This window comes from Chryseobacterium sp. CS2K3, from assembly GCF_059515185.1.
Window position 1 is genome coordinate 171,517 of sequence record NZ_JCAKRW010000001.1, and the last position, 57,671, is coordinate 229,187.

Here is a 57,671-nt window from a genome sequence, read left to right on the forward strand (position 1 = left end):
TGGATTATCTGTCTCATAATCAGGATTAGGATCAGAACTAGGATCAATAAATGCATATTTCCTAACATCATCATTTAAACCTGTTAAGATATTATACAAATTACGTCCTACAAACCACCATGGAGTACCATCTGCATTAGATCCATTAAGATTATATTGAGCTCCAATATTTAATCCATTAGTACCAGTAGCTTGTCTGCCAAGAGAGAAAATCATTTCACCTCTAACATCTTTATCATCCCATAAATTTCTATAAGGATTGAAAGAATTTGATGTTGCATAGAATGCAGTAATCCAAGCCGAGGTACCAATTGCAGGTGGTATAGCAGGAGGAGTTACCACAGGTTGACTAGGAGTAGCTAAAGTTAATGGGAATTTACCTGGGCTAGCATCAATTACAGCTTGAGCATCAATTTTTGCTTGAGCATAATTACCTCTATATAAGTTAAATCTAGCACTAATAGCATTAACAAAGCTTTTACCTACATAATATCGGCTATTGTCAGATGATGCATCGAAAGTGTTTCTCGCAAATAATAGATCACTTTCCATAAGTGCATATATCTCGCTATTCTTAACTCTAGGTTTCTGAACAAAAGTACCTTCAACCTTGTTATTTAAGATAACCCCTAAAGCGTTGGAATCTTCCATATTAGGAGAAAAGTAAGTTTCTAGTTCAAGATAGCAAAACGCTCTAATTGCTCTAGCCTGAGCAAGAATTTTATTATAATTAGCTGTTTCAGTAGCTCCGTTTGGAGTAATTCTACTTGCTCCTTCTAATAATCTGTTAATTCTATCAATTGTTCTGTAATGCGCTAACCAAATAGCCTCAGGATATGAACCAACTCCACCACTCACAATAAGACGGTGCAATTGGAATTCTTGTCCACCACTACCATCACCTGGTTTTACTTCATCTGTAAGTACCGAAGTTAAATAAACCTCATTACCAGTTTCTAATGTTCCATATACACTTCCTATAAGGAAAGCCTGCATAGCATCCACTGTTGCAAATGCTTGTGAGTCATCTAATTGACCAGGCTGAATAGCATCAATTGCATCACTACAGCTGTTAAGTAAAGGCAACGCAGTTAAAGATCCTGCTACGAATAATAACTTTATTATATTTCTTTTCATTTTTTTAATTTTAGAATTCTACGTTGAAACCTACAGAGAATGTTTTAGGATTTGGATAAACACTTAATGAATAATCAGTAACCGGTTCTGGATCTAAACCTCTCCAGCTGCTCCAAGTTACAAGATTTTCACCCTGAACAAAGATTTTCAATGAATTAATTGGTAAATTAGATAAGCTTGATTTAGGGAAAGAATAACCTAATGAAATAGTCTTCAATCTAATAAAATCAGTTTTGTAAAGATATCTATCTGAACTTCCATCTGCACCAGTATTATTAGCTAAAATGGAAGGTAATTCACCATTTTTGTTGTTTGGAGTCCAAGAATTTAACAAATCTGCACTTACGTTTTGATCACGTAATGAATTTGGATCAACTAACCAAGTGTATAGGTTATCAAATTGCCAGCCACCTGCTTGCCATGAGAATAACACATCTGCAAATATCCCTTTATATGAAGTATTTAAACCAAATCCTCCCTGATATTTTGGATAATAAGACTTTCCGGTTAAAACTCTGTCGCTATCATTAGGTGTTTCAGTAATATTTCCATTTTTATCAAGGAACTGCATTTCTCCAGTTTCATGATTCACACCCGCATAACGAACTAAATTCCATTGGAATGCCAAAGAACCTGCCGCGTTTACATTATCTTCAGGTGAATATCCATATGGTAATTCAAGAATCCTGTTTTTGTTGAAAGATCCATTAGCAAAAACTGAGAATTTGAAATCATTTCTATTGAAAATATTGTATCTAAGATTACCTTCGATACCGTTATTTCTCATTTTACCATTATTACCATCAATAGTATATCTACCTACTGCACCTGCTGATACATTTAACTTATTAAATAAGTTATCTGTTGTTTTAATGTAATAATCAAAATTACCTTCAAGTTTTCTATTAAATAAAACAAAATCCACCCCTGCGTTAAACATCTTCTGAGTCTCCCAACGCACATCTGGATTCTCAAGAATAGTCATAGACAATCCTTGTTGATTAAGATAAGCAGTGGAAGTCTGGTAAACATTTCTATATAATGTTGTAGTATTTGGGTTTACAAGTGGATTAACGTTATTTGCAATAATTCCCAAGTTTTGGTTACCCTGAGTACCATAAGAAGATCTTAATTTCAACATATCAAACGGAGAACCTTCCATGAAAGCTTCCTTATCAATATTCCATCTTCCGGACACTGCCCAGAAAGTTTGCCATCTGTTATCTTTTGAGAATCTATAAGAACCATCTCTTCTCACCATTGCAGTAAAACCGTATTTACTCGCATAATCATAGTCTGCAGTTGCAAAATAAGCTAAAGCTCCAGCATTAACAGCCTGTGCTTGAACTACGGGAACATATAAGGTAGGAGTTGTAGTACTATAAGGTACATAACCAGTTCCTGAACCCAATTTCCACGTCAATGCATTCAATCCATTTTGCTGATACTGTTTAGTTCTGTAATGCGCTTTAATATAATCCAAATAAGCACCAACTTCTAAAGTATGCTCACCCCAAGATTTATTAAAAGTTAAATTTGTGATACTGTTGATATTGAAGTCTTTTGAATTATTTAAAACCTCTAGACCTCCATATGGATCATTACCAGCCTTAGCAACTAATGCTAAATATCCATATGGTGCTCTAGCAAAAGCTCTATCTTGTTCTTTAAAATCAACACCTGTTTTGTGTCCTACTGTTAAATAATCAGTTAATTTGTATGCAAAATTTACGTTTGCTAAAATACTTGTTTCAGTATATTCGTTTTGAATACCTCCATTGATGATATCCTGAGTTACCCATGGAATTCTGTCACTATACTTATTTCCTATAGCTTTATACATATCAGACCCTTTAGTATAAGGATTTGGATCTAGATTAGGTCGAGCTAAAATTGAACTGAATAAAGGGTTTTGAAGAGGATTTGCTCTTAAGTTAGTGACGTTAGTTTCCTGATCTAACTGATGTCTCTTAGAATATCCAACAGCAACCTGAGTTCCATATGTAAATCTACCATCATTTGATTTACCGTTAATATTATTTCTGAATGTAAATCTTTTGAAATCAGTCGATTTAACAATACCAGTCATATCATAATAACCGATTGAAGAATAAACAGATACGTTTTTACCTCCAAAATTCAACCCAAGATTATGCTGTTGCGTCATACCTGTTTGAAAATATTGTTTTTTCCAATCAGTGTTAGGAGCATTAGCAATTTGTTCTTCAGTAAAATTCTTACCTAAGTACTCATTTTGTAATGTCATCAACTGTCTTGAATTAACCAAATTATAGTCATGATTTGGATAAGTAGAGAAACCAATAGTAGAGCCAAATGAAAGTTTCATTCCACTATTAAAGGAACCTGTCTTTGTCGTAATTACAACAACTCCATTTGCAGCTCTGTTACCATAAATAGAAGTAGCTGCAGCATCTCTTAAAACAGAGATTGAAGCAATATCTTCAGGATTAAGGTTTCTAAACTGGGTTCCGTTTGTACTCATACCATCAATAACATATAACGGATCCATTGTAGAGTTTAGTGATCCAATCCCTCTTACTCTAACATCAATTCTACCTGATCCTGGTGACCCTGAACTTGAGTTAATAGTAATACCAGGAGCAGCACCTTGTAGTGAGTTTAGGAAAGACGCATTTGGACGATCCTCCAGTACTTTTTCAGATATAGTAGTAGACGCTGCAGTTGATTTTGCTTTTGTAGCAGTCTTACTATATCCTAATACAACAACCTCATCGATTTGTTTTACTTTAGATGTAGTATCTTTCTTAGTCGTTTGCGCAAAAGCCACTTGTCCTAAAAAAAACAGAGCTCCAGCGCTTAGTACACGTAGTTTAACATTCATATTAACAAATTTTAATATATTTTAATCGCAAATATGTTAATAAATATTAACACTTGCAAATTTTTTACTTACACCTGTATCAATCACATTTATAATGCACTAAGCTAAATTAGCACTTCATGAAAAAATTCACAATAATCATCTATTTTAACTCATTAAATTTTAATCCAACCAATAAAAAAAGACTTATTTAACATTTACAAATCAATTAATAAAATTTTATTTATATTCAATCTAAATTACAAACATCTTTTTAAAAGTGAAAAAATAATGTGATATCAAAAAAAAAGCAAAGAAAAAAACACTTAAAATACCAGATTTTGCACTTTAACACGAATAACCTTCAATTAAAAAAGAAAATAACACATGTATTTATAATAATATATTTATACATTTGAAAATAAATTAATAAATCATATTACAATGAAAAAAATTATCACATCCACATTTTTACTGCTAAGCATTTTTTGCTTTTCACAACAAAGCATTGTTTCTCAAAATCAACAGATATCAAGCAACCAAGGTATTTATTACACACTCCAATCTTCTTCTGGAAAAACCCTAACCTATGATGACATTTTAGGCACACCTTATCCAGATAAAAACTTCATGAAAGCAAAGGTTTCCGGAACTTCTGATCAGCAAACTTCTGTAAGATACAATAGTTATAATGACGAAATTGAATTCAAAAAAGATGATAAGGTTTTAGCTCTTCCTAAAAGTTCAGAATATGGACGAATAGAAGTTATTTCACCTAAGCAAACCCTTGTATTATTGGATACGGCAGATGAATTAAGTGGATATTTTTACGAGCTTGTTAGTGGAAAAAACAGTCTATATAAAAAGATTAAAACAAGATTTATAGATTTTGTCCCTGCTCCTAATGGCTATTCAAGTGATAAACCTGCAAATTTCAAAACCCTTGATCCCGTATATTACATCAAAACAGAAAAAGGCTTCATTAAGCAACCTAAAAACCAGAAAGAAATTCTAGAGCAATTTCCAGACAAAAAAGATGCTTTAACAGCATTCTTCAAGTCTAATAAGATTAAGTTTGACAAAGATGAAGATTTAACTAAACTGGTTATCTTCCTTAATCAGAATTAAGACTGTTTTATCCTTTAAAATAAAAAAATCCACCTCAATGAGGTGGATTTTTAATAAATATATCTGAGTGATTATTTCAGCTTTTTCTTAACAGCTACTTCTTCGTAAACTTCAAGGATATCTCCGATTTCAATATCATTGTAACCTTTTAAGTTCAGACCACATTCGTAACCTTTCGTTACTTCCTTCACATCGTCTTTGAAACGCTTTAAGCTTTCAAGCTCTCCGTCAAACTTCACGATACCATCTCTCAATAGACGTACTTTTGACTGTCTTGTCACTTTTCCGGTAAGAACCATACATCCGGCAATTGAACCAACTTTAGAAATCTTGAATACCTCTCGGATTTCTACGTTACCAATTACCTGCTCCTGAATCTCAGGAGAAAGCATTCCTTCCATCGCTTCTTTTACTTCATCGATAGCTTTATAGATTACAGAATATGTTCTGATTTCAATTTCCTCACGGTCTGCAAGTTCTTTTGCATTAGCACCCGCTCTCACATTAAATCCAATGATAATTGCATCTGATGCTGCTGCTAAGTTGATATCAGATTCGGTGATCTGTCCTACTCCTGAGTGAAGGATTTTCACGCTGATTTCTTCTGTTGATAATCTTTGTAACTGATCAGAAAGTGCTTCAACAGAACCATCTACGTCACCTTTAAGGATAATATTCAATTCTTTGAATTCTCCTAAAGCAATACGTCTACCCAATTCTTCAAGGGTTGTATGTTTTTTCGTTCTGATAGAAAGTTCTCTCTGAAGTTGTTCTCTCTTATTTGCAATAGCTTTACCTTCACTTTCGTCGGTATAAACTCGGAATTTATCACCTGCTGTAGGCGCACCGTCTAACCCTAAGATTGTTGCAGGAATTGAAGGACCTGCTTCTGCAAGATTCTTCCCTCTTTCATCAAGTAAAGCTTTTACTTTACCGTGGTTTTTACCTGCTACTACATAATCTCCAACTTTTAAAGTACCGGTTTGTACTAGCATCGTTGCAACATAACCTCTACCTTTATCTAAAGATGCTTCAATAACAACTCCATTAGCTGAACGATCCGGATTCGCTTTTAACTCAAGCATTTCTGCCTGTAATAAAACTTTCTCCAATAATACGTCTACATTATTACCAAATTTAGCAGAGATTTCCTGCGCCTGAACGTTTCCACCCCATTCTTCAACTAAAACCGGAGGGTTTAATCCTGAAAGCTGCTGACGGATATTATCTGGGTTTGCATTTGGTTTATCAACTTTGTTGATAGCAATAATCATTGGTACCCCTGCAGCTTGAGCGTGAGCAATAGCTTCTTTTGTTTGTGGCATCACATCATCATCGGCAGCAATTACAATAATTGCGATATCCGTGATCTGAGCACCTCTAGCTCTCATCGCTGTAAAGGCTTCGTGACCTGGCGTATCTAAGAATGTAATTCTCTGACCATTTTCCAGCTTCACGTTATAAGCACCAATGTGCTGGGTAATACCTCCGGATTCACCTGCGATTACGTTAGTTTTTCTAACGTAGTCCAATAATGAAGTTTTTCCGTGGTCAACGTGTCCCATTACAGTAACTACCGGAGCTCTTGACACTAAACTTTCCTCAGTATCTACTTCATCTTCTGAATCTGCATCTTCAAGATCTGCATCAGAGAACTCAATTTTATATCCGAATTCGTCTGCTACTAGTAATAGAGTATCCGCTTCTAATCTTTGGTTCATGGTAACCATTACCCCAAGTGAGAAACAAGCAGAGATTACTTCTGTTGGAGATACATTCATTAAGCTGGCTAATTCACCTACTGTGATGAATTCTGTCACTTTCAGCGTTCTGTCTTGTGCTTCAAGCTCCTGCTGACGCTCATCCTGCTCTCTACGGAAAGTTCTCTTATCTTTTCTGTGTTTTGCAGATTTAGATTTACCTCCTTTATTGGTAAGTTTTTCTAAGGTTTCCTTGATCTGGTTTTTAACTTGTTCGTCAGTTAATTCAACTGGCATAACTCTTTGACCAGGTCTGTTGTTTTGTCCACCTTTCTTAAATCCTCCGCCTTGACCGCCTGGACGGTTTCCGCCTTGGTTATTTCCGAAACGGTTTCCACCTTGACCTCCTTGACCTTGTGGACGGTTTCCTTGTCCACCTTGACCTTGGCGATTTCCACCTTGTCCACCATTATTATTGTGTGGACGGTTTCCTTGACCTCCTTGGTTATTATTTCCAGAGTTTTGATTATTACCTCCTTGACCTTGGTTATTCTGACCACCAGGTTTTTCAATTCTCTTTCTTTTCTTTTTTGCTCCGGCACCTGGCTTTGGTGCAAATTGAGTTAAGTCAATCTTTTCACCAACGATCTTAGGACCGTCAAGTTTCTGATAAACTGTTTCAATTTTTTGTGGTTCCTGAGATTCTGGTTCAGCCTCAGCTTTTGGAGTCTCTACTTTTTTCTCTTCTACCACTACAGGTTTTGGAGTTTCTTTTACGGGTTCCACTGGTTTTACTTCTTCTTTTTTCTCCTCCATTTTTGGTTTGTCTTTTTTTACAGGTCTATTTCTAGATTCTATCTGAGACAAATCAATTTTATCTAAAACCTTAAATTCCTGCTTTTCTGGAACTGCTTTCACTTCCGGTTCTTCTTTCACGATTTCTTCTTTCTTTTCTTCAACCGGTGTTACTACAGGAGCAGCAGGGGTTTCTTCCACTTCAGGTTTAGTAGGTTCTAAATCTATTTTACCTAAAATTTTAGTTTCTGGTTTATTTGCTTTAGCTCTTATCACTTCAGGGGTTTTCTTTTCTTCAATTTCCAGTTTTTCTTCCGGAACTTTAGTGATCACCACCTCATGGGAAGCCTTTCGTTGTTCGCCATCTTTAGCAAACTCAGCCTCCAATGCAGAATATGCCGATTCTTCCAATTGAGCGTTAGGATTGCTTTCAACCTCGAATCCTCTAGACTGTAAAAATTCTACTAATCTGGACATCGAAATATTGAATTCCTTAACCGCTTTATTTAATCTAATTTTTGGCATCTATATTATTTACTGTTTTTTAATTTTTAAAATTAAAGTATTTCTTTTTTACTGTTTATTAAAATTTATTTTTAAAATCTTAATCTTCAAATTCTTCTCTCAGAATACGTTTAACCTCTTCGATTGTTTCTTCTTCAAGGTCTACCATATTTAAAAGACTCTCAGTTTCTTTATCCAATACTGATTTTGCAGTTGTAAGTCCTACTTTCTTAAACTCATCCAAAATCCACTGCTCGATATCGTCATTAAATTCTCTCAATTCAACATCGTCATCCTCGCTGGACTCTCTGTATACATCAATCTCATATCCTGACAACCAAGAAGCCAGTCTGATATTCTGTCCTTGTTTTCCAATTACTTTAGAAATCTCTTCAACAGGAGTATATACTAACGCATAGTTAGCATCTTCGTTGATGTCAATTTTATTGATGGTAACATTTCCTAAAGCTCTCTTTACCAAAATTTCAGGGTTTTTAGACCACTGAATAACATCGATGTTTTCATTTCTCAACTCTCTTACAACCCCATGAATTCTGGATCCTTTTACCCCAACACAAGCTCCTACAGGATCAATTCTGTCATCATAAGCATCTACTGCAATCTTCGCCTTTTCACCAGGAATTCTTACTACTTTCTTCAAGATAATTGTTCCATCCTGGATCTCAGGAATTTCCAGCTCTAGTAACTTCTCTAGGAACTTAGGTGCAGTTCTGGAAATAATAATCTGTGGTTTTGAACCTTTAAAATCTACTGTTTCAACAATAGCTCTGATATTCTCACCCTTTTTAAAGAAATCGGATGGGATCTGGTTTTCTTTCGGTAAAATAAATTCATTTCCTTCATCATCCAACAAAATCACATGCTTGTGACGGATATGATGAATTTCTCCTACTACAATTTCACCGATCTTATCTCTAAACTGTTCATACAGCATAGCATTATTGTGCTCCTGAAGTTTTGTAGCCAGGATTTGCTTAAGGGTAAGAATATTTCTTCTTCCCAATTGTGCAACAGGAATTTCCATTGTAAAGTCTTCACCCACTTCGAAGGTAGGATCAATCTTCTTAGCTTCAGAAATTTCAATTTCCAAATCATCATCTTCAGACATTTCGTCCTCTACAATTGTTTTATTTAAAAATATCTGAAAATCTCCTTTATCCGGGTTTACAATTACATCAAAATGATCATCTGAATCGAATCTTTTTCTCAAAAGTGTCTTCAGTGAATCTTCAATAATTGCCATAAGATCAATTTTACTGATCCCCTTTTCGTCTTTAAAATCACCAAAGGATTCAATCAACGCTATATTATCCATCTATTCTTTTTTCTTTTTTAAAATTTAATTACTACTAATGCTTTTTTGATCTCAGAGTAAGGAATTTCCTTTTCCTCCTCCACATCTACCTTTCCTTTTCCGATATCCTTCGGTTTGCGGTAACGTAAGATAAGTGTGATCTTATCTTCATCTGCCTTTGACAGCTCTCCTTCAATTTTAGAAGAATCCTCCAGCATTACTTCAATCTCTCTTCCCAAGTTCTTGTTAAACTGTCTTGGAGTAGATAACGGCTCACTTAATCCTGCAGACATTACCTGAAGGCTGAAATCATGTTCTTCACGATCCATATTGAATTCTATAGCACGGCTTGCATCAAGGCAATCCTGCAAAGAAACTCCATTATCACCATCTAAAATCACTGTAATATCATCCCCTGCAGAGATCTTAAGATCAATAAGAAACAGATCTTTTCTGGTCTCAAGGAATTCATTTAATAATTCTTCAATTCTTTTTCTAAACTCCATAAATTTTTATCTTGATTTACCAGTACGAAAAAAGGCTTTCTTCCGAAGCCTTCCCATTTTTTCCGTAAATCCAATGCAAATATACACTTTTTTTATAAAAATGCAAAATTATCTTATTATCAGACAAATAGCACAACTCCCATTTACAATAAATTAAAGAACCGGATGAAAGTATTTTTATTATTTTTGTCTTTGAATTTTAAAAACAAACATTTTGAATATAACGATTGTAGGAACAGGTTATGTAGGACTGGTTACAGGAACTACTCTTGCAGAACTTGGCAATTCAGTATACTGTGTTGATATTGATGAAAAAAAAGTAGAAGGTATGAAAAACGGCGTAGTTCCCATCTATGAGCCGAACCTTGAAGAAATGTTCCTAAGAAACATTCAGTCTGAAAGATTATTTTTCACTACAAATCTCAAAGAGGCTTTGGACAAAAGTGAAGTTATCTATTTAGCGCTTCCTACTCCTCCGGGAGAAGATGGATCTGCTGACCTTTCTTATGTACTAAAGGTAGCAAATGACATCGGTGAAATGATGACTGAATATAAAGTTGTTGTCAATAAAAGTACGGTACCCGTAGGTACCGCTGACAAAGTAAGAGAAACCATTTCTGCTAAAACAAAGATTCCCTTTGACGTAGTTTCAAACCCTGAATTTTTACGAGAAGGCTTTGCTGTTGAAGACTCGATGAATCCCTCAAGAGTCGTAGTAGGCGCAAGTTCTGAAAAAGCAAAAGATATTATGGCTAAAATTTACCAGCCATTTACCAATACAGGAATTCCGATTATTTTCATGGATGAAAAGTCATCGGAACTTACAAAATATGCTGCCAATTCATTTTTAGCTGTAAAAATCACTTTCATGAATGAGATTGCCAATTACTGCGAGAAAGTAGGTGCAGATGTAGACAAAGTAAGACTTGGAATGGGAAGTGATGACAGAATCGGGCATAGATTTTTATTCCCGGGGATCGGATATGGAGGAAGCTGTTTTCCAAAGGATGTAAAAGCACTGATTAAATCCGGTAAACAAGAAGATTTTAATTTCCAGATTCTTGAAGCTACAGAACAAGTAAATATAACTCAAAAGGTAATCCTTGTTTCTGAGATTGAAAAATACTTTGACGGAAACCTTGCAGGAAAGAAAATTGCATTGTGGGGACTTGCCTTTAAAGCGAATACAGATGACATCAGAGAAGCTTCTTCTTTGGATAATATTTCTCTTTTATTAAAAAAGGGCGCAAAAATTGTAGCATATGACACCGTTGCAGAAAAAAATGTTCAAAAAATCCTTGGTGACAGTATACAATACGCAAAGGGAATGTATGATGCATTAGAAGATGCAGATGCCTTACTGATTGCAACAGAGTGGCCGGAATTCAAAAACCCTAATTTTGAGCTAATGGCTAAGAAAATGAAAAATAAGGTTATTTTTGACGGAAGAAATATGTATCCTCTGGAAATTCCAGAACAAAACGGGTTTTATTATAAAAGTATAGGTAGAAAGACAATTACAAAATAAATAAATGAAAAATATTATCATTACAGGAGGTGCTGGATTTATCGGATCCCATGTTGTAAGAGAATTTGTAAAAAACAATCCCGAGAGTATGATCATCAATCTTGATGCGCTTACTTATGCCGGAAATCTGGAAAATTTAAAGGATATCGAAAATGAAACTAACTACGTTTTCGAAAAAGCGGATATTACAAAACCTGAAGAACTAAGAAAGGTTTTTGAAAAATACAATCCTGATGCAGTGGTACATTTAGCTGCAGAAAGCCATGTTGACAGAAGTATTACTGATCCAATGGCATTTATCAATACCAATGTAAACGGAACAGCAAATCTACTTAATCTTTGTAAAGAGTTCTGGACATTAAATCCGGATCATACTCATGGCAGATTTCCTGATGAGAAAAGAACAAACTTATTCTACCACGTTTCTACAGATGAAGTATATGGTAGCTTAGGCGAAACAGGTTTTTTTCTTGAAACAACATCTTACGATCCTCAATCTCCATATTCAGCATCCAAAGCTGCATCCGACCATTTGGTGAGATCATATGGAAATACTTACGGGATGCCATTCATTGTTTCAAACTGTTCAAACAACTATGGACCGAACCATTTTCCAGAGAAATTAATTCCTCTTTGTATTTCAAATATTATCAACGAGAAACCTTTACCAATTTATGGTGATGGAAAATATACCAGAGACTGGCTATTCGTAATTGATCACGCAAGAGCTATTCATCAAATTTTTAACGAAGCAAAAACCGGAGAAACTTATAATATCGGAGGCTTTAATGAATGGCAGAATATTGATCTGGTTAAAGAGCTTATAAAACAGATGGATGCTAAACTAGGCAAACCAGAAGGTTATTCTGAAAAACTAATCACATTTGTAAAAGACAGACCTGGTCACGATAAGCGTTATGCTATTGATGCCACAAAACTAAATAAAGATCTAGGCTGGAAGCCTTCTGTAACTTTTGAAGAAGGGTTAGGAAAAACAATTGACTGGTATCTTGAGAATAAAGAATGGTTAGAAAACGTAACCAGTGGAGATTATCAGAAATATTACGAAAAACAATATAACTAATCAGATTATGAAGCATATTTTTCTATTGCTTTTTATAATTGCATCTTCTTTAGCCAGCGCACAGCCAATCCCACCGCCTCCGGCTATGTCTAATTCATCTCAACGAAAACTAATTGATGAATTTATAGAAGTTTCACATTATAAAGAGGCATTGATCAATTATGCAAAAGAATATTTAGAGCTTAAAATGTTTGATTACTCGGTAGATCCTCCTAAAGAATTACTGACAAAAGAACAGGCTAGCTCAATCATCAGAAAATTCAATTTTGATGATTTTAAAATTTCATTATACAGTTCATTCTCTTTTATATCAGAAAACAATTTAAAAGAATTGATCAGGTTCCATGAAAGTATAAACGGTAAGTTATCCAAAAATAACTCTGCACTTTTAATGACACCGAATATAGATTTGAATATTAAGAATCAAATGGACTATGCCATAGAAAATACCAAATAATAAAAGATGAAAGGAATAATATTAGCCGGAGGATCCGGAACAAGACTTTACCCTCTAACAATTGCCGTAAGCAAGCAGCTAATGCCTGTTTACGACAAACCAATGATATACTACCCGCTTTCAACGTTACTTTTAGCGGGAATTAAGGATATCCTGATTATTACAACACCACACGATCAAGCAGGTTTCATTAAGCTTTTGGGCGATGGTTCACAGATTGGCTGTAATATAGAATATGTAATACAGCCTAGCCCAGACGGATTAGCGCAGGCTTTTATATTAGGAGATCAATTTATTGGAAATGATCCTGCAGCACTTGTATTAGGTGATAATATTTTTTATGGCTCCGAAATGGGTACTTTATTAAAAAACAAAACCAATCCAGATGGAGGAGTTGTTTTTGCTTATCACGTTGCTGATCCTGAAAGATATGGTGTGGTAGAATTTGATGACAATTTAAAAGCTATTTCTATTGAAGAAAAGCCTTTAAAACCAAAATCAAATTATGCAGTTCCAGGACTTTATTTCTATGACAATGATGTAGTAGAAATAGCTAAAAACATTCAGCCGTCAGCCAGAGGAGAGCTCGAAATCACAGATGTCAATAATGTTTATCTGAAAAACGGGAAACTGGAAGTAGGTGTTCTTGACAGAGGCACAGCATGGCTAGACACAGGAACATTTGATTCCCTCAATGATGCATCAGAATTTGTGAGTGTTATTGAAAAAAGGCAAGGCTTCAAAATCGGATGTATTGAAGAAATTGCTTTCCGCAATAAATTCATTAATGAAGAAAAGCTATTGGAAACCGCTGTTAAATATGGTAAAAGCGGATATGGGGAGTATTTGAAGCAACTCGTTAGAAAATAACAATATAATTTATAAAAACTATAGACTATTGGCTTTATAGCCAATAGTTTTTTTGTCATAACAACAAATATCAATATATTAGTTGTGATTTTTAGTTTTATGTAAACAATAATTTACAAACTGAAAAACATGGTAAGAATTAATTATTATAAATTTGCAAAAACTTACACAAATGAATGAACCACAGCAAAAGTGGACAGAAACAATTGAATCCAATCATTCTTTATTTGACCTAAAACTAAAAGAAGTATGGAAATATAAAGACTTAATTTACATGTTTGTAAAAAGAGACTTCATATCCAGTTTTAAACAAACTATTTTAGGACCGATCTGGTTTTTTATTAATCCTATTTTCACTACTATAACCTATTTAATCATTTTTGGCAGATTTGCAAAGCTTCCGACAGATGGTGCCCCAGGTGTATTATTTTATCTTGCAGGGGTAACATTATGGAATTACTTTTCCGGTGCATTGCTTGGTACATCAGCTACATTCACCGGAAATTCCAATATTTTTGGGAAAGTATACTTTCCAAGACTGGTAACTCCTATTTCAATTGTGATTTCAAATCTCATGCGCTTGAGTGTACAATTTATTTTATTCCTCATTGTTTGGGCATATTATTTATTTAATAATGAGATTACTCCCAACTGGTGGATTCTTACTACACCATTTCTTTTAGTACTGATGGCTTTATTTGCTTTAGGTGTAGGAATGATCTTTTCAGCACTTACTACAAAATATAAAGATTTGAGCATGCTATTAGTTTTTGGTATAACATTATATATGTATGCTACACCCGTAATTTATCCTGTATCTATGCTGCCAGGATATTTCAAAAAACTCGCTAGTTTCAATCCATTAACTGGTATTTTTGAATGTTTTAAATATGGCTGGCTAGGGGTAGGAGATTTTTCTCCAACAATGTTAATAGCCAGTAGTATTATTATTTTGATTCTTCTTGCCGTAGGAGTCGTTACTTTTAATAAAGTTGAAAAAACATTTATGGATACGGTATAGACTATATTTTAGAGATAAAAAGCCCTGAATAAAAATTAAAAATACTATAACATGCTAGCTTTAAAAGCAGAAAATATATCAAAACAATATCGACTGGGAGAAGTGGGAACAGGAACTTTATCTCATGACCTAAATAGGTTTTGGCATAAAGTAAGAGGTAAAGAAGACCCTTATTTGAAAATAGGTGAGGCTAATGACAGAACTTCCAAAGGAGACTCAGATTATGTTTGGTCTCTACGAGATATCAACTTTGAAATAGCACAAGGCGATGCTGTAGGAATAATCGGAAGAAACGGTGCCGGTAAATCTACTCTACTAAAACTTTTAAGTAAAGTAACTAAGCCTACAACCGGAAAAATCTACACAAATGGAAGAATTGCCTCACTATTGGAAGTAGGTACAGGATTTCATCCTGAAATGACAGGAAGAGAAAATGTATTTCTTAATGGTGCTATCCTGGGAATGACAAGAAAAGAAATCAAACGTAAATTTGATGAAATTGTAGATTTTTCAGGTGTTGAAAGGTATATAGATACCCCAGTAAAAAGATATTCCTCAGGTATGTATGTTCGACTTGCTTTTGCCGTTGCCGCTCACCTAGAATCTGAAATTTTGATTGTAGATGAAGTACTGGCTGTAGGAGACGCAGAATTTCAAAAGAAATGCTTAGGAAAAATGGGGGATGTCACCAAAGGAGAAGGCAGAACAATTCTTTTTGTAAGTCACAATATGACAGCTATAAAAGAACTCTGCCAAAGTGGAATTTTGCTTAATCAGGGAGAGCTAATATATTCAGGAAATATTACAAATACTATTATTGAATATCAAAAAAATTCTGAAAGACAAAATAGTTATATTCATGAAGGTTCACTAGAAACAGCTATTGGAAATGAAAATATCAGAATTTTAGAATTCTCTGCAACTCCTGCCAAAGGAGATTTTTTAGATATTAAATCCGGAGTAAAAATTCGATTGAGATTTTATAACTTTAAAGAAAACATTAATCTAGACACTACCTTTGAATTAAGAACTTACGAAGAGTCTGTTGTTTTTCATACAGGTGCTTTAATTACTAGAAATAACGATTCTCAAAAAAGAGAATATGAGCTAGAATTTGAAATTCCTTCCGACCTATTAAATACAGGGAATTATTATTTTAAACTTATTTTTGGGCAAGATCAAAAAATACCTTTGTTTATAGTTAATGAAATCATAGGTTTCGAAATTGAAAATGTTAAATTAGGTACAAACATAAGTGTTCTTCCTGGTATTATTAGACCTGAATTTAATTATAAAATAAAATAACTCAGCATCAATTAAAACCTAATAAGCAAATATCAATTTATCACAAATATGTAATTACCTTAGGATTTACAGAAAACCAACACTTATTTATTAAACCTGACAACGAATTTGGAAAAAAAAGAAATACATATCAACGCAGAAGCATTGTTAGATTCTAATCGACAATATTTTGAATCGTGTATTTCTATTGCCCAAAAGTTATTTGAGGAAAAACTTTTTGAAGACTGTATAAATTATATTGAAAAGACAGCATCTTTTGGATGGTTCAATTTTTCAGGCTATTATAAAAGCAAGGATTTGGAATCTTTATTATTACAAATCCAGAAAAATATCCTACCTAGGCTTCCTCATTCAAAAAAGCGAGGAAAAACCAATAAAGTATTACATATTTGTTCAGAAATTTATACGTCAGGAGGACATTCTAAACTAATATATAGCTGGATTAATCATGACAGCTCAAGAAAACATACAATTCTTAGCACACGTCTTTCTGTTACAGAAATAAGAAATATAAGTGAATTCTACCTCTCCAGCATAGAGGATTTAGAGCACCTCAGCGTTAAATCTACTTCAAAAATACAATCTGCAAGATTACTAAACCAAATTCCTTTAAATGAATATGATGTAATATTACTTCATATTCATCCTGATGAGACTCTTACTAACATTGTTTTATCTCAAGAAGAAATTACCACTCCTGTTTGCTTCATTAATCATGCTGATCATGTTTTTTGGCTGGGAGCTTCCATTGCAGATATCGTTCTACAAATTAGAGAATCAAATATATCAGTTGATGTAAAGAGACGTGGAATTCCAGAGAAAAGACAATTTTTCCTCCCAATCCCTGTAGAGAATATAATCAGCACTAATGAAGAAAACAAAAAAGATAACTCACTATTTACAAACATTTTAAGCACCGGGAGTGCTTATAAATATAACCCTAACAAAAAATATAATTTCCTTAGAGAAGCTTATAAAACAGTAGAAGAAAATCCTGAGGTCATTTTTAATATTGTAGGTATCAGTGCAGACAGTGAATATGCAAAACAATACAGCCATGAGAGGATTATTTACCACGGAATAATATCTGCCAGAGAATTATCTGATCTTGAGAAAAAAACAAATATTTATATTGAGGGATTTCCAATGGCTTCATTTACAGCACTTTTACAGTCGGCACTTCGTAAAATACCTTTTGTACTTCATTATGATCCATTGCCTTTATTTAAACTTTTTAGTGAAAGTAAAGAAGATGCTATAATATATCCAAGCAGCTTATTGGAATGGCATAGAGAACTAAATAATCTGATTCGTGATACAAAATACAGAGATGAAATAGCCCAAAAACAATATGAATATATTTTAAATAATTTTAGTATCGAAGTTTGGAAGAAGCGTAAAACAGAATTATACAACAAACTAAATTTACAAAGTCATAAATATTGGCACCAGACTTCGGACCAGTTCTGTGATGGTGATAATGAAAAACTACTTATAACTATTGATAAACGTCACTTTCATCATTATAAGTTTACAGAAAATATGTCACTAAAAGGAAAATATTTAGTTTACAAAGCATCTGAATTCAAAAATGTAAATATTAGTTATTTTGGCAAAAAAAAATTATTAAAATATTTCTTGAATAGATAATGGTTATAGTCGCAAATATTAATAGGAGTAATAATTTTGATATTCTTCGCCTATTATTCGCTAGTTTGATATCCCCACATCCTTGAATATAGATCGTGGCAGCTAATTGAATGTAAAATGTTAACATATAAAAACATCATAAAATAATGTTACAGAATTCTCCAAATAAACTTGCAATAATAATCCCATACTACAAGATAGATTTTTTTGAAGAATCTATACAATCTGTTGCAGCACAAACCAATAAAAATTTCACTTTATACATTGGAAATGATGCAAGTTCTACAGATCCTCTTGACATTATTGAAAAATATTTTAAAGAAGGAGAATACAATTATTTTCACTATTCTGATAATATGGGTGGTAAAAACCCTGCTCTACAATGGGATAGAATTTTAGAAAATGTAAAGGAAGAATGGTTTCAGATTTTGGGAGATGATGATACTATTTCCAGCAATTTTGTAGAAGAATTCCACAAAAGTATATCAAGCGTAGAATCCAAAAAAATATCTACAATTAAATTCTCCCACCATCTTATAGATGAACAAAATAATATTTTGAGATCTATTACTATTGACCAAACAATTATTCCTTCCACCGAAGTTTTTAAAATGAAATACAAAGGAATTATTGCAAGCAGTTTGTCTGAAAATATATTTTCTTTAGCCGCTTTTAAAAAATACAGATTTGAAAAAATTCCTTTTGCATGGGGAACAGATGATCTTGCGTTATTAACTTTTTCAGAATTCAACGATATTTACTATATCTCAAAAGCTTATGTAAATGTAAGGATTTCAACATCCAGTATTTCTGGCAATCTCTCTTTACAAAATAAAAAAGACAGAGCCTATAACAGCATGCGGGAAATAGTTTTAAATCGTTATTCCAAATATTTTGATAAAAGCTTTTTAATCAGAATGTTGAACGACTATCTTAGCTTCTGTGACAAAAACATGATTTCCCCGAAGCTAAATCTGTTCAAGATACTTCTTTTAAGAGGCTATCCTAATAGATTTATTACAATGAGCAGGTATATTAAAAAGATCAATAAAAACATAAAACAATGATTACTAAACGGAGAATTCAATTACATCTGGATTTTTTGTATCTCAGATTCCTGATGAAATTTGACAAAACGGTTGTTAATCAAATTAATGCCCCCAAGAAAATCCCTGTCATAATCATTAATTTTAATCAATTATTTTTTTTAAAAAAACTGGTTGATTTTTTACTGAAAAGAGAATTCAAAAATATTGTTATCATAGATAATGCTTCCACTTATCCTCCTTTATTAAAATATTATGAAGAAAATAAAGATCTCATAAAAATTGAAAAGCTAAGTGTAAATCATGGTCATGATGTCTTTTTTAAAAATAAAAATTTACAAAAAAAATACGCCAAAGGATTTTATTTTCTTACAGATGCAGATATAGTCCCCAATGAGGATCTACCAGATGATTTTCCTTCCGTCATGCTTAATATCTTATGGAAATACTATAAGAAAATTAATAAAATAGGATTTGCAATAGATACTAAATCTATTCCGGATTATTATCCATTGAAACAGAAAGTACAAGCTTGGGAAAAAAGGTTTTGGGAAAATGAACTTGAAAAAGATTTGTTTTTTGCAAATATTGACACAACTTTTGCATTATATAAGCCTAAATATCCAAAAACATTGTTTAATTTATTTAATTTCATGACTGCCATAAGAATGGCTGGCTCTTACACATGTCAGCATGGCGGCTGGTATATTGATCCCAATAATCTGACAGAAGAGAATCTGTTTTATATAGAGACCGCAAATAAATCTTCTTCCTGGAAGATCAACAAGGAAGGTCAACATACATCTCAGGAATATGATTCATTCATATAAAAAGAAAAATAATGCTATCCATTATAATTTCATCATATCAACAAGACTATTACGCCCAACTCGTTAAAAATATTAATGAGACCATAGGCGATGATTTTAACTATGAAATTATTCAAATATGGAATCCTAATATAATGAGCATTACAAAAGCTTATAATGTAGGTGCTGAAAAAAGCCAATACCCAAACCTTCTGTTTCTTCATGAAGATATTATTTTTCATACCCAAAACTGGGGAGAAAAGCTTTTAAGTCATCTAAATAAAGAAAATACAGGAATTATTGGAATAGCTGGTTCTTCTTATGTTCCGACAGCTCCTTCAAGCTGGACTGTGGCAACCAAATATAATTTTGTCAATATTTTACAGGGAAACAAACAAAATAAAGACTACACACACCTTCATTCCATGATAGGAAATATAGTGACCGTGTTAGCTGTAGATGGTGTTTTTCTGGCTATAAAAAAAGAAAAATATATCCAGATCAGATTTGATGAAAACCTGAAGGGGTTTCACGGATATGATCTGGATTTTAGCCTGAGAACTTCACAAAAATTTCAAAATTATATTATATATGATATTCTCATTCAGCACTTTTCCGGGGGTAATCTGAGCAAAGACTGGTTTGACACAAACGTAGCTATTAAGTTAAAATTAGGATCAAATTTTAATTCATATACAGATTCTGAAGTTGAAAAAAATGTATTTAACAGCTTCCTTTATCGTTATTTCACATATTATCTGATTGATTGGAAAAACATTATGTTTACCTTGAAGTTTTATCCAAAAAAACTTAAAATCAAAGATCACTTAGAAATAATAAAAAAGTATTTTAGTTATATAAGGCATGCTGGAGGTATCAATAAAAAAACCAATTTAACACAAGGGAAATAACAAGATAATATGATTATAGGAAACGGGCTTATTGCTAATTCATTAAAAAGTATTGATTCAAAGAAGTATGTATTCTTTGCTTCCGGTGTTTCAAATTCCCTTGAGACCAGAGATTCTGAATTTGAAAGAGAATGTACCCTTTTAAAAGATACTTTAGAGAATAACCGCGAAGGAAAATTGATATACTTTTCCACACTCAGCATAAAAGACCAGTCCAAACAAAACAGCCCTTATGTTTTGCATAAACTCGCAATGGAAGAGTTTATTAAAAATAATTCAGAAAATTACCTTATCCTGAGAATTGGTAATATTATAGGGAAAGGTGGAAACCCCAATACACTTTTTAATTATCTGAAAAACCAGATTATCAATAACAATCAGTTTATTGTACACAGCAAAGCCAGACGATTGTTAATCGACATGGATGATATTACTAAGTTTTTAAAACTAAATGGTCACAGCCTTGACAATCGTATTGTAAACTGCTCTTTTCCTTACTATTATGATTTAAAAGAAATCATTTCTGCTATTGAAAAAGAAACTCGTCAAAAAGGAATATATTCAGAAACCAATGAAGGAGATTTCTATAAAGTGGATTTTGATGATCATATTACAGAATTTTTCTCAGCAATAGATCCGAAAGATTATTTGGAAACGTTAACTCAAAAGTATATTTAAAATGGTTGTTTACGTTATTATTGTCACTTATAATGCCATGAAATGGGCAGAAAGATGTTTTACAAGTCTTAGAAATTCCTCTGTTCCTGTAAAATGTATCACTATTGATAATGGCTCTACAGATGGTACACAAGAATATATAAAAACACATTTTCCGGAAGTTGATTTTATTCAATCTCCGGACAATTCTGGTTTTGGGAAAGCCAATAACATCGGAATTGAAAAAGCTTATAAAGAAGGAGCAGATTTCTTTTATCTGATGAATCAGGATGCATGGATCTTTCCGGATAGTATCCAACAACTGCTGAATGTATATAATGCTTATCCAGACAACAATCAGATAGGCATTCTAAGCCCGATGCACCTTGACGGAAGTGAAAAGAAATTTGATCTCCATTTTGAAGATTACCTTGCAAAAGATCTTAGACACAACAGAATGCTTTCGGATATTTATTTCGGAGAAGCAAAGGCATACTATGAAATAGGTTTTGTGAATGCGGCACATTGGGTTATTCCAAGAGGAATTATTGAGAAAGTAGGAGGCTTTAATCCTTATTTTTTCCATGGAGCTGAAGATTATGAGTATGTAAACCGCATTACTTATTTTGGATTTAAAACAGTAGTTTGTACTCAAAGCAAAGTTGTTCACGACACAGTACAATCTTTTTATAAAAAAGAGCCGAAAAACAGGGAAGAGCTGTTAAAAAACAAAAGACTTTCCATGATCATGCAACGGGAAACAAAATATCTTGATCCCAATTATCCTTTTGATACTAAAAAAGAAAAAAACGCGCTTCTTACCTTTGCCCTGAAGATGGGAGCCAAAGGAAATATAAGTGAATATAAGTTCTACAAGGAACAATATCAATATTTTTCTAAAAAATTCAAAGAGATAGAAACCGCAAGGAACACGTCTATGACGGCACAACATCCTTTCCTGAATCTTTAAGACACAATCCATATGGAAAAATTACCTGTAAGCATCTGCATCCTTTCCTGGAAAACCGGAAAAACCCTGAAAAACACATTAAAATCCTATAAAAAATATGGTCTTCTGGATATTGTTGATGATATTCTTATTCTTTTTCAGGAAGTTACCAAAGAGGATAAAAGATTGGCAGATCAATACAACATCAGGTATATTGGATTAAAGGAAAACATAGGGATCGGAAAAGGAATGAAAATGCTGGCAGAAAATGCTGCCTGTGAAAATATTCTCTTCCTGGAACACGACTGGCAACTTCTTGAAGATCAGAACACCACATATTCAAGACTTAAAAGCGGGCTTGAAATGCTCAACACGGGTTTTGATGTAGTTCGTTACCGAAGCAGAGAAAACCCCGGCTACCCTCTTATTTCGATCAGACATAAAGGAAATGAGCTGGATTATTATGACGACTGGCATGAATGTACCTCCCCTCACCTGCTGGAGTCTTTACATTGGCTGGATCCCGCTACTGAATTTCCGGATAAGATACAAAAACAAGGAGAATACTTTGTTACCACTTCACGCTGGGCAAACTGGACCAATAATCCTTATCTTGTCAGGAAAAAATTTCTGTTAGAAACCATTATTCCTTTTTCAGGGGAAACAGCTTCTCTGGAAAGAAATATTGCGGCATGGTGGGTAAAACAAAGCTTTAAGTTAGCACAGGGAGAAGGTCTTTTTATGCATAATGATCTTACCAAGTATCCCAAAAGAACCCTTCTTCAGAAAGTAATAGGAAGATTGAAAAATAAATTTAAATAATACGATCAGGATGAAAATTCTTTTCCATGAGGATGAACTCAATTACAGAGGAACTTCCATCGCAGTTTACGATTACGCAGATTTCAATGAAAGATATCTGGGAAATGAATCTATAATTGTATACAACAAAAACTCAAAAACTAATCACCCACTCGGAATTGAAAAGTTTGAGAAGCGTTTCCATGTACATGGTTATTCAGATTTCAAGGAAGTAGATCAGCTGATTCGTGAAAATAATATAGATCTGTTTTATGCTATTAAAAACGGATATGTTGACGGCATAGATACTAAAGAATGTAAAACGGCAATACACAGTGTATTTACTCATTTTGAACCTCACGGTGATGTATATGCTTATGTTTCAGAATGGCTAAGTGAAGAAATGACAGGTTCCAAGTACCCTTATGTTCCCCACATGGTTAATTTTGAAACCCATACAGTAGAGGATCTGAGAGTAGAACTTAATATTCCTTCCAAAGCAAAAGTTTTTGGATACTATGGCGGACATGCCAGTTTTAATATTGTTTTTGCCCAAAAAACCATTGAAAAAATAGCCTCTAAATACAAAGATGTCTATTTTATTTTCATGGGAGTAAACCCTTTTATCAAAAAGAAATGGTGGAAATCTCTTCCTGCCAATGTCATATTTCTGCCTCCAAGTTCAGATATTATAATGAAGCAGAAGTTTATCAATACCTGTAATGCATTGCTTCATGCGCGTGAAAGAGGAGAAACCTTTGGAATTACTGTTGCTGAATTTGCGATTATGGGAAAACCTGTCATTGCTTTTGCCAATCCTCCGGAAAAGGCTCATATCAGCCATATGAAAGACCAAGCTTATTATTATAATGACAGTAAAGAACTTAAAGATATTCTTTTGGATGCAGACCTTACGCTTTCTCCAAAAGAATTGTATCAGAAGTTTTTACCTCAACCCGTGATGGATACATTTAAAAAAGTTTTTATTGATTAAAAAAATTTCAAAAACTATAACCCACCAATCAGCAGATATATGAAAACAAGGATAATCAATTACATAATTGGTTTAATATTTATTATTTATTATTGGATCTGTGTACAAAACAGTTACATTCAAATCGTGTTTCATAAGAACGGATGGTATCTTGGTGAATGGCTGATCAATTATCAGGACGGAGGTTTTAAACGCAGAGGGCTCTTCGGAACTTTATTTATATGGATCAATGAGCTCACCGGAATCAAACTGGAATTCATTGTTTTTGCTTTTGTAGCGGCATTATACTCTTTGTTTTTTTCACTTCTCATCTCTCTTTTTGCTCGGAAGAAAAACACATTGCTTACCATAAGTGTATTGTTGCTTCCGGCAGGATTAGGCATGATCTTGAAAGACCCTACCATTATTGCCAAAAAAGAAATTGTTATTTTTATCTTCTACCTCATCTATTTTTTACTCCTTGAATCCAAAAAGGCTGTAAAAAATATTATGATTACACTTTTCATCATTATTGCAATTCTAAACCACGAAGCAGCATTCTTTTATATCCCTTTTGTAAGTTTTACTTATTTTGTGAAAGACCCTTCGCAAACTATTACCAAAATAAAAAATATCCTGTTTTACCATCTTGCTCCTGCTACGGTTATGATGCTGATTCTTTATAAATTCGGGTATAGCATAAGTACAGAAAACTCTATTCAGTTTTTAGAAAACCATGGATTAAAGCTTGTTCTTAAAGGTATTTACGGATATGATCCTCATTACAATGTCTTGAATTTCTACCAATCACATTCGTATGGATACCTTACCTATCTGATAAGTATCTTCTTGGCTTCCTTTACTTTTATCATTTACTGTAAAGCAAACAAGATTACTATTAACAGGAATTTTCTTATCATCCAGACTGTTTTTCTGCTTCCTTTGTTTTATATCGCATACGATTGGGGAAGATGGGTTAATATTTTCTTTACTTTATTAACCATCTTTATCGCAGGCGAAAAACAACTGGCAGGTACCCTGAAGCAGGATATAATAGCAGTTGCTTTGATTATATTCAATTCATTCTGGACAATGATGCTTTTTACAGCAGGCTTCATGACTTTCCCGGCACTAGATACCCTGATCAAAAAGCTCTATTATTTCTTTTATTTTAAACTTTTTTAAAAAGGTATAAATCTTCATTCAGATTGAGATTACATATATGAAAACGAAAATTATTAATTATATCATCAGCTTACTTTTTATCATTTACTACTTTGTCAGTATCAAGACATCGTATTTTCTTATTGTGACTCAGAAAGGGGGCTGGTGTTTCGGAGACTGGATCATCAATTATCAGGATGGGGGCTTTAAACGCAGGGGGCTTTTCGGAACCTTATTCATCGCCATCAATGAACTTACCAATATTCCTCTTGAATATATCGTATTTGCATTTGTATTTCTATTGTATACGACATTGTTCTATCTTTTAATCCAGCTTTTCAGGAAAGAAAACAATACCCTACTTTCTATAGCTCTAATCTTGCTTCCTGCAGGTTTAGGAATGATGATAAAAGATCCAAACGTTGCTACAAGAAAGGAAATATTATTCTTTCTTTTATATCTTATCTATATTCTTAATCTCCGTTCCAAAGCGGTTATAAAAGACGTCACCATTACCTTTTTTATTATCATTGCGATCTTAACCCATGAAGCGTCATTCTTCTTCCTGCCATTTGTAGGGATGGCTTACTATATGAACAATAGTGGATCATCAGTTGATAAAATTAAGAAAATACTGGTGTATCAGTTCTTACCCGCTGTTGTTATGATGCTTATCCTTTATAAGTTCGGGATCAGCCTCAGAACAGAAAATACGATTACATTCTTTAAAGATCACGGTCTAGTTTTAACCGAAATGGGAATTTTTGATTATGATCCTGACTATAATGTGATCAATATCTACAAGTCTCATTTATACGATTATCAAACCTACGCTATAAGTATTTTATTGGGTGCTCTCACCTTTTATATATACTGCAGATTTAATAAAGTTAAGATTAATACCATATTCCTTATTGTACAGATTCTTTTCCTAATTCCGTTATATTATATGGCGGTAGATTGGGGTAGATGGACTTATATATTTTTCTCACTATTAACCATATGGATTGCTACTCAGCAGAAATTAGTGCTTACAGGAAAGCAGGTTATTATCACAGTCTTATTGATTTTATTTAATCTTACATGGAAAATGATGCTGATGACACAAGGGTTTCTCGTCTTTCCGGAATTTGATGCTTTACTTAAGAAACTATACTATTTTTTGTATTTTAGAATTTCAAATTTGTTATAAACTACGGATGTCACATATTTCCAAAACAAAATATTAAAATAAAGATGTCGAAGATTCACGTTATCATTGTTACTTATAACGCCATGAAGTGGGCAGAAAGATGCTTTAAAAGTCTTAGAAAATCATCTGTTCCAATACAGTGCTTTGTAGTAGACAATGGTTCCACAGACGGAACTCAGGAGTATATCAGAAATAATTTTCCCGAAGTTAATTTCACCCAATCTGAAACAAATCTTGGCTTCGGAAAAGCTAATAATATCGGTATTGAAAAAGCATATAAAGATGGTGCCGAATTTTTCTACCTGATGAATCAGGATGCGTGGCTCTATGAAAACAGTATGGCAAATTTACTGGAAATATATAATCAGTATCCCCATAAAAACGAGATCGGAATTATCAGCCCCATTCATGTAGATGGTACGGAAAAATACCTTGATATTTTTGTTGATCAGTATATCGCTAAAAATTATGAAAAAACAAGAATGATCTCGGATCTCTATTTTCAGACCCTGAAACCTTATTACGAGATTCATTTCATCAATGCTGCCCACTGGCTGCTCCCCAAAAAGACAATTGAAACAATCGGAGGCTTTAATCCTTACTTTTTCCATTATGGAGAAGATGATGAATATGTAAACAGAGTTCACTTCCATCAAAAAAAGGTACTTCTTGTTCCCGGCAGTAAGGCTGTACATGACGGTGTACAACTTGTCCGTAAAATAGATCTGAAAAAATATCCCGACCTTCGGATTGAAACCAATATTATGAACCCAGGTATCCCTAATGGATTAGAACTCGAGAAAAAACACCTGAAACAAAGTATGCTTAAAAACCTTATGACGGGTAAGATCAGCAACTATAAAGCCTTATCTTCTACTTATAAAAAGATCAGTGGAGAATCTGAAAAACTTACAGAATTTAGAAATAAGGTAGCTCAACCAGGCAGTACTTTTCTTAATCTGTCGTAAATTAGCATTTCCAAAAACCGGAAAATAAATGATGAAAAATAAAATATTATGTGCGGAATAGCAGGAATTATCAGCAAGAATGCCAGAAATTATCAGGAAGAAATCCAAAAGATGACAGACTCCATGATACATCGCGGTCCGGATTCTTCACATTATGAATTTTATGAAAATGCAGCCCTGGGTCACCGCAGACTTTCTATTATAGATTTGTCTGAAAACGGGAAGCAGCCCATGTTCTCCAACACAAAAAATGAATGTATTGTCCTGAATGGTGAAATCTACGGATATCAGGACATCAAAAGACAATATTCAGAATATCCATACCACGGAGGCTCCGATACAGAAGTCATCCTTGCCATGTATCAGAGAAAACAGGAAAACCTCATCCATGACCTTCCGGGAATGTTTGCTTTCGCCATCTGGGACGAGAAAAAACAACAGTTGTACTGTGCCAGAGATCGTTTCGGGGAGAAACCTTTTTATTATGCAATCGGAAATAATGATGAATTTATCTTTGCTTCAGAGATCAAAGCCATTTTAGCATCCGGATTAATTCAGCCTAAAGTAAATCCTGAGGCAGTTTCCAATTATTTACAATACGGATATGTAAGCACTTATCAAAGTATTTATAGTAATATTTTCACCCTTCCTCCTGCTCACCAATTGATATGGAAGGACGGAAAAGTTTCAGTTTCCCGCTATTATAGCCTTCCGGCAAAAGACAGAGTGATTAGCCTGTCCGACGCTAAGGAAGAATTTATTTATCTCCTTAAAAATGCAGTTAAAAAACAACTTATTGCAGACGTAGAGGTAGGAAGCTTTTTAAGCGGAGGATTAGACTCTTCCTCTGTGGTAGCACTCGTCGATGAATTTTTACCTCATCAGACTACGATCAGTTTTGGTTATGATCATAAAGACAGTGAATTAAAATACGCGAAAGAAATAGCAGATCTATACAAAACCAATCATATTGAAGTTCATGAGCAGAAAAAAGATCTTGCAGAATCACTGCTGAATATTTCTCCGTTTTTCGATGAACCTTTTGCCGACATTTCCTATTTACCTCACTACGAAATATGCAAGAATGCCAGAAAAAATCTTACCGTAGCTCTTTCAGGAGATGTAGGAGACGAATTATTTGGCGGATACCATTTTTATACGGTAGAAAATAAACTTAAAAACCATTTTAGCTATCAGAATCTTATTGCAAAATTTGGTCTCAGTCTTTACCAGAAAATAAAACCTATATCTTTCCTTACTCAGCAAAATCTGAAATATGATTCTATTTTGGACTTCCATCTCAATTCTGTAAGAAACGATTTCAGCAAAGAAGAGCGAAAAATGCTTGGTATTTCTACAGATTATAAACAGGGATACAGCTTTACTCCCAATCCGAACTCATTGAACGATATCATGAGAGTAGATATGGAAAATTATGTACCCGGTAATATGATGGTAAAATCCGACAGAATGGCTATGGCAAATTCTCTTGAAGTAAGAACGCCTTTCCTTGATCTGGACTTTGCAGAATTCTGTATTCAGTTGCCGGACCAGCTGAAATTATCCAATGACAATGATAAGATCATCCTTCGTGAGACAATGGGCTCTTATTGGACGGAAACAATCAGAAAAAGGCATAAACAGGGTTTTGGACTTAGTGTTAAAAGTTGGTTTGAAGAAGAAAATCTAATGAAACTTTCCAATGATCTTCTGAAAAATAAAAATCAAAAAATCTTTAATTATATTGATTTTGATGCAGCACAAAAGTTCCTGAACAAGGATCACAAGCACTGGAATCTTCTCAACCTGGCTCTTTGGACTCATAATAACCAAACTGTATTATAATGCTTGATATTTCTGTAATCATACCCGTATACAATGCTGCTGAATTTTTAGAAAAATCAGTTCTTTCAGCATTACCGTTTGAGGAAGTAAAAGAAATTATTCTAATAGAAGATAAGTCAACTGATAATTCTCTAGAAATCTGCAAAAAGCTTACAGAAGAATATTCAAAGGTAAAGCTTTTTCAGCATCCTGATAAAGAAAATCATGGTGCAGCAGCATCACGAAACCTTGGAATTGAAAAATCTGCGGGAACATTTATTACTTTTCTGGATGCAGATGATTATTACCTTCCCAACAGATTCGATGCAGAGAAAGAAATATTTAGCAATCCCAAAATAGAAGGTGTTTTCAGTGCCATTGGGATTGAATATTTAACCGAAAAAGGTAAAGAAGAATTTCAATCCAAGTTTACGGACAGCTCACTTACCACCGTCAACTACCCTGCAGAGGGAAAAGAAGTATTCAGAGGACTTTTAAGCCTTACACCGAAAACTTTCGGTACGTTTTTTCACCTGAATGCCTTAACAATAAGAAAATCAGCTATTGATAAGCATAATCTGAGGTTCAATGAGATACTTCGTGTACATCAGGATTCAGATTTCATCATAAAACTTGCTTATCATTGTTACCTGAAATCAGGAATTATAGATCAGCCAGTCGCTGTGAGAGGAATTCATGACAACAACAGAATTACTAAAATTGTACGATATTCTCCACAGTATAATCAAAGACAATTTCTTTTCTGGAATTCCCTATATGAATGGTCCAGATCTTTACCATTAGATTCGGATGCGGCACAACATATTTCGCTTCAGAAAAAAGCATTTGAACTTACCGGAAAAAGTGGATTCCCTAAAGCAATTTGCCTATTAAATGCTATCCTCAAAAACCCGAATATTTTAAAAACAAAATATAGATTTACTTATTCTAAGTCGTAAAAAAATTCAACATCTTTTTATAAAATATCTTCTGAAGTACGAATTTCAGAAGATATTTTATAATTTATTTTTCCCAACTAAGAGATTTTTAAGTATTTTTTTAAGACAAAAAGAAGTGTCTTATGAAAAAAAACACACTGCAATGACATCAGCACTCATTATATTCTATTTTAGCGAAAAAAACATTTCTTAGTACTCAAAACTAAAATTAAAATCTTAAATTTCGTATTCAAAAAGGTACTAAAATAAGACACAATTAATTTTTAAATTTTTTGTAAAAAGGAGAAATAAAAAATGAGAATTTCAGTAGTTATTCCCGTTTATAATGCAGAAAAATATGTCCTTCAGGCGGTAGAATCGGCTCTTCAGTTCAATGAAGTATATGAAGTTATATTGGTGGAAGATCAATCTCCCGACAATGCATTAAAAGTATGTGAGGAACTTGTCCAAAGACACAGTAGGGTGAAGCTTTATCAACACCCTGATAAAAAAAATCATGGCGCTGGTCCCAGTAGAAATCTGGGAATAGAAAAATCGACAGGTGATTTCTTAGCTTTTTTGGATGCTGACGACTATTTCCTACCCAATAGATTTGATGCAGAAAAAGAACTTTTCAAAAATCCTGAAGTAGAAGGGGTTTATGGAGCACTTGGCGTACATTATTATTCTGAAAAAGCAAAGGAGCAATATTATAAGTTATTTGGAGATAGGCTGACTACTGTTTATAAGAAGCATAGTCCTAAAGATGTTTTCCCTGGGCAACTTCATATGCTGGGAACTTTCGGGCTTTTCAGTATTGATACCTTAACAGTACGCAGGGAATCTTTGATTAATAAAATGAAACCATTATTCAAACCACATTTAAGGCTTCATGAAGATACAGAATTTCTTTTCCGACTTTCTTATTATCTGGACCTCTATCCCGGAATATTAGATCAAGCTGTTTCGGTAAGAGGAGTACATGAAAATAACAGAATTACGAAAGTAGATCTACGAGTCGTTGATCCTTCTATTTCAAGAGCTTTACTTTGGCATGAAGTAGATCGTTGGTCTGAAACTGAAAGTGATATTTCTGATGAAATTAAAGTTCATATCAAAAGAATGCACCGAAGCTTTGAAATTGCAAAAGCTCCCATGGTAAAAAAGTGGGGAATGATCATCAGATATCTATTTACTGATTATAAAAGCATAAGATCGGGATTGTATAATATCAACTTCAGACATTCCCTCATATCATAAATACCAGCAAATAAAAGTAAATCCTGTACTTAACCAGTTTTTTTATCTTTTTTACATCAAAAAAGGTTAAAAACAGGTTTACTTGTTTAATATAGGAAAAAAAATAGAATATAAGTCTCTAGAATTAATTATCTTGCATTAACTTTCCACGCAAATGACCCATAAAAGAATTAAGTTGATAAAAGTATGAAGATTTCAGTCATTATTCCTGTTTACAATGCCGAAAAATTCGTAACCCAAGCGGTCGAATCTGCTCTTCAGTTTGATGAAGTGCATGAAGTAATCTTAGTTGAAGATCAATCGCCGGACCAAGCATTACAAGTATGTGAACAACTTGCCCAAAAATATGATCGGATAAAACTTTATCAACACCCGGACAAAGGAAATCATGGTGCCGGTCCTACCAGGAATCTGGGAATAGAAAAGTCAACGGGTGATTTTATTTCATTTTTAGATGCTGACGATTATTTTCTTCCCAATAGATTCGATGCTGAAAGAGAATTGTTTAAACGTCCAGAAGTAGAAGGAGTTTATGGAGCTCTTGGGGTTCATTATTATTCTGAAAAAGCAAAAAAACAATATTACTCTTTATTCGAAGACAAACTGACTACGGTCTATAAAAAACATGATCCAAAAGATGTATTTCCGGGGCAAATTTATATGTTGGGAAGCTTTGGATTATTTAGTATTGATGCATTAACGATCCGCAGGGATTCTTTGATGAAGAAAATGAAACCATTGTTTAAATCCACCCTAAGATTACATCAAGACACTGAATTTTTATATCGTCTGTCCTATTATCTTGATCTTTATCCTGGAATATTGGAAAAAGCTGTTGCGATAAGAGGCGTTCATGAAAGTAACAGGATTACTCTTGTAGATTCTAAAAAAATTAATCCTGCAACAACTCGTGTTCTTTTATGGAAAGAAGTGAATGATTGGGCTAAAAATGAAAATACAATTCCTGATCATATAAAACAGCATATCAAAAGAATGTATAGAAGCTTTCAGATTGCCAATTCTCCTACTTCAAAAAAATGGGGAATGATTTTAAAATACCTAATAACTGATTATAAAAGCATTCGATCTGGAATTTATAATATTAATTTCAGGAACGATCTGTTTTAGAACTAATACTTTCTGCTAAAAACAATGGAATCAGCAATCTGTAAGGTAAACTTTTTGCTTGATTCTTTGTACATATGATTACCATCCGTATAATCATATTTATTATATTCTTTAGAAAAATCGAAGAACTTTACATTTTGTTGATGAGCAATATCTTTCATTAGCCCGCTAAAATGCGGATACTTCTGATTTTCAAGCTTAGTCAGGCTCTCAGATGTCGGAATCCGGACAAGATAAACTTTACCTTTAGTGCGGAGATAATTTATTATTTCATTAAGTGCTCTCAACCGCTCTCGAGACAGGTCAATATTTTTTGCAATATCTTTATAAAACAGTTCTTTCTTATGGGTTCTTACTGCTACAGAGTCCTTATTCATATTGATATTCACCTCAAGCCAACCATCTTCATGCAAAAAAGTGTTGGAACGTCCAACCTCTTCCCTTTCAGTGTAAATTTTAAACCAGCTTCTTGTATATCGCTTGAGAAGATATTCATAATTAGGAGATTTGTCATAGAAATACATCTCATTTAATGGAGAGTTTTCTTCTGGAAAATCTCGTTCACTTTTAGCAGCATAGCTTGCAGAAAGATTCCATGGACTTACTGTTAAGATGAAAATCCCGTTTTTTGTTTCAGGATCCAGTTTTCTTTTGATTGCCTTAAGATAAACCTCTCCGTAAGGTGACTCTACTATATTTAAACAAAAATTATCAAAATCTGCTGAAAGTTTGTTCTTCAGAACTCCTGGCACGACTCCCTGTGAACCTCTGGAGTCACCTAGAATAATATTCTTTGGTTTTTTAACAGCAAAGTGCATATAATTATCATCCGTATTTCCATCTGCATAGGAACCCAATACCACAAGCACTGTTATCACTGCAATACAATAAGGTATTATTTTAATTAAAAACTTCTTCATGCTAAAACTGAAAATAGATAAATTCATTATTACCGAAGCTGGCATAACGGAGAATGATATAAATAATTGCAATGTAAAAAGCACGTCTCATCAAAGGTCTGAATCTTTTTATTTCCAACCCGTGAAACTTCTCCCTGTTAATCCATTCTATAATTAACATAAAAGCTATAAGAGCCAATGCTTTCACAGGTAAGGAATTCGGTAAGGAAAAGAGATCTTTGCTTAAGATTCTGACAATATAATGATATGCCTGAGAAACAGATTCAGCCCTAAAAAAAATCCAGGCAATACAGGTCACAAAAAATGTAATAATCATCTGAAAGCACTCTTTAAAAGATGGCAAAATCTTTCCTTGACCCGCTACTTCAATATTCTGACGATTTTTATTCATAATTAGCAATGGCATAAAATACAGAGCATTCAGACCTCCCCATACAATGAATGTCCAGTTTGCCCCATGCCAGAAACCAGAAACCAAAAAGATAATAAAGGTATTTCTGATTTTCATGAGAAGTCCGCCCTTACTTCCTCCCAAAGGAATGTAAAGATAATCCCTGAACCACGAAGAAAGGGAAATATGCCATCTCCTCCAAAATTCAGCAATATCTCTTGAGAAGTATGGAAATGAAAAATTCTTTAATAATTCTATCCCAAATAATCTTGAAACTCCTAATGCAATATCAGAATAACCTGAAAAATCTCCGTAAATCTGAAAGGCAAATAAAACTGCTCCTATTATAAGATTCATGGGACTTTCCGTCTGGTAATTTGTGAAAATTTCATTTACCAGAGGTGCACAATTATCTGCGATAACCATTTTTTTAAAAAATCCCCAAAGAATCTGACGCATTCCATCTACAGCCTGTTCATAATTGAAAATCCTTTCTTTCTGAATCTGAGGTAGAAGATGGGTAGCACGTTCTATCGGACCGGCAACTAAAAGAGGAAAATAACTCACAAAAACTGCATAATCTGTAAAGTTCTTTTCTGCATTAATTCTTTTTTTGTACACATCAATCACGTAAGATAAGCCATGAAATGTATAAAAAGAGATCCCTACCGGAAGGATAATATGAAGTAACCAGACATTTGCTTTAAAACCCAAACCTCCAAGAAGATCGGCAAAGCTTTCCACAAAAAAATTATAGTATTTGAAAAACCCCAAGAAACCAAGATTGATTACAATACTCAGTGTAAGCCAAAATTTGGCTTCTTTATTACTTCGGCTCTTCTCAATTTTAATGCCTGAAAAATAATCTAACCCAATGGAAAACATTAACAGAAAAAGAAATCTCCAATCCCAGCTTGCATAAAAATAAAAGCTGGCAAGCAATAACAGTCTGTTCTGATCCTGAAATTTTTTATTGAAGACAAACCAATACAAACAAAAAACGATTGGTAAAAAAATGAGAAATCCTATTGAATTGAATAGCATACTATAGCGTTAGAAATTATTAAATACCTGCAACTTCAGTCTCCATTCTATCGTAAAAAAAATTGAATAATAAATTTTTCCTTGTGAAAATACTCTTTACTGTTATGGGAATATTTGTAATTTCGATCATTGTGGATGTTTTATATTAATACAAAAATATATTTTTTATAATAATTTTAGGTTTAAAATCATTTACTCTTTATAATTATTCTTCATATTTTAATTTTTGACCTTAGCTACATAAAGTTTCACTACACAATCAGTTTTCTTAAGTAATCTCTTAATGGCTTTTCAATACATTGATAGAATAAAACAGATGTAATAATAAGAACGATGATGTAAAGTCCAAATATCGTATTAATATCAGGATTATACTGGCTCCATTTTATGATTTCTCTCAAAATATATAAAATAGGAATATGAGTAATATACACTGCATAGCTAGCTTCACCCAGATATTCTAACGGTTTCCATGAAAACAGATTGGTGAGCATCCCATTATTTTTTGAGATCAGAAGGATAAGCGGAATAAACAATAATGCCATCAGCCCATTGTGATAGAAAAATGAAGTGAAAACCAATGACAGTAAAATAGCTCCGAAAATTAAAACTACCGGAACATCATAATTCTTCTGCTCTGAATTTTTCACAAAATATATACCGGCAAGGTTTCCTGCCAAAAACTCGTTAATATGCATGATAGGAAAGTAGTACAATAATTCATGGCTTTCTGTATGAGGTCCTTCGTAATAAGAAGATTCAGCATATAGACTGCAAACTACCTGCGTAACTATCCAGATGAATATCGTCACAATCCATATGTTTTTGTTTCCTTTAGAATAGAAACGATTATACAGCCAAGGGAAAATCAGATAAAAAAGAAACTCTACAGAAATAGACCATCCGGGAAAATTCAGAATCATTGCCTTTCCAGGGATCCAGCTCTGTAATCCGAATAAATACAAAAAACTTTCGTAAATACTGAAATTAGAAAATCTTGTTACCAGATATAATAAAAGCCCGAGAACATATAATGGATAGATCCTTGCAAATCTGTTTTTATAATAATCAAAATATTCGATCTTATCTTTTTTATGATAAGCAACAATCATAATAAAGCCTGAAAGAATGAAAAAGTAACTTACTCCTACATTTGCTTTCAGAAAAATATTTGATATGTAATTCAGTTTATATAAAAAAAGATCTTTGTTGAAATGCGAAATGACAATTGCCATCGCTGCAAGAAAGCGGGTAAAAGTAATTTGAGTGATTTTCATAGAACGTCTAAACAGTAATACTAAGCGTTTTGTTATATATTTTTCATCAGAAATCCTCTTTATTTCTTACTGTAAAAACAATGTTTTATATTATTTTCGCAGAATAAGGTGTTTAGGCAATTCATTACAGAAAAGCCCCTACCCCGGAGTTTTATTTAATGAATACCCCAATGTATTTTCCTTCGTACTCTACTACTGTTGTCTCAATATTATTTTTCTCGCAGAAATCCTGATATGCTGAATTATCACCAATATCATCACTGATAAATACACCTCCTTTTCTTAGATGGCTGTAAAGCTCATTATAAGCCCATGCCCTACCATTATAGCTTTTATCCGAATCATAATGAAGTACGTCAAACATTTTATTTTCAGAAAAAATCTTGGGTAATGATTCCTTGTCTGCAAAACGGAATAATTTCCAGTTTCCTCTAAGGTTTTCAGGAACCACATATCCTACATACTGGTCCCCATCCTGTGCAAGATAAGGCATATCCGAACTGTATAAGGTTCCATTTCTTTTGGCAAGAGACAATAGAGATGCTAATGAAGACCAGCCATAGGCTACACCTGTTTCCACCACATGCTCGGCTTTTGCAAACTCACAAGCATAATAGATAAGCTCTAAGGCTCCTGGACCGCCCATTTTTACGGGGCATATTCTTTCTTTTTCTGTAGCGTCCGCTAAAATCTGCTTATAGTCATTACGGAATGCATCTATTTCAAGTCCAAATAGATTCGCAACAGCATCTTTTTGGGATATCGCTCTTTCCGCTGCCCAGGAATTCGTTTTCTCTTTTCCTTTAAAGGCATTATCTCTATTGATAGTATTTTTAATGATTTTACGACCTAGCTCCGGATAAAGGTCAGGTCTTTTTAAATATCCGATAAATGTTTTGAGAACTCTAGTTATTTCACTCACTATGTTGCCTTTAATGAAGCAAAAATAAAGATTTTTTTCCCATTTATATAAAAACAGATTATATTTGTGTAACTCAAATGAAAAAAGTCATGACCCTATCCCCATTATGAAAGATGCTGCTCAATCATCAATATTTCATTTTCAATGAACTCTTTTCTTTCAGACTATTTTCTGAAACATACATTACTAATAAACCATACCATAACTCATTATACAGGAATCAATTTTCAACATTTTGTTAGATTTATATGAAATTCTCTGTACTTATAGCCCATTATAATAATGCCTTCTTGTTTAGGGATTGTTATAATTCTCTGCTTCAGCAGACCTACCCGAATTGGGAAGCCGTTATTCTGGATGATGCCTCTTTGGAAAATGAAAGGGAAAAGATAAAAACTATCATCGCGGGCGATGAAAGGTTCAGGTATTTTGAAAATGAAAAAAACAGCGGTGTAGGAGTTACCAAAAGTAAACTTATAGAATTGGCAACCGGTGAAATCTGCGGTTTTGTAGATCCTGACGATGCTATTCTTCCTTCAGCAATTGAAACGGCTATTCAAACTTTTGAACGGAAAAGAAATGTAGTTCTTACTTACTCCCGCTTTATGGCTTGCGATAAAGATCTCAAACCGATAGCCCCATTTAAATCAGCAATGCAGGTAAGAAACGGAGATCCTTATTTCTTCAATTATCCTAACCAGATCAATCATTTTACAACATTCAGGAAGAACATTTATGAACAGACTGAAAAAATAAATCCTGAACTAAGAATTGCTGAAGATCAAGACCTGTATCTAAAAATGTATGAAAAAGGCGATGTCTATTTTATCAATGATATCAATTATTTATACAGAGCACATACAGGAGGGATTTCTCAAAACAATAACAAAGCAAAGTCCTATGATTATTTTGCCCAAGTGATTTTCAATACCATGAAAAGAAGAAATATCACTTATATTAATGGGAAAAAAATACCGGAAAAATATAGTAACCAACAGGAAATTTTTGCCCTTTTGGAGTACCAAAATGGGATTTTATATAGGATAAAGAAAAAATTTATCATTACTTTACAGAAACTTTTCAAGTGATGACTGAAAATAAAAAAATAAAGGTTCTTTTCAGACACCGATCTATGGAAATGGGCGGTGTGGAGAAGGTGGTGCTAAGTATGCTCAACAACCTTAATCCTGATAAATTCGATTTAACAATATGCCTTAACATGAACCAGGGAGAACTTCGAAATGAAATTCCCAGTCATGTAAAAAAGATATATCTTACCGAAGGCAAAGAAGGCTTTTCTCAAAATTTCATTATCAATAAGCTCCAGCTTATTCGAAGAAGATTAAAACTTACAAGAATATTAAAAAACCATAAAATTTCTGACCGAATTTTGGGTAATCAAAAGTTCGACATAGAGATTTCTCCCTCCTACGCCACATTCTCAGCGGTTAACAATTCAAGCAATAAGGATTCAAAGAAAATAGGCTGGTTTCACTCTGAGATCAATCTTCCTGCATTACAGCCGGCAGTTCCTGAAATCATTAAGAATTTTCAAAAATTCGATCATATGATCTACTGCTCGCAAAGAATCAAGGAAATGATGCATCTTTATTATCCTGATTTAAAATATCCCGCAGAAAGCGTAGTAATCAATGCTATTCCTATTGAAGAGATTAAAAGAAAAGCAGAAGAAAAATTAGAAACTTTTCCTCAGGGACCTGTGTTTGTTTCTGTAGGAAGACTTCATCACAGAAAAGGATTTCATAAGCTTATTGATGCCCACAAAAGACTTATTGATGAAGGTTTTCATCACAGCATCATTGTACTTGGAAACGGGGAAGAAATGCAAAATCTTACGGACCAGATACATGCTAATAATGTTCAGGATACCTTTATATTGGGTGGCAATAAAATGAATCCGTATTCTTACATTAAAAATGCAGATTATTTTATTCTTCCTTCCGAATCAGAAGCGTGGCCACTCGTAATTGCTGAAGCACTGATTCTTCAGAAACCTATTATTGCAACTGATACCGGTGATGTTGGCATTATGATCAAAGACCGAGAAACAGGATACCTGATCAGCTATGATACCAATGAAATGTATGAAGCCATGAAAAAATTCCTTACCGATCCGGAATTGATCTCCAGAATCAGAAAAAATCTTGAAACGATTGAAGAACAATTTGATAATCAGAAAATATTCAATGCTGTAGAAGCAATTCTTGAAAATCTTTACCAGCAAAAACAAAATGAATGATGATAGACATCATCATTCATTTTCAAAGTTTTCCGGACCAATAATATTTATAAGATCTGAAACGGTTTCCATATCTTTAAAATGGTTCACATCAAGCTGTTGATTAAAATTTTCATCTACAAAGGCAATTACAGAAAGTAAACTGATAGAATCGTAATTTTCAAGATCATTCAGTTTGGTATCAAGGCTTAGCTCTTGATCTTCATCTAATTCCTCTCGCAGCTTTTCTAAAAAAACGGAAGTTTTCATATATTTTTATTTTGTGATTGATTTAATTATTAAAATTCCACGATAGTAGCACCCCAGGAATATCCTACTCCAAAACCGGCAAGCAATATTTTATCTCCTTTCTTCAACATTCCTTCATCCATCATATTTTTTAATGCAATCGGAATGGTTGCAGAAACTGTATTCCCAGTTTTCTCCATATTGACATAGAACTTTTCTGTTGGTATTTTAGTTTTTCGTCTCAGATAATTCAGCATAAAAGAATTTGCCTGATGAAAAACAAAATAATCTATATCATCCATTGTGAGCCCATTTACATCCATAGTTTCCTTTACTAACCCCGGAATTTTCTCTATTGTAAAATTAAAAATTTCAGGACCGTTCATATAAAGATTCTCCGGATCAAACTCATGATTGGGATTCAGCGTAAAATCTGTTCTTAACGCTCCTTTTTTCACCATAAGATTTTCCGCACCACTTCCATCCGTTCCTAAACAAAATTTATAATCGCCGGCATTTTCATCTTTTTCTATGATCGCTGATGCAGAAGCATCCCCAAATATACATCGGTTTCCTTTATCTTTTGGATTGATGTGTTTGCTATAAGTTTCTGAGGTAACAAGCAAAATGCTTTTGGCAACCCCTGCTACAATTAATCCTTTAGCAACTGCCAGACCATACACGAATCCGGAACAGCCTAAATTAAAATCCATAGCTCCTATATTTTTTCTCAACCCGAGTTTATCCTGCAAAATACATGCTGTAGTGGGAAGAAAATAATCAGGGCTTTGAGTACAGAATAGAATAAAATCAATCTTATCCCTGTCATACTCCTTAAAAATCTTTTCTGATGACTGTATAGCCAGATCCAGCACCGTTTCGTTTTCGGCAGAAATATGACGTTGTGAGATCCCTACTTTTTCACGGATTCTTTCTGAACTCCACTCAGGAAATTCCTTTTCCAAATCCATATTGGTAAGAACCAGCTGAGGCAAATAATATTCTATTTTAGAAATTTTTATCATATAAATTCTTTTCTTTGTAGGAGGAAAACAAATTTAGAATAATGATATTTATATATCGTATCATATTAAAAATTCATACCACTTATCAATACCTGATCAAGAGAATCTATCTCAAAATTTGTATTGCTAAAGGATTAAAGGTAGGAAAAAATGTTCGTTTTGTGGAAGTTCCTGAGTTGGGTACTGAACCTTTTTTAATTGAAATAGGTGACGAGACAACTCTTTCCAATAATGTTCGTTTCATTAATCATGACGGAGGGTATAACGCTTTACATTTTTTCGAAAAATATAAGGATGTAAGGGCTTTCGGACGTATAAAGATCGGAAAGCAGTGCTTTATTGGGGCAGATACTATTATTATGCTAGGCTCAGAAATAGGTGATAATTGTGTATTGGGAGCAGGCTCTATCTTAACTTCTTCGATGCCCAACGGAACCGTATATGCCGGAATTCCTGCAAAATTTATTTGTACCATCGAGGAATATGGAGACAAAGCTTTAAAAAACAATGTCATGTACCCACGAGAGCTTGAAACCGACAGACCTAAACTTGAAGATTATATAAAAAAACACCTCCCTCATACTTATAAACCTATAAAAAAATAAATGACTGAAAAAAAGAAAATCCTTATCAGAATTGGTTCTCTACGCCATGGCGGTGCAGAAAAAGTTCTGATCAATTTCCTAAAAAATCTTCCGGAAGATAAATATGAGGTTGATTTGCTTATCAATCTGTATACCGGCATGTATATTCAGGAAGTACCGTCATGGGTGAAGTTACATTATCTTATAAAAGGTGAGATGATTACAACGAACAAGCCTCATGAAATTCCGATAAAAGCATTCAGAGTTCTTTATCAGAAAATGCTTCTCATGTTTCCATCTCTTCTTTATAAATTCATTTTAAAGGATAAAAAATATGATGTAGAAATCGCCGCAATTCATGGAATGCATAGAGAATTGCTATCCAGCCCTCAGAAAAACTCAAAGAAGATTATCTGGATTCAGAATGATATTTTTAATCTGAAAGAATATACGCCAGATGTAATCAGACAGTTTTTTAAATTTGACAAAATATTGGTGATTTCCAATAAACTGAAGGAGGAAATGCAAAAACTTGCCGGTAACGAAAGGGAAAAACAGGCTGTTATAAAAATATTCAATCCTATAGACAAACAGGATACTTTACAAAAAGCCAATGTGAACATTGAGGATTATCCTTTCTCCAATGATCTTCCAACTTTTGTCACTATTGGTACCGTATATCCTCAAAAAGGTTACGACAGGCTTCTTGATGTTCATAAAAAGCTTATAGATGAAGGGCTGAAACATCAGATCATCATCATTGGAGACGGGTATGACTTGGAAAATATACAGACAAAGCTGAATCAATTGGGGCTTCAGGAAACGGTAAAAATGCTTGGCTTCAGAAGTAACCCTTATCCATATCTTAAAAAAGCTGATTTCTATGTGATGTCTTCGCGCCACGAAGGCTTTCCTACCATCATTGCAGAAGCACTTATTCTGAATAAGCCGGTAGTGTCTACGGATGTTTCCGGAATCAAAGATCTTCTACAGGATGGAAAATTAGGACTCATCACTCCAAATTCTGAAGACGGGATCTATGAAGGAATGAAAAAGTTCCTTACTGACAAAGAACTTTCCGTACAGTATGAAAAAGAAATAGCTAATACTGACCTTCCATTTGTATTGGAAAAATCAGTTGCTCATATTCAAGAAATTATTGATCAAGCATAAAAGGTTTTGTAATGCCAGAATACACCATAATACAGAAAGATTTTTACAGGGAAAGTGGGAAATGGCTTTCCACTTTAGGGATTTGGAAAAAGTGTATTAATCCCAATCTACATTATATTTATGTTTTCAGAAAAGCTCAGCAATACAATAAAAAATCTATTTCTGGCATATTCTGGAGATTGGCTTTACGACATTATCAAATAAAATATGGTTTCCAGATTTATCCTGAAACTCAGATTGGAGAAGGCTTTTATCTGGGACATTGGGGAGCTCTTGTGATCAATCCTAAGGTAAAAATTGGTAAAAACTGTAATATTGCCCAGGGTGTTACTATAGGACAGCAAAACCGTGGTAAAAATGAAGGTTTTCCAGTTATTGGGGATGAAGTTTGGATAGGTTCCAATGCCGTTATCGTGGGTAATGTAAACATTGGAAATAATGTATTAATTGCTCCCAACTCCTATGTTAATTTTGATGTTCCCACAGATTCTTTGGTCATGGGAAATCCCGGAAAAATTTATTCTAAACCAAATGCTACAGAAGGTTATATTAATAACAAAATTTAATTCAATGTAAGTCTTCTCTTATTAATAAGATACCCCACTACAAGATAAGAGTTATCAGGATAATGAGTAAGAAGTTCTAGCAGGAAGCCAAAGTCTTAATGTTGGTATAGATATTAAGCAATCTGATCAAGCGTAAACACAAAATCGTCATAATTTAAAAAAATTTTAATCTACAATTCTCAGATTGTAATGAATACTTTGTAATTTTATCTAAGTTTTTAAACGTTTGGATTATTAGACAACTTCTCAGTAATATAAAACAAAGTATATCGGGATATTAGACATGATTTTAAGCATATTTTAATATTAAACTTTGTTAAAACTGATCAATTCTTCAGTAAAAAGTATATTTTTGCACAATTATTGATTTAGTCTATTGATTTTGGAAATAATTTAAACGAAATAAATAATTATAAATTTTAGAATTATGTCACAATCGTACGAAGTTATTTTCGAAAACAACAAAAAATGGGTAGAGTCAAAAGTAGCAGAAGATCCTGATTTCTTCCATAACTTAGCTAAAACTCAAACTCCTGACTATCTGTATATCGGATGTTCAGACAGTAGAGCAACGGCGGAAGAACTGATGGGCGCAAAACCCGGAGAGGTATTTGTTCACAGAAACATTGCCAATGTGGTGAATACTTTAGACATGAGTTCCACTGCAGTTATTCAATATGCAGTAGAACATCTTAAAGTAAAACACATTGTTGTTTGCGGACATTACAACTGCGGCGGGGTAAAAGCAGCGATGACCCCTCAGGATTTAGGATTATTAAATCCATGGCTGAGAAATATTCGTGATGTTTACAGATTGCATCAGGCTGAACTTGATTCTATCGAAGACGAAAGCAAGCGTTATGACAGACTTGTAGAACTTAATGTTCAGGAGCAGTGCATCAACGTAATTAAAATGGCTTGTGTACAGGAAAGATATATCTTAGAGGAACAACCTATTGTACACGGCTGGGTATTTGACCTTAGAACAGGTAAGATCATTGATTTGGAGATCGATTTTGAGAAAACCTTAAAAGACATCCAAAAAATCTACAACCTTACAAGTTCTGACTGGGTAATGAGCAGAAAGACCAAATAGTCTTTCTAAAAAGAATGTGAGATGAAATTCTGGAGTATTATTGTATTAACGTTTTTTCTGAATTTTACAGCGCTGCCAAGCATTGCTGCGGTGGCAGGCTGGGACATTCTTAGAACTAATATAATAATAAACGAAGAAGAGCCACATTCTCACCCATCTTCATTTATTGTTTACGAAAAGACACTTCCAAAAACTTTGGATGTATTTGATTATCTGAAGTTTTCCGAACCTGATTTTCAGGGAATGTCTTTTGTGCTGATCGATGATTCTTTTCATCTATCACCCTTACTTACTATATTTTCTCCCCCTCCCGAAGCTTAGTTTTTAATACTTAGATTTTTTTGATACCTATTCATATCAGTTACTGATATCGGATACACATGTACTTAAAAAATTAAATTTTAAAAACTTTTATAACTGCCTAATTTAAAAATAAATAGGACGGTTATCTTTCACAGCTTTACATCATGAAAAAGACATCATTAATAGGAGGAATAAAGGAGAATTTCCCTTCAGGACTCGTGGTATTTTTAGTAGCACTTCCACTATGTTTAGGAATTGCATTAGCATCAGGCGCTCCACCATTATCAGGAATTATTTCCGGGATTGTAGGAGGTGTGGTAGTAGGACTCATCAGTAATTCAAATATTTCAGTTTCAGGACCTGCAGCAGGTTTAACGGCGATTGTTTTAACTGCCATTACAGATTTAGGCGCATTTGAACTTTTCCTTTGTGCCGGAATTATTGCAGGGCTTATACAGCTGATTTTAGGATTTGTAAGAGCAGGAAGTATTTCCAACTATTTCCCAAACAATGTAATTGAGGGAATGCTTGCTGCGATAGGAATTATCATTATTTTAAAGCAAATTCCACATGCTTTAGGGTTTGATAAAGATTATGAAGGTCATGAATCTCTTTTTGACAGTGGCTTAAACTTCGGATATTTTACAGAATTATTCGGGGCTATTCACCTGGGTGCTATCGTTGTTACTTTAGTCTCGGTGGCTATTCTAATCGCGTGGGATAAAGTTCACGTACTGAAAAGAATGAAAATGCTTCCCGGAGCTTTAGTAGCTGTAGTAGCTGGAATCCTTTTGAATGAACTTTTTAAATTATCTGGAAGCTCATTGGCAATTGGTAAAGAACATTTGGTTTCGTTACCTGTCCCACAATCTCTGGACGACTTCAAAAATCTGATTACGATGCCTGATTTTGGAGGTTTTACTAATCCAAAGGTATGGATCGTGGGAGCAACTATTGCCATTGTAGCTTCTATTGAAACTTTACTTTGTATTGAAGCATCTGATCGTCTTGATCAACAGAGAAGAATAACGGATACGAATCTTGAGCTTAAAGCACAAGGAATCGGGAACCTGATCAGTTCATTCATCGGAGGTCTTCCAATGACGTCAGTAGTTGTAAGAAGTTCTGCTAATGCTAATGCTGGAGCAACATCTAAAGTATCTGCAATGATTCATGGTGTATTATTATTGGTATGTGTTCTTTCCATTCCTGTAATTTTAAATCTTATTCCGCTTGCAACATTGGCTGCAGTATTGATTTTAGTAGGATACAAACTGGCAAAACCTGCTACATTTAAGCATTTCTGGCATTTAGGAAAATTCCAGTTTATTCCATTTGTAGCCACTGTGGTAGCAGTAGTAGCCACAGATTTATTAAAAGGTGTCGGGATCGGTCTTACCATCTCTGTTTTCTATATTCTTCAGGGAAATATGAAGAGAGCTTATTATCTAAGCAGGGAAATGCTGGATGATGCAGACGGTATAAAGATTAAGCTGGCTGAAGAAGTTTCATTTTTAAATAAGGCGGCAATCAAAAAAACACTGAAAAATATTAAGCCAAACTCTAATGTAATCATTGATGCCAGAAGCACTTCATACATTGCCACTGATGTACTGGAAATGATTCAGGACTTTGCCAATATACGGGCAAAAGAACAGGATATCAATGTAGAACTTTTAGGCTTTAAAACTTCATACAGAGATTATGAAAGAAGTGAGGATTCTCACATTTTAGTTACTCATAAGAGAGCCATGTAATCTCAATCATTATCTTATTATTTTAAATTTAAAATTCAAAAACAATTAAATTATATGAAAGCACATACATACGAAACTCAATCGACAATTACTCCGGAAAAAGCATTAGAATTCTTAAAAGAAGGAAACCAGAGGTTTGTGAACAACCTTAAGGCAAACAGAGATCTTCTTGAGCAGGTAAACGCAACCCGTGAAGGACAATGGCCGTTTGCTGTGGTATTAAGCTGTATAGACAGCCGTACTTCTGCTGAACTTATTTTTGACCAGGGGTTGGGAGATGTTTTCAGTATCAGAATTGCCGGTAACTTTGTAAACCAGGATATTCTTGGATCAATGGAATTTGGTTGTAATGTTGCAGGTTCGAAGCTGATTGTAGTATTGGGACACACTAAATGCGGTGCATTAAAAGGAGGTCTTGATGCGGCTCAAATTGAAGGTCTTGGAATGGACAACCTGAATCATCTTATCAATCACTTTAACCCTATCATTAATGAAGTGATTGAAGAAAATGAAGAACGTTCATCAAAAAACAGTTCTCTTTTAGAAAGACTTAATCACCAGAATGTAAAAAATGCCATCGAAGATATACGTAAGCAGAGTTCAACACTTAGAAACCTTGAAAATGAAGGTAAAATTAAAATTGTTGGAGCTAACTACGACGTAGAAACCGGTGCAGTGAGCTGGTTATAAAAAGACACAATTCTCATTATAAATCATTATATATAAAGCCCTCCGAATAACTCCGAAGGGCTTTATTTTATTCTGATAACTTTTTCTATTTTCCGTTAAATGCAGACATGGTATTGTTCAGTCCTGCAAAAACGAAAGAAAGGCTTGCTTTAGCAAAGGTTTCAATTCTTTCCGAGAGTTTTTCTGATTCTTCTTCATTCCATGTTCCTAAAACATAATCAACCTGTTTACCCGCTGAAAAGTCTGCAGAAATCCCGAAACGAAGTCTGGCATATCCTTGTGTCTGTAATACTTCGTTAATATTTTTAAGCCCGTTATGTCCTGCATCTGAACCTTTTCCTTTCATTCTCAATGTTCCAAAAGGAAGTGCAAGATCATCTGTGACAATCAGAACATTTTCCAAAGGAATATTCTCTTTCTGCATCCAGTATCTTACAGCATTTCCTGAAAGATTCATATAAGTATCCGGCTTAAGTACGAATACTTTTCTACCTTTATGTTTTCCCTCAGCCATCCAGCCAAAATTAGCCGTATTAAATGATACCTCAAGATTTTCAGCAATTTTCTCTGCCACTTTGAATCCAATATTATGGCGTGTATTTTCGTATTCTGAGCCTTTATTACCAAGCCCAACAATTAAATATTTCATCAGAAATTTTTTGCAAAATTAAGGGATAAAAAATAAAAAACTCAATCTCAGAAAGATTGAGTTTTAAATATTGTAAAAAAACTTTTCTATTGTGGTTTATAGATATAGTTAATACCATAGCCTTTCGTCATGTAAGTCTGAAGATCATACACATAATTGGTACTCTTCACGATTGGAGGAGGATAAGGCAGTGCTGTAGTATTGGTGAAAGACCATCTCTTAGGATTGTTTGGAGAAAGCATAAGGGATTCTCTTTCATTTTTATCCGTAGCAACAAGTCTGGAAATTTTATAAGCAAATGGCACTAATGTGAATGGGCTTATCTGGCTGTCATACTCATAGAACACATAGTTATGCTTTAAGTTAACTGCTCCAAATACATCTCCAGGCAACATATTTCCTGAATGCTTTACAACATTAGAAATATTGTCACCTACATAGGTATACCCTATTTTTGAGTATTTATCAAATGCAAATGTAGTACCTGGAATATCTAACCCACTTTTCATCGTGATAGAATCCAGTTTTGCAGTAGCTGTGCTGTATACCAACGTATATTGCTTTTTCTCTTTTTGTAATAGTGTCTGCGGTCCTGGCGTAGTAGCCGGTGGAACCGGAGCCGGTCTTCTATAGATAGAGCGGTTTTCAGAGATTATAGCAATTTGATTTTTGTTATTATAATTAAATTGCTGTGTATAAGAAATACTGTCTTTATCAAGTTTTCCATTTCCATCCAGATCAAGGAATCCGTTGAAAGAGATTTGGCTTATTCTGTCACCACTGTACATAATGTCTGTGATAGAAGCACTGTCTGAGATTACTCTGGTTACAAGAAGTCCGCTGTACTGATATTCTGCAATGGTATCTTTATCTGTAATTTCTCTGTACAATGCTCTGGGACCATTAAGTCCGCCTGTATTATTAAGATCCAATAGTGGATTCCCGTCTTCATCTAATAAATCCTTGCAGGAATGTATTGAAGAAAAGCCTGCAATTAGTAAGATAAAATAGAAAATTTGTTTCATTTCCTGGTAATTGATTATTTTTTGACAAATATAATTTTTTTTGTTTAAAATTATATCCTTATTTATATTCTGGTCAGATTAACGTTGTTATTTACCTTCTAATTTCTTATAAGTAAATGTAATCTTTTGATTTTTTTCTACGATTGGATATCTCTCATTATCATACGAGTAGCTTTGTCCTGTATTCACTGACGGAGTTGGAGCCGGCATCTCAAAATACATGGATGTAGGGTTATTAGGAGACATTCTGTAGAAAAGCCCCGGATTTATTAACCCTCTCATCAGAGAAAAGTTTTGAGGAATCATAGAAAACGGGCTGTTATTTGAATCATAATTCTGGAAATTATAAGTAGAGGTTTTAGCTGTTGCAAAGTCTGGAGCTCCTAAATTATTTAAGATTCCTTTTTTGCAAATCACCTGAGAAACATTTTTCCCTGCATATACAAAAGTGTATTCTATAAATTTATTATAGGCAGAAATACCTCCGTCTTTTCTTTTTTCAAGAATTTTAGTAAGCTTACTGGTGATGGCATCGTAAGAAAACGCGTAATCACTTAAATAAGATAATGACGGTGTAGATCCTGTTGCTTTACACGATGCACTAAAGATTTTCCCTTTTTCCGCAGGAACGATATCAAAAGTATAATCTAAACTTTCTGTTGCCGGGCTCATAAACGTCACTTTACTGATATCTTGTTTTGTAGGATCACTACTGCCAGGTTGATAAGTTACACTCCCTATATAATTATTGGTAGGTGCATTATCATCCTTATATGAAATCTGCTCCAAAACGCCTAAATTAGTTGAAGTATACTCCTCCTGAGTGACATTATCCATAGCAACTCTTGCTATAAACTTTTGAGGTGCAGGACCTCCTACAGGATCTGGAATAGATTCCGTAGGGTCTGATGTTGTATTACATGACGCTAGTAACCCGAAAAGTGCAGCTCCAGCAAACATTTTAAGAAAATAGTTTTTTGCCATAAACAAATTTTTTAACTCGCCCAAATATAATTCAATTTTTACTAATAGAGGGCACAATATCCAAACAAATCCACAAAGAATAGAGTTAATAAACAAAAAAATCTAAAAACATAACGTTTTTAGATTCTTATTTATTATATAAACTGTAAAATTAGTAAGGTTGCAATACGGATGTTGTTAGTACAGACTGTGCCATATCACCACTAAGAGTATTCGTATCTACAGCTCTTCCAATCCCAAGAATAGTATTATTCAATGTTCTGTTAATACATGCTACTTTTACAGAGTAATTATTTCTCTGTGTAAGATTGGTAAGCGTTGCGTTAAGATTAAAAATTTTATAAGCCCCACTCTCTCCAAGCAATACATCTGTTCTCACAGCCTTCAGCTGATTATCAACAAAAACTCCGCATGCAAAACTTGCAGATGATGCACCGTTTATTTTTTGCGCAATAGTCTGAAAAGAAAATGTCACTTTATTCGTTTGATTCGTCACAGAGAAAGTGTCAACAGCTTGTGGCAACACTTTCCAACTCCCCGTCAAAGGAGCATTTTCGTAATAAGGTATAGGATCTCCGCTAGAATCAAAATAAACTCCGCTCTGATCAGCTACTGTATTTAAAGAAAACACAGACATACTTCCCTGCCCATCTGCTATTTTAACGGCTTTCCAGTCGTTAGCAGCCATCGTTGCATTATTATGTAATATATCTCCCGCATTCCCTGCTGAGCCTTTCAGCAAGTCTGTACCCCCTGTTCTGAATTCTTTCCTTACATTTAAATCACCATTAACATCCAGCATATTGACAGGTTCAGAAGTATTTATTCCCACCTGCGCACTCATTAGTCCTACAATCAGTAAAAATGGAACAAAAAATATCTTTTTCATAGTATGTTTTAATTAATGATGGGTTTAAATTCTTGTGGGATTTCATATACATCTACTTTTAAAGAAGATTGTGCAATAAAATCATTGATATTGGTATTGGTATTCTTACCTATTGCCAGCTTTCTGCTGGTATCTCCATATGCGGCAAGTTTTGAACATGCTACACTTACGGTATGCTCTCCTTTGGTAAGGTTTTCTACGATTCCAATCTGGTTGTGGGTAAGGAAAGGAAACTGAGCGCTACTTGCTTTTAAGTTTCTCTGTCTTAAATTGATCAGTTTATCATCCACAAAGATTCCACAAGCATAATCTATAGAAGTATCTGTAGTTCCATTACCTGTGAAATTTGCCTGTACAACGGTTTCAAACTGAAAGTAAGCTTTACTTTGTGTACTGTATACGTAGATTTGTTGAGTTAAATTATTAATCTTCTTAAATCCCGGAAGATTCCCAAATTCTGTTCCTTTATTAAAAGTTGCAGCTCTGGAAGTAGTGATATTCGCCTGTTCCCAACTCTGAAATTCAATTCCATCTCTATCTGAAAATGAGTTATTGAATATTAAATAAAATTTATTCGGTTCATATTCTGGGATACGAAGACTTTTCCAGATCGGGGGATATCCTTCGCCCTGAGAAACTAAAAGCTGGTCATTATTTCCTTGTGAAAGAGTACCGTCACTACCGACAACAACAATTTTACTTCTCAAATTCAAATCTCCGTTCACATCAAGTTTTGCTTTTGGAGAAGCGGTATTAATTCCAACCTGAGCAGAAAGCACTGCACTTGAAGCAAGAAATAAAGCACATAGTATATTTTTCATCACCTGATTAATTGGATTTATAAGTTACGTATTCAATAACATCGATTTTCATTGTAGATTCCAGAGTAAATGCATTGGAAGCTCCATTAGAACCTTCAACTTCTCTACCTATGGTAAATTGGGACAATGAATTAGAAGTAGAGATTTTTCTACATGCAATTTCCAGATTCTGTACTCCAACCGGAACATTAAGCTCAGTATAGCTCAGTGTAAAAATGTAATCCATAAGACCCGCCTTTTCTGTATTGTTGTTCGTAGCAACTCTGTCCGGACGTACGGCAACCAGTTTACCATTTCTGAAAACACCGCATACAAATTTCACGTTTTGAGAAGTAGTAGCTCGGGGGGCTTTCATTTCAATTCCTGTCTGAAATTGATAGGTAAGCCTGTTTCTTCCGTTCTTAATCTCAAAACTATTGGCAAGACCGGCAATTTTCACCCATTTTCCTTTGCTTGTATCTGTAATATCATCACCAACACTATTTTTGTTGATATTATCACCGGCAACACCATTAGATAAACTACTAATACCAATCTGATCTGAAGACAAATACGAATTAATTAATTTGTATTGTCCCTCTTCCATAAAGGAAACATTCAATGATTTCCAAACAGGGGCACTCCCCTCGCCTTGGGAAACTAAAACTTGACCGTTCAACCCGGCATCACCTACCTCAGTTGAAGTTCCGCCTACTCTAAGCTCTTTTCTCAGAGTGGGTTTACCGTTGACATCTAACATAGCTTTTGGTTTCGATGTCCCGATTCCCACCTGTGCGTTGGCATAGAACGAAAGAAATCCAGCCGCGCAGCAATATATAATTTTTTTCATAATAAGGACCACAAAGGTACAAATTGAAGTCTTAAAAATTCCAGTTATATATCTTTAAACCTATAGAAATAAACACATTACAGCATAGAATTAATCACACAAAAAAGTAGAATTATTTCTACATAACTCTACTTTTTTATTCTTTCTAAATAAATATAACGTCTCAAACCCTTTCTGTACCGGAAGTTAGACCTTGTTTTTTAATCATTAAAACGTGATTTTTCTCTTGATTAATTGGGCGTAATTCTCTTGCTAATGAGTATTTTAAGAGAGAAACATGACAACAATCAGACTAGAAATAAAAAAACATATAAAAACTTAAAATTTTTATATGTTTTTTACCTTCACAAACCTGAAAAGAATATTTTACTGATGTTCAATAATCGCCTTTAACAGCATATTTACCTCATCTACATTTTTCACCCTTTCCTTTCTCATCATAAGCTGGTTTCCTTCTTTTCCGGACTTTTCTTTAAGCTGAGCTTCGGCAGGATTTCTTGTTAAATAATTAATGATATGCCTGAATCTGTCCGTCTGATAGAATTTATCCTGAGGATTACTTGGAAAATACCCGAGGAATATTCCGTTTTTCATAACAATCTTATCAAAACCAATATCTGCGGCAAGCCATTTTAAAGAAACACTCTTCAATAGATTCACTGCTTCTTTAGGCAACGCACCAAAGCGGTCAATTAACTCAAGTTCAAACTGATGGAGATCTTTTTCATTATTGATCTCCGCTATTTTCTGATACAACAATAATCTTTCTTCCGTATTGGAGATATAAGAATCTGGTAACATTAATTCAAGATCTGTATCAATATTAACATCTTTAACAGATTTGAAAAGCTTCTGACGGTCTTCTTCATTATCGAACAGGTTTTCGAAATCCGCATCATCTTTCAACTCCTCAAGTGCTTCCTGCATTAATTTCTGATAGGTTTCAAATCCCATCTCATTGATAAACCCACTTTGCTCAGCACCTAATAAATCTCCTGCTCCACGAATTTCCAGGTCTTTCATAGCAATCTGGAAACCACTTCCAAGATCTGAGAACTGTTCAATCGCTTCCAATCGTTTTCTTGCATCGGAAGTCATCATATCATAAGGAGGTGTAATCAGATAACAAAATGCCTTTCTGTTACTTCGTCCCACTCTTCCTCTCATCTGGTGAAGATCTGCCATTCCGAACCTTTGAGCATCATTAATGAAGATCGTATTGGCATTCGGAACATCTACCCCACTTTCCACAATAGTAGTAGAAACAAGAACATCATATTTCCCTTCCATGAAATCCAGAACATTTTTTTCAAGCTGTTTACCGTCCATCTGCCCATGCCCCGTAATGACTCTTGCATCAGGAACCAACCTCTGGATAAGCCCCGCAATATCCTTCAGGTTCTCGATTCTGTTATTAATAAAATAAACCTGCCCGTCTCGCTGAAGTTCATAAGAAACGGCATCACGCAGAATCTCTTCATTGAACCCGATCAATTGTGTATCTACCGGCTGCCTGTTGGGCGGTGGAGTTTTGATAACAGATAGGTCTCTTGCAGCCATTAGCGAGAATTGTAATGTTCTTGGGATCGGGGTGGCAGTTAAAGTAAGTGTATCAACATTATTCTTTAAGGTTTTCAACTTATCTTTTACCGAAACACCAAATTTGTGCTCTTCATCAATAATCAATAATCCCAGATCTTTAAATTTCACCGAACTGCTTACCAATTGATGAGTTCCAATGATAATATCTACTTTTCCATTCTTTAAATCTTCCAGTGTTTCAGACTTTTGTTTTGCTGTTCTGAATCGGTTTACATAGGCAACATTTACCGGAAATTCTTTTAATCTTTCTTTAAAACTTCTGTAATGCTGAAAAGCAAGAATGGTAGTTGGAACCAATACAGCAACCTGTTTTCCATCTGTAGCTGCTTTAAATGCCGCACGAATAGCAACTTCGGTTTTACCAAATCCAACGTCTCCACACACCAGCCTGTCCATTACAGTATCTGCTTCCATATCTTTTTTTACATCCACGGTAGCTTTTTCCTGGTCCGGAGTATCTTCATAGATAAAGCTTGCCTCCAGTTCATTCTGCAAATAGGAATCCGGTGTATATGCAAACCCTTTTGCAGTCTTTCTTTGCGCATATAATTGAATAAGATCAAAAGCAATCTGTTTTACTTTTGCTTTTGTCTTCTGTTTCAAAGATTTCCAAGTCGGGGAGCCTAATTTACTTAATACAATCTCTTTCCCGTCAGGACCATTATATTTTGAAATTTTATGTAATGAATGGATGCTTACATAAAGTAAATCTCCATTTTTATAGGTCAGTTTAAAGCATTCTTGGATTTTTCCATCATTATTTACCTTTACCAGCCCCATGAACTTACCAATCCCGTGATCGATATGGGCAATATAATCTCCAATTTTAAGAGACATCAGATCTTTCAGGGTAAGCTGCTCTGATTTAGCAAAGGTATTTTTTGCTTTATATCTTTGGTAACGGTCAAAAATCTGGTGATCTGTATAGACCAGGAGCTTATGTCCATTGTCTACAAAACCTTCATGCAGTTCAGATTTAAAGCTTTTAAACGGAAGTTCATGCTCCAGTTCTTCAAAGATAGATTCAAGTCTTTCTTTTTGTTTTTCTGTAGAAAATGAAATCCAGGTATCAAAGCCATCCTTCTGCTTTCCTTCCATATCTTCAATAAGAAGCTCGAAATTCTTATGAAATGAAGGCTGTGGAAGCTGTTCCATTTTTACCTCAGCAGTTTCTTTTAAACCTTCAATAGAAGCACTTCCAAAATCTACGGTTTTAAATTTCTTATAATCAAATAAAAACTCCTGATCAGAAATAAAAAGCTCCTGTGGCGTTCTATGGGCAATATCTTTACTTAAAGTCTCATATTTCTCCAGTGATTTTTCGTAGAATGTCTTAATCTTCTGCATTCCTATCATCCCGTTCTTGGAAACTACATAGCTTTCTTTGGGTAATAGCTGGAGTAATGACACTCTGCTTCCGGTAACAGAAAAATTCATATTGGAAACCAGTTGAAATTCCTTTACTTTATCTACGGAAAGCTGTGTTTCTATATCGAATGTTTTAATGCTTTCCACTTCATTTCCAAAGAATGTAATTCTGTATGGCTTTTCATAAGAATAAGAAAACACGTCTACAATACCTCCTCTCACGGAAAATTCTCCCGGCTCAGAAACGAAATCAGTTTGCTGAAAGTGATAATGATTGAGCAATTCATCTACAAAATCAAAATCAAGCTGGTCCCCTACCTTTATATGATGTGAAATTGCTTTAAAATCTTCTTTCTTTAATACTTTTTCTGATAAAGCACCAGCATAAGCCACAATCACCTTTGGAGATCTCCCGGAATTGATTTTATTCAAAACCTCGGTTCTTAAAACCAAATTGGCATTCTGAGTTTTTTCGATCTGATAAGGCTCAAGGTGGGTTGCCGGAAAATACAATACTTTTTCTTTCCCCAACAGGTCTTCCATTTCTGTATTAGCATACAAAGCATCTTCTTTATCATCTACCAGATAAAGTATATTTTTCTTTTGAACCAAAAAAAGCTCAGCAACAAAAACTGAAACTGATGATCCTGCACTTCCTTTCACAGCAATATGCGGATTGTTTTCTAACTGATCAAAGATTTCTTTCCCGAATTCTTTTTGCATCAAATCTGGAAGAAACTTTTCGTTGATGGATTTTAACTGCATAAATAGTAATGGTATAAACGACAAAAGCGATTTCGGGAGTTTTCCGAAACCGTTTAATGCTATACAAAGGTACGTATATTTTTTTCTTCATACAGAAGTATCCTGCCTTTTGAATTTAAAACGAAAGAGTTATGCATTAAAATCTTAATTTTTTATTAATTTATTTAATTACTTGTTAAAAAAAATACAGAAATTTTCACATGGCATAGTGTTTGGCACTTCAAATTCACCAAACATTATTTAAAGTACAGTATTATGAAAAAAGCAATTAAAATCTTAGGAGTTTTAATGCTGTTAGTTTTTACAGCATTATCTTTTTCATCGTGTAGCAGAGATGATGACCCTACCAACAATGACTTCTTTGCGGGGACATACAAAGGAAAAATATCTTACAACGATGGAGGTTCCACCAATATCAGCACAGATAACGGAAGTGTATTTGTAACAAAGATTGCCAGCGGAACAAAATACAATTTTGCCTTCTCAAACAGCATTCCGGACCTTAACGGGATTGAGTTTAATCAACAAGGAGATCATACGCTTGTAATGATCGGTTCTACAGGAACTTCTTACATCAGAATTGACAATAATGAATTGAAGATTCTGTTTATGAAAGATGGTAAAACCTGGACAGCCAACTGTACACGCTAAACATTCTATTCATATAATAAGAAAACCTGTTTCACTTCTGAAGCAGGTTTTTGTTTTTCTTATCAGCGGTTTAATTTTTTTTTAAGCTGTAATAAACTTTAGTTAAGTTTAAATTTCCAAATTTTCTAGCCTACTTTTTGTATATCTTTAATCAACAAAAAATAAACAGTAATTCTTATGAAAAAATTCTTATCTGCAATGTCTATAATCTTAGGACTAGGCTTTGCTACTGCTCAGCAGACTGCTCCCGCTAAAAGCGCCGCTCCGGCTCCTATAAAAACTACAGCAAAAGCAACTCAACCTGTAGCTGCAAAAGCTGCTACTGCAAACACGGCTAAACCGGCTAAACCTGCAGACGTAAAACCTGCTCAGCCTGCAGCAAAAATGAAAAAGGACGGTACTCCGGACAAAAGATATAAGGAAAACAAGCGTCTGAAAAAAGACGGTACTCCTGATAAAAGATATAAAGTAAATAAATAAGCATAACATCAACATATATAGTTGTTATTTTCATAATCAAATTTCGAGAAGCCGATGAAACTCATTTCATCGGTTTTTTTATGTCTGCCTTTGTAAAAAATGGTTACAGATTCTCTACTTATTTATAAATTTGAACCATGTTAAACTTCTTCAAGAAAAAAGCAGCACTTATCTGGGCAAAAAAACATGTTCAAAAAGCTGAGGAATTCAAAAATAATGCGGAAAAAAACCAGGAGGAACTCTTAATTTCCCTAGTTAATACTGCTCAGAAAACACTTTTTGGGCGGGAGCATGATTTTGAGAACATTCATACTGTAAAAGAATTTCAGGATAGAGTCCCCGTTGCAGATTATGAAGACCTTAAGCCTTATATTGAAAGGGTAAAAAAAGGGCAAGCCAATATTCTTTGGACCGAAACTCCTGAATATTTTGCTAAAACCTCGGGTACCACTTCAGGATCAAAGTATATTCCTATTTCTAAGGAAGGAATGCCATTTCAAATTGCAGGTGCTCAAAGTGCACTTTTCCATTATATAAGCAAGAAAAACAATGCAGATTTTGTCAATGGGAAGATGATTTTTCTTCAGGGAAGCCCTGAACTGGAAGAAGTTTTCGGAATCAAAACCGGAAGATTATCAGGCATTGTGGCACACCATATTCCTAATTACCTTCAAAAAAATCGTTTGCCGAGCTGGGAAACCAATATTATGGAGGATTGGGAAGCTAAAGTAGACAAGATTGTTGAGGAAACGGAGCGACAAAACATGACCCTTATTTCGGGGATTCCACCATGGCTGATCATGTATTTTGAAAAACTGACAGAGAGGCACGGTAAAAAAATCAAGCAGTTATTTCCTAATTTACAGCTTATCGTTACCGGAGGTGTAAATTATGAGCCTTATCGCGATAA

General features: G+C 34.2%; 52 protein-coding genes (2 of these 52 only partly in view). 33 read left to right on the forward strand and 19 right to left on the reverse strand.

Annotated elements, in window-relative coordinates; translation table 11 throughout:
* Together AC5YGG_RS00835 and AC5YGG_RS00840 are read right to left on the reverse strand one after the other, a co-directional pair.
* Positions 1-1,137, reverse strand: the 5' portion of a protein-coding gene (locus AC5YGG_RS00835; RefSeq protein ID WP_496142526.1) for a RagB/SusD family nutrient uptake outer membrane protein. Its footprint begins 453 nt before the window's first position; only the first 1,137 of its 1,590 coding nucleotides appear in the window; it begins with the start codon at positions 1,135-1,137; its stop codon lies off the left edge, out of view.
* A gap of 10 nt (positions 1,138-1,147) precedes the next feature.
* Positions 1,148-4,000: a SusC/RagA family TonB-linked outer membrane protein gene (locus AC5YGG_RS00840; RefSeq protein ID WP_496142527.1), complete on the reverse strand. Its 2,853-nt coding sequence runs from the start codon at positions 3,998-4,000 to the stop codon at positions 1,148-1,150.
* A gap of 423 nt (positions 4,001-4,423) precedes the next feature.
* Here AC5YGG_RS00840 and AC5YGG_RS00845 point away from each other — a divergent pair, with 423 nt between their 5' ends.
* Entirely contained in the window at positions 4,424-5,107 is a 684-nt protein-coding gene (locus tag AC5YGG_RS00845; protein WP_496142528.1) for a hypothetical protein, read from the forward strand.
* A 71-nt stretch (positions 5,108-5,178) separates the two neighbouring features.
* Here AC5YGG_RS00845 and infB read toward each other — a convergent pair whose 3' ends face one another.
* From infB to rimP, 3 genes are all read right to left on the reverse strand, one after another.
* Positions 5,179-8,127: a translation initiation factor IF-2 gene (gene infB / locus AC5YGG_RS00850; protein WP_496142529.1), complete on the reverse strand. Its 2,949-nt coding sequence runs from the start codon at positions 8,125-8,127 to the stop codon at positions 5,179-5,181.
* A gap of 79 nt (positions 8,128-8,206) precedes the next feature.
* Positions 8,207-9,442, reverse strand: a complete 1,236-nt coding sequence (nusA, locus tag AC5YGG_RS00855) for a transcription termination factor NusA (RefSeq protein ID WP_209919471.1) — start codon at positions 9,440-9,442, stop codon at positions 8,207-8,209.
* A 17-nt stretch (positions 9,443-9,459) separates the two neighbouring features.
* On the reverse strand, positions 9,460-9,927 hold the full coding sequence (gene rimP / locus AC5YGG_RS00860) for a ribosome assembly cofactor RimP (protein ID WP_496142530.1): 468 nt from the start codon (positions 9,925-9,927) through the stop codon (positions 9,460-9,462).
* Between the two features lie 214 nt (positions 9,928-10,141).
* Here rimP and AC5YGG_RS00865 point away from each other — a divergent pair, with 214 nt between their 5' ends.
* The 6 genes from AC5YGG_RS00865 to AC5YGG_RS00890 all read left to right on the forward strand — a co-directional run bounded on the left by AC5YGG_RS00865 (position 10,142) and on the right by AC5YGG_RS00890 (position 16,192).
* On the forward strand, positions 10,142-11,455 hold the full coding sequence (locus tag AC5YGG_RS00865; protein WP_496142531.1) for a UDP-glucose dehydrogenase family protein: 1,314 nt from the start codon (positions 10,142-10,144) through the stop codon (positions 11,453-11,455).
* Positions 11,456-11,459: 4 nt separating this feature from the next.
* Positions 11,460-12,539 carry a dTDP-glucose 4,6-dehydratase gene (gene rfbB / locus AC5YGG_RS00870; RefSeq protein ID WP_496142532.1) on the forward strand — a complete coding sequence of 360 codons (1,080 nt, stop codon included), beginning with the start codon at positions 11,460-11,462 and terminating at the stop codon, positions 12,537-12,539.
* A 7-nt stretch (positions 12,540-12,546) separates the two neighbouring features.
* Positions 12,547-12,996 carry a hypothetical protein gene (locus tag AC5YGG_RS00875; RefSeq protein WP_496142533.1) on the forward strand — a complete coding sequence of 150 codons (450 nt, stop codon included), beginning with the start codon at positions 12,547-12,549 and terminating at the stop codon, positions 12,994-12,996.
* A gap of 6 nt (positions 12,997-13,002) precedes the next feature.
* Positions 13,003-13,866 carry a glucose-1-phosphate thymidylyltransferase RfbA gene (gene rfbA, locus AC5YGG_RS00880; protein ID WP_496142534.1) on the forward strand — a complete coding sequence of 288 codons (864 nt, stop codon included), beginning with the start codon at positions 13,003-13,005 and terminating at the stop codon, positions 13,864-13,866.
* Between the two features lie 172 nt (positions 13,867-14,038).
* A complete protein-coding gene (locus tag AC5YGG_RS00885) occupies positions 14,039-14,887 on the forward strand; it encodes an ABC transporter permease (RefSeq protein WP_496142535.1) in 849 nt (282 codons plus the stop codon).
* 51 nt (positions 14,888-14,938) lie between these two features.
* On the forward strand, positions 14,939-16,192 hold the full coding sequence (locus AC5YGG_RS00890) for an ABC transporter ATP-binding protein (protein WP_496142536.1): 1,254 nt from the start codon (positions 14,939-14,941) through the stop codon (positions 16,190-16,192).
* An 83-nt stretch (positions 16,193-16,275) separates the two neighbouring features.
* On the opposite strand, the gene AC5YGG_RS00895 is transcribed toward AC5YGG_RS00890, so the two are convergent.
* Entirely contained in the window at positions 16,276-16,422 is a 147-nt protein-coding gene (locus AC5YGG_RS00895) for a hypothetical protein (RefSeq protein WP_496142983.1), read from the reverse strand.
* A gap of 1,566 nt (positions 16,423-17,988) precedes the next feature.
* Here AC5YGG_RS00895 and AC5YGG_RS00900 point away from each other — a divergent pair.
* The 14 genes from AC5YGG_RS00900 to AC5YGG_RS00965 all read left to right on the forward strand — a co-directional run bounded on the left by AC5YGG_RS00900 (position 17,989) and on the right by AC5YGG_RS00965 (position 32,462).
* A complete protein-coding gene (locus tag AC5YGG_RS00900) occupies positions 17,989-18,909 on the forward strand; it encodes a glycosyltransferase family A protein (protein WP_496142537.1) in 921 nt (306 codons plus the stop codon).
* Positions 18,906-19,718 carry a glycosyltransferase family protein gene (locus AC5YGG_RS00905; RefSeq protein WP_496142538.1) on the forward strand — a complete coding sequence of 271 codons (813 nt, stop codon included), beginning with the start codon at positions 18,906-18,908 and terminating at the stop codon, positions 19,716-19,718. Before AC5YGG_RS00900 ends, AC5YGG_RS00905 begins: the two co-directional genes overlap by 4 nt.
* 11 nt (positions 19,719-19,729) lie before the next feature.
* The gene (locus AC5YGG_RS00910; RefSeq protein WP_496142539.1) at positions 19,730-20,608 is read left to right on the forward strand and encodes a glycosyltransferase; all 879 of its coding nucleotides are present in this window, start codon (positions 19,730-19,732) and stop codon (positions 20,606-20,608) included.
* Positions 20,609-20,617: 9 nt separating this feature from the next.
* On the forward strand, positions 20,618-21,286 hold the full coding sequence (locus AC5YGG_RS00915; RefSeq protein WP_496142540.1) for an NAD-dependent epimerase/dehydratase family protein: 669 nt from the start codon (positions 20,618-20,620) through the stop codon (positions 21,284-21,286).
* 1 nt (position 21,287) lies between these two features.
* Entirely contained in the window at positions 21,288-22,235 is a 948-nt protein-coding gene (locus AC5YGG_RS00920; RefSeq protein WP_496142541.1) for a glycosyltransferase family 2 protein, read from the forward strand.
* Positions 22,236-22,247: 12 nt separating this feature from the next.
* Positions 22,248-23,036 carry a glycosyltransferase family 2 protein gene (locus AC5YGG_RS00925; RefSeq protein WP_496142542.1) on the forward strand — a complete coding sequence of 263 codons (789 nt, stop codon included), beginning with the start codon at positions 22,248-22,250 and terminating at the stop codon, positions 23,034-23,036.
* Positions 23,037-23,046: 10 nt separating this feature from the next.
* Positions 23,047-24,009: a glycosyltransferase family protein gene (locus AC5YGG_RS00930; protein ID WP_496142543.1), complete on the forward strand. Its 963-nt coding sequence runs from the start codon at positions 23,047-23,049 to the stop codon at positions 24,007-24,009.
* Positions 24,010-24,135: 126 nt separating this feature from the next.
* Positions 24,136-25,173 carry a hypothetical protein gene (locus AC5YGG_RS00935; RefSeq protein ID WP_496142544.1) on the forward strand — a complete coding sequence of 346 codons (1,038 nt, stop codon included), beginning with the start codon at positions 24,136-24,138 and terminating at the stop codon, positions 25,171-25,173.
* A gap of 37 nt (positions 25,174-25,210) precedes the next feature.
* Positions 25,211-26,344: a hypothetical protein gene (locus AC5YGG_RS00940; RefSeq protein ID WP_496142545.1), complete on the forward strand. Its 1,134-nt coding sequence runs from the start codon at positions 25,211-25,213 to the stop codon at positions 26,342-26,344.
* A 44-nt stretch (positions 26,345-26,388) separates the two neighbouring features.
* Positions 26,389-27,312, forward strand: a complete 924-nt coding sequence (locus AC5YGG_RS00945) for a glycosyltransferase family 2 protein (RefSeq protein ID WP_496142546.1) — start codon at positions 26,389-26,391, stop codon at positions 27,310-27,312.
* 48 nt (positions 27,313-27,360) lie between these two features.
* Positions 27,361-29,157, forward strand: coding sequence for an asparagine synthase (glutamine-hydrolyzing) (gene asnB / locus AC5YGG_RS00950; protein ID WP_496142547.1), 1,797 nt, complete (start codon positions 27,361-27,363; stop codon positions 29,155-29,157).
* Positions 29,157-30,095, forward strand: a complete 939-nt coding sequence (locus tag AC5YGG_RS00955) for a glycosyltransferase family 2 protein (RefSeq protein WP_496142548.1) — start codon at positions 29,157-29,159, stop codon at positions 30,093-30,095. Before asnB ends, AC5YGG_RS00955 begins: the two co-directional genes overlap by 1 nt.
* A 294-nt stretch (positions 30,096-30,389) precedes the next feature.
* Positions 30,390-31,334 carry a glycosyltransferase family 2 protein gene (locus AC5YGG_RS00960; RefSeq protein WP_496142549.1) on the forward strand — a complete coding sequence of 315 codons (945 nt, stop codon included), beginning with the start codon at positions 30,390-30,392 and terminating at the stop codon, positions 31,332-31,334.
* A 186-nt stretch (positions 31,335-31,520) separates the two neighbouring features.
* Entirely contained in the window at positions 31,521-32,462 is a 942-nt protein-coding gene (locus AC5YGG_RS00965; protein WP_496142550.1) for a glycosyltransferase family 2 protein, read from the forward strand.
* Positions 32,463-32,464: 2 nt separating this feature from the next.
* Here the strand turns inward: AC5YGG_RS00965 and AC5YGG_RS00970 are convergent, their stop codons facing one another.
* The 4 genes from AC5YGG_RS00970 to AC5YGG_RS00985 form a co-directional block, all read right to left on the reverse strand.
* A complete protein-coding gene (locus AC5YGG_RS00970; RefSeq protein ID WP_496142551.1) occupies positions 32,465-33,382 on the reverse strand; it encodes an SGNH/GDSL hydrolase family protein in 918 nt (305 codons plus the stop codon).
* 1 nt (position 33,383) lies between these two features.
* Positions 33,384-34,817, reverse strand: coding sequence for an MBOAT family O-acyltransferase (locus tag AC5YGG_RS00975; protein WP_496142552.1), 1,434 nt, complete (start codon positions 34,815-34,817; stop codon positions 33,384-33,386).
* A gap of 251 nt (positions 34,818-35,068) precedes the next feature.
* Positions 35,069-36,094, reverse strand: coding sequence for an acyltransferase family protein (locus tag AC5YGG_RS00980; RefSeq protein WP_496142553.1), 1,026 nt, complete (start codon positions 36,092-36,094; stop codon positions 35,069-35,071).
* 151 nt (positions 36,095-36,245) lie between these two features.
* A complete protein-coding gene (locus tag AC5YGG_RS00985; protein WP_496142554.1) occupies positions 36,246-37,016 on the reverse strand; it encodes a class I SAM-dependent methyltransferase in 771 nt (256 codons plus the stop codon).
* Positions 37,017-37,264: 248 nt separating this feature from the next.
* Between AC5YGG_RS00985 and AC5YGG_RS00990 the strand changes: the two genes are divergently transcribed.
* Both AC5YGG_RS00990 and AC5YGG_RS00995 read left to right on the forward strand, forming a co-directional pair.
* Positions 37,265-38,104, forward strand: coding sequence for a glycosyltransferase family 2 protein (locus AC5YGG_RS00990; RefSeq protein ID WP_496142555.1), 840 nt, complete (start codon positions 37,265-37,267; stop codon positions 38,102-38,104).
* Positions 38,104-39,276 (forward strand): glycosyltransferase, encoded by a 1,173-nt coding sequence (locus tag AC5YGG_RS00995; RefSeq protein WP_496142556.1) that lies wholly within the window; start codon positions 38,104-38,106, stop codon positions 39,274-39,276. The genes AC5YGG_RS00990 and AC5YGG_RS00995 overlap by 1 nt, the downstream gene beginning before the upstream one ends.
* A 12-nt stretch (positions 39,277-39,288) precedes the next feature.
* Here AC5YGG_RS00995 and AC5YGG_RS01000 read toward each other — a convergent pair whose 3' ends face one another.
* A complete protein-coding gene (locus AC5YGG_RS01000; RefSeq protein ID WP_496142557.1) occupies positions 39,289-39,525 on the reverse strand; it encodes a phosphopantetheine-binding protein in 237 nt (78 codons plus the stop codon).
* A 29-nt stretch (positions 39,526-39,554) separates the two neighbouring features.
* Positions 39,555-40,529, reverse strand: coding sequence for a 3-oxoacyl-ACP synthase III family protein (locus AC5YGG_RS01005; RefSeq protein ID WP_496142558.1), 975 nt, complete (start codon positions 40,527-40,529; stop codon positions 39,555-39,557).
* Positions 40,530-40,570: 41 nt separating this feature from the next.
* Here AC5YGG_RS01005 and AC5YGG_RS01010 point away from each other — a divergent pair, with 41 nt between their 5' ends.
* From AC5YGG_RS01010 to AC5YGG_RS01040, 7 genes are all read left to right on the forward strand, one after another.
* A complete protein-coding gene (locus tag AC5YGG_RS01010) occupies positions 40,571-41,134 on the forward strand; it encodes an acyltransferase (RefSeq protein WP_496142559.1) in 564 nt (187 codons plus the stop codon).
* The gene (locus tag AC5YGG_RS01015) at positions 41,135-42,286 is read left to right on the forward strand and encodes a glycosyltransferase (protein WP_496142560.1); all 1,152 of its coding nucleotides are present in this window, start codon (positions 41,135-41,137) and stop codon (positions 42,284-42,286) included.
* An 11-nt stretch (positions 42,287-42,297) separates the two neighbouring features.
* Positions 42,298-42,852 (forward strand): serine acetyltransferase, encoded by a 555-nt coding sequence (locus AC5YGG_RS01020; RefSeq protein WP_496142561.1) that lies wholly within the window; start codon positions 42,298-42,300, stop codon positions 42,850-42,852.
* Positions 42,853-43,279: 427 nt separating this feature from the next.
* Positions 43,280-43,948 (forward strand): carbonic anhydrase, encoded by a 669-nt coding sequence (locus AC5YGG_RS01025; protein WP_496142562.1) that lies wholly within the window; start codon positions 43,280-43,282, stop codon positions 43,946-43,948.
* A gap of 21 nt (positions 43,949-43,969) precedes the next feature.
* The gene (locus AC5YGG_RS01030; RefSeq protein ID WP_496142563.1) at positions 43,970-44,269 is read left to right on the forward strand and encodes a hypothetical protein; all 300 of its coding nucleotides are present in this window, start codon (positions 43,970-43,972) and stop codon (positions 44,267-44,269) included.
* Positions 44,270-44,415: 146 nt separating this feature from the next.
* The gene (locus tag AC5YGG_RS01035; protein WP_496142564.1) at positions 44,416-46,008 is read left to right on the forward strand and encodes a SulP family inorganic anion transporter; all 1,593 of its coding nucleotides are present in this window, start codon (positions 44,416-44,418) and stop codon (positions 46,006-46,008) included.
* A 54-nt stretch (positions 46,009-46,062) separates the two neighbouring features.
* Positions 46,063-46,698, forward strand: coding sequence for a carbonic anhydrase (locus tag AC5YGG_RS01040; RefSeq protein WP_496142565.1), 636 nt, complete (start codon positions 46,063-46,065; stop codon positions 46,696-46,698).
* An 85-nt stretch (positions 46,699-46,783) separates the two neighbouring features.
* On the opposite strand, the gene pth is transcribed toward AC5YGG_RS01040, so the two are convergent.
* The 7 genes from pth to mfd form a co-directional block, all read right to left on the reverse strand.
* Positions 46,784-47,347 (reverse strand): aminoacyl-tRNA hydrolase, encoded by a 564-nt coding sequence (pth, locus tag AC5YGG_RS01045; protein ID WP_496142566.1) that lies wholly within the window; start codon positions 47,345-47,347, stop codon positions 46,784-46,786.
* Between the two features lie 86 nt (positions 47,348-47,433).
* Positions 47,434-48,372, reverse strand: a complete 939-nt coding sequence (locus AC5YGG_RS01050) for a hypothetical protein (protein WP_496142567.1) — start codon at positions 48,370-48,372, stop codon at positions 47,434-47,436.
* A gap of 87 nt (positions 48,373-48,459) precedes the next feature.
* On the reverse strand, positions 48,460-49,356 hold the full coding sequence (locus tag AC5YGG_RS01055; RefSeq protein ID WP_496142568.1) for a hypothetical protein: 897 nt from the start codon (positions 49,354-49,356) through the stop codon (positions 48,460-48,462).
* Between the two features lie 151 nt (positions 49,357-49,507).
* Positions 49,508-50,245, reverse strand: coding sequence for a hypothetical protein (locus AC5YGG_RS01060; RefSeq protein WP_496142569.1), 738 nt, complete (start codon positions 50,243-50,245; stop codon positions 49,508-49,510).
* A gap of 8 nt (positions 50,246-50,253) precedes the next feature.
* Positions 50,254-51,066 carry a hypothetical protein gene (locus AC5YGG_RS01065; protein WP_496142570.1) on the reverse strand — a complete coding sequence of 271 codons (813 nt, stop codon included), beginning with the start codon at positions 51,064-51,066 and terminating at the stop codon, positions 50,254-50,256.
* 7 nt (positions 51,067-51,073) lie between these two features.
* Positions 51,074-51,895 (reverse strand): hypothetical protein, encoded by an 822-nt coding sequence (locus tag AC5YGG_RS01070; protein ID WP_496142571.1) that lies wholly within the window; start codon positions 51,893-51,895, stop codon positions 51,074-51,076.
* A gap of 366 nt (positions 51,896-52,261) precedes the next feature.
* The gene (gene mfd, locus AC5YGG_RS01075; protein ID WP_496142572.1) at positions 52,262-55,630 is read right to left on the reverse strand and encodes a transcription-repair coupling factor; all 3,369 of its coding nucleotides are present in this window, start codon (positions 55,628-55,630) and stop codon (positions 52,262-52,264) included.
* 255 nt (positions 55,631-55,885) lie between these two features.
* On the opposite strand from mfd, the gene AC5YGG_RS01080 reads away from it, so the two are divergent.
* The 3 genes from AC5YGG_RS01080 to AC5YGG_RS01090 all read left to right on the forward strand — a co-directional run.
* The gene (locus tag AC5YGG_RS01080) at positions 55,886-56,281 is read left to right on the forward strand and encodes a hypothetical protein (RefSeq protein WP_496142573.1); all 396 of its coding nucleotides are present in this window, start codon (positions 55,886-55,888) and stop codon (positions 56,279-56,281) included.
* A gap of 177 nt (positions 56,282-56,458) precedes the next feature.
* A complete protein-coding gene (locus AC5YGG_RS01085) occupies positions 56,459-56,761 on the forward strand; it encodes a hypothetical protein (protein WP_496142574.1) in 303 nt (100 codons plus the stop codon).
* A gap of 137 nt (positions 56,762-56,898) precedes the next feature.
* Positions 56,899-57,671, forward strand: partial view of a GH3 auxin-responsive promoter family protein gene (locus AC5YGG_RS01090; protein ID WP_496142575.1) — the 5' portion only. The gene runs 727 nt beyond the window's last position; only the first 773 of its 1,500 coding nucleotides appear in the window; it begins with the start codon at positions 56,899-56,901; its stop codon lies off the right edge, out of view.

Excerpts from the sequence above, each read along its gene's own strand:
- AC5YGG_RS00840 (WP_496142527.1), bottom strand. The coding sequence starts at position 4,000 with ATGAATGTTAAACTACGTGTACTAAGCGCTGGAGCTCTGTTTTTTTTA.
- AC5YGG_RS00845 (WP_496142528.1), top strand. The coding sequence starts at position 4,424 with ATGAAAAAAATTATCACATCCACATTTTTACTGCTAAGCATTTTTTGC.
- infB (WP_496142529.1), bottom strand. The coding sequence starts at position 8,127 with ATGCCAAAAATTAGATTAAATAAAGCGGTTAAGGAATTCAATATTTCG.
- nusA (WP_209919471.1), bottom strand. The coding sequence starts at position 9,442 with ATGGATAATATAGCGTTGATTGAATCCTTTGGTGATTTTAAAGACGAA.
- rimP (WP_496142530.1), bottom strand. The coding sequence starts at position 9,927 with ATGGAGTTTAGAAAAAGAATTGAAGAATTATTAAATGAATTCCTTGAG.
- rfbB (WP_496142532.1), top strand. The coding sequence starts at position 11,460 with ATGAAAAATATTATCATTACAGGAGGTGCTGGATTTATCGGATCCCAT.
- AC5YGG_RS00875 (WP_496142533.1), top strand. The coding sequence starts at position 12,547 with ATGAAGCATATTTTTCTATTGCTTTTTATAATTGCATCTTCTTTAGCC.
- rfbA (WP_496142534.1), top strand. The coding sequence starts at position 13,003 with ATGAAAGGAATAATATTAGCCGGAGGATCCGGAACAAGACTTTACCCT.
- AC5YGG_RS00885 (WP_496142535.1), top strand. The coding sequence starts at position 14,039 with ATGAATGAACCACAGCAAAAGTGGACAGAAACAATTGAATCCAATCAT.
- AC5YGG_RS00890 (WP_496142536.1), top strand. The coding sequence starts at position 14,939 with ATGCTAGCTTTAAAAGCAGAAAATATATCAAAACAATATCGACTGGGA.
- AC5YGG_RS00900 (WP_496142537.1), top strand. The coding sequence starts at position 17,989 with ATGTTACAGAATTCTCCAAATAAACTTGCAATAATAATCCCATACTAC.
- AC5YGG_RS00905 (WP_496142538.1), top strand. The coding sequence starts at position 18,906 with ATGATTACTAAACGGAGAATTCAATTACATCTGGATTTTTTGTATCTC.
- AC5YGG_RS00910 (WP_496142539.1), top strand. The coding sequence starts at position 19,730 with ATGCTATCCATTATAATTTCATCATATCAACAAGACTATTACGCCCAA.
- AC5YGG_RS00915 (WP_496142540.1), top strand. The coding sequence starts at position 20,618 with ATGATTATAGGAAACGGGCTTATTGCTAATTCATTAAAAAGTATTGAT.
- AC5YGG_RS00920 (WP_496142541.1), top strand. The coding sequence starts at position 21,288 with ATGGTTGTTTACGTTATTATTGTCACTTATAATGCCATGAAATGGGCA.
- AC5YGG_RS00925 (WP_496142542.1), top strand. The coding sequence starts at position 22,248 with ATGGAAAAATTACCTGTAAGCATCTGCATCCTTTCCTGGAAAACCGGA.
- AC5YGG_RS00930 (WP_496142543.1), top strand. The coding sequence starts at position 23,047 with ATGAAAATTCTTTTCCATGAGGATGAACTCAATTACAGAGGAACTTCC.
- AC5YGG_RS00940 (WP_496142545.1), top strand. The coding sequence starts at position 25,211 with ATGAAAACGAAAATTATTAATTATATCATCAGCTTACTTTTTATCATT.
- AC5YGG_RS00945 (WP_496142546.1), top strand. The coding sequence starts at position 26,389 with ATGTCGAAGATTCACGTTATCATTGTTACTTATAACGCCATGAAGTGG.
- asnB (WP_496142547.1), top strand. The coding sequence starts at position 27,361 with ATGTGCGGAATAGCAGGAATTATCAGCAAGAATGCCAGAAATTATCAG.
- AC5YGG_RS00955 (WP_496142548.1), top strand. The coding sequence starts at position 29,157 with ATGCTTGATATTTCTGTAATCATACCCGTATACAATGCTGCTGAATTT.
- AC5YGG_RS00960 (WP_496142549.1), top strand. The coding sequence starts at position 30,390 with ATGAGAATTTCAGTAGTTATTCCCGTTTATAATGCAGAAAAATATGTC.
- AC5YGG_RS00965 (WP_496142550.1), top strand. The coding sequence starts at position 31,521 with ATGAAGATTTCAGTCATTATTCCTGTTTACAATGCCGAAAAATTCGTA.
- AC5YGG_RS00970 (WP_496142551.1), bottom strand. The coding sequence starts at position 33,382 with ATGAAGAAGTTTTTAATTAAAATAATACCTTATTGTATTGCAGTGATA.
- AC5YGG_RS00975 (WP_496142552.1), bottom strand. The coding sequence starts at position 34,817 with ATGCTATTCAATTCAATAGGATTTCTCATTTTTTTACCAATCGTTTTT.
- AC5YGG_RS00980 (WP_496142553.1), bottom strand. The coding sequence starts at position 36,094 with ATGAAAATCACTCAAATTACTTTTACCCGCTTTCTTGCAGCGATGGCA.
- AC5YGG_RS00990 (WP_496142555.1), top strand. The coding sequence starts at position 37,265 with ATGAAATTCTCTGTACTTATAGCCCATTATAATAATGCCTTCTTGTTT.
- AC5YGG_RS00995 (WP_496142556.1), top strand. The coding sequence starts at position 38,104 with ATGACTGAAAATAAAAAAATAAAGGTTCTTTTCAGACACCGATCTATG.
- AC5YGG_RS01000 (WP_496142557.1), bottom strand. The coding sequence starts at position 39,525 with ATGAAAACTTCCGTTTTTTTAGAAAAGCTGCGAGAGGAATTAGATGAA.
- AC5YGG_RS01005 (WP_496142558.1), bottom strand. The coding sequence starts at position 40,529 with ATGATAAAAATTTCTAAAATAGAATATTATTTGCCTCAGCTGGTTCTT.
- AC5YGG_RS01010 (WP_496142559.1), top strand. The coding sequence starts at position 40,571 with ATGATATTTATATATCGTATCATATTAAAAATTCATACCACTTATCAA.
- AC5YGG_RS01015 (WP_496142560.1), top strand. The coding sequence starts at position 41,135 with ATGACTGAAAAAAAGAAAATCCTTATCAGAATTGGTTCTCTACGCCAT.
- AC5YGG_RS01020 (WP_496142561.1), top strand. The coding sequence starts at position 42,298 with ATGCCAGAATACACCATAATACAGAAAGATTTTTACAGGGAAAGTGGG.
- AC5YGG_RS01025 (WP_496142562.1), top strand. The coding sequence starts at position 43,280 with ATGTCACAATCGTACGAAGTTATTTTCGAAAACAACAAAAAATGGGTA.
- AC5YGG_RS01030 (WP_496142563.1), top strand. The coding sequence starts at position 43,970 with ATGAAATTCTGGAGTATTATTGTATTAACGTTTTTTCTGAATTTTACA.
- AC5YGG_RS01035 (WP_496142564.1), top strand. The coding sequence starts at position 44,416 with ATGAAAAAGACATCATTAATAGGAGGAATAAAGGAGAATTTCCCTTCA.
- AC5YGG_RS01040 (WP_496142565.1), top strand. The coding sequence starts at position 46,063 with ATGAAAGCACATACATACGAAACTCAATCGACAATTACTCCGGAAAAA.
- pth (WP_496142566.1), bottom strand. The coding sequence starts at position 47,347 with ATGAAATATTTAATTGTTGGGCTTGGTAATAAAGGCTCAGAATACGAA.
- AC5YGG_RS01050 (WP_496142567.1), bottom strand. The coding sequence starts at position 48,372 with ATGAAACAAATTTTCTATTTTATCTTACTAATTGCAGGCTTTTCTTCA.
- AC5YGG_RS01055 (WP_496142568.1), bottom strand. The coding sequence starts at position 49,356 with ATGGCAAAAAACTATTTTCTTAAAATGTTTGCTGGAGCTGCACTTTTC.
- AC5YGG_RS01060 (WP_496142569.1), bottom strand. The coding sequence starts at position 50,245 with ATGAAAAAGATATTTTTTGTTCCATTTTTACTGATTGTAGGACTAATG.
- AC5YGG_RS01065 (WP_496142570.1), bottom strand. The coding sequence starts at position 51,066 with ATGAAAAATATACTATGTGCTTTATTTCTTGCTTCAAGTGCAGTGCTT.
- AC5YGG_RS01070 (WP_496142571.1), bottom strand. The coding sequence starts at position 51,895 with ATGAAAAAAATTATATATTGCTGCGCGGCTGGATTTCTTTCGTTCTAT.
- mfd (WP_496142572.1), bottom strand. The coding sequence starts at position 55,630 with ATGCAGTTAAAATCCATCAACGAAAAGTTTCTTCCAGATTTGATGCAA.
- AC5YGG_RS01080 (WP_496142573.1), top strand. The coding sequence starts at position 55,886 with ATGAAAAAAGCAATTAAAATCTTAGGAGTTTTAATGCTGTTAGTTTTT.
- AC5YGG_RS01085 (WP_496142574.1), top strand. The coding sequence starts at position 56,459 with ATGAAAAAATTCTTATCTGCAATGTCTATAATCTTAGGACTAGGCTTT.